Here is a 57,190-nt window from a genome sequence, read left to right on the forward strand (position 1 = left end):
TTCGAGGGCAACAACGGCTCGATCCGCGCCCACTCCTCGTCAGTGAACACCTCGAACCGCGACGCCGACACGCTCATGGCCACAGCCTGACGCCCACCTCACCCCGGATAAGGGAGACACGCCCTAGAAGCCGAACCGGCGCGCGACGGCGCGCAGCGCCTCGGCCGAGCGTCGCAGGTCGGCCTCCTCGTCGGACGACATGGGGACCTCGAGCTGACGGTCGGCACCACCACGGCCGACCACCGTGGGCACCGACAGGCAGACCTCGTGGATACCGTGGTAGCCGTCCAGGAGGCTCGAGACCGGCATGACGCGCCGCTCGTCCTTGAGCACCGCCTCGATGATGCGCGACGCCGCCAGCGCGACCGCGTAGTTGGTGGCGCCCTTGCCCGCGATGATCTGGTACGCCGAGTCGATCACCTGCCGTGCGATCCGGTCGCGCACCGCGGGGGTGAGTGGGCCGGCGCTCCTCGACCCGCGCCACTCGAGCAGCGGGACCCCGCCGATCGCCGCCGAGCTCCAGAGCGGGAACTCGCTGTCCCCGTGCTCACCGACCATGTAGGCGTGGACGTTGTGCACCGCGACGCCCGTGTGCTGCGCGACGAGGTACCGCAGCCGGGACGAGTCGAGCACCGTGCCCGACCCGAACATGCGGGCGGGCGGCAGACCGGAGAGCTGGAGCGCCGCGTACGTCACGATGTCGACCGGGTTGGTCACCATCACGAACACCGCGTCCGGAGCCACCTCGACGAGCCGCGGCAGCAGGTCGCGCGTCAGGCCGATGGTCGCCTCCGCCAGGTCCAGCCTGGTCTGACCCGGCTTCTGCTTCGCTCCCGCGGTGACGACCACGACGTCGGCGTCCGCGCACACCGCGATGTCGTCCGATCCCACCACCTCGGCCATCGGCATGAACTGGATGCCGTGCCCGAGGTCGAGCGCCTCGGCCTCGACCTTCGCGTGGTTCACGTCGTACAGCGCCACGGTCCGCGCGGCACCGCGCATGAGCGCCGCGTACGCGACCGTGGCGCCGACCGCGCCGGCCCCCACGACCGCGAGCTTGGTGGTGCGTCGGTCGGCACCGGCGCCGGTGGCGGTCTGGAGCTCGTCGCTGTCCACGCTCTCGGTCACGGGTCCTCCACGCGGCGCACCACGCCGTCGTCCTGGGGTCGGGGCTGGGGTCAGGGCTGAGGTCGGGGCTGGGGTCGGGATCGGGGGTCGGGAATCAGGCTAGTGCGGCGAGGCGCTCGAGCGCGGCCACGACGACGCCGCGGTCGGTGGTGCGCCAGAAGTCCGGCAGCGTGCGCGCCAGGAACTCGCCGTACCGCGCCGTGGCCAGCCGCGGGTCGAGGACGGCGACCACGCCCCGGTCGGCGGTGCCCCTGATCAGCCGGCCGGCGCCCTGTGCGAGCAGCAGCGCCGCATGCGTGGCCGCGACCTGCATGAAGCCGTTGCCACCGGCCGCCTCGACCGCCTCCGCCCGTGCCGAGCGGACCGGGTCGTCCGGACGGGGGAACGGGATCCGGTCGATGAGCACGAGCTGGCACGACGGCCCCGGCACGTCCACGCCCTGCCACAGCGACAGCGTGCCGAACAGGCAGGCGGCCGGGTCGTCAGCGAACGCGCGCACGAGGGTCGGCAGCTGGTCGTCCCCCTGCACGAGCACCGGGAGGTCGAGCCGGTCGCGCATGGCCTCGGCGACCGCGGTCGCGGCACGGCGGGACGAGAAGAGGCCGAGTGTGCGTCCACCCGCCGCGGTGACGAGCGTGGCGATCTCGTCGAGCTGGGCGTCGGTCGCGGCGTCCCGGCCCGGGGCAGGCAGGCGCTTGGCGATGTACAGGATGCCCTGCCGCGGGTAGTCGAACGGGCTGCCGACGTCGAGCCCGTGCCACCGGACCGCGCCGGCCTCGCCGGACTCCTCGTCACCCTCGGCCGGCGCAGCGAGACCGAGCGAGCGCGCCACCGGGTCGAACGACCCTCCGAGCGCGAGCGTCGCCGACGTGAGCACCCCGGAGCGGCCCGCGAGCAGGTGCGTGCGGATCAGCCCGTCGACGGCGAGGGGCGCCGCGTGCAGCCGGGTCATCCCGGCCCCGCGCCACCCGCCGTCGTCGCCCCGGGCGCACCACAGCACGTCGCGGCGGGCCTCGTCCGGTCCTGCGGCCATCCGGTCCGCGATCTCGAACAGCGTCAGCATGGCCGACGCCGCCATCTTGAGCCCGCCCTCGGCCGCGGCCTGGGCGGGGGCTCCCTCGGGCTTGAGCGCGCTCAGGAGGCCACGAGCGGCGTCACGGACGGCCGCCACCACGCCGAGCGTGCCGGGCGGCAGCCCGTCGCGGAACCGGCCCTCGGGAAGGCCCGCGAGCACCGCGCCCAGGGACGCGGCAGCCGCGTCGAGCTCGGTCGTGGCCAGCCCGCCGTGACGCCGCGCGAGGCGGGCAGCGTGCTCGACGGTCCCGACGGACAGCTCGGCGGTCGCCTGGGCCGTCACCCGGTCGGTCAGCTCGTGGGCCTCGTCGACGATCAGGACCTCGTGCTCGGGGAGCACGTGGGGCGATCCCGAGGCCGCGATCCCGAGCATCGCGTGGTTCGTGACCACGACGTCGGCCTCCTTCGCGAGCGCGCGCGCTCGCATGGGGAAGCACTCGTCGACCATCGGGCACTTCGCCCCGAGGCACTCCATCGAGGTCACCGACACCTGCCGCCAGGCGCGGTCGCTGACGCCGGGGACCAGGTCGTCGCGGTCCCCCGTCCCGGTCTCCCCCGCCCACTCCCGCGCCCGGACCACCTGGGCGCCGAGGTCGGCCCGGCCGCCCGCCCCTGATCGCGCCCGGCGGCCGGCGGGGCCGGCGGCCGTCACCTCGTCGGCGGCGGGCGGCGGGTGCTCCGCCGCGCCCGGCTGGTCGCCAGGCAGCTCGAACAGCGCACCGGGCTCGTCCGCGGGGTACCCGCCCGCGATCTTGTGCACGCAGAGGTAGTTGTGCCACCCCTTGAGCACCGCCAACCGGGGGGCCCGCGGCAGGCGCGGGGTGAGCGCCTCGGCGACCAGGGGAAGATCGCGCGTGATCACCTGGCGCTGGAGCGCGAGCGTCGCGGTCGACACCACGACGCGCTCGTCCTCCTGGACAGCGTGCCGCACCGCGGGGACCAGGTACCCGAGGGACTTCCCGGTGCCGGTGCCGGCCTGGACGAGCAGGTGCTCGCCCGCCTCGATGGCCGCCGCGACGGCCCGCGCCATCTCGTGCTGGCCGGACCGGGTGGCGCCGCCCAGCCGCGCGACGGCGAGGTCGAGGAGCTCGTCCACGGCGGCCACCGGCGCCGGGCCGTCGGCGCGTCGGCCCACGGATGGCACGGAGGCGATCGCTCGACCCTGTGCCGCGCCCCGGCGTGCAGGCGTCGGCGTGGTCTTCGGCACCGAGTCAGCCTAATGGGACTGCACCGCTGGCCCAGGTCTGTGGGCGTCGGTGCGCGCGAAGCCGACCCGGTCGATCGTCAGAAGGACCCCCCGGGCCGTGCTGGGCGACAAGGCCTACTCCTCGCGCGCAACCCCCACCCTGCTGCGTGAGCGGGGGATCCGCGCGGTCATCTTCGAACCAGCCGACCAGAAGGCCAGCCGTGCCTCAGTGCGCGGTGCCGTCGGCGTGGGGCGACGAGGGATCCCGGGAGGTCGAGAAGATCGCCAGTAGCTCATCGATGTCGTGCGCAGCGGTGGTCGGATGCCTGAACGGCTGATGCGGGTGGACGGTGTAGCGGTTGCGTCGCCCCACCCGCTGCCGGTGGAGGTAGCCGCTGCGCTCGAGGTCGTCGAGGATCATCAGCGCGGCGCGGTCGCTGATGCCCACCAGCGCCGCGAGGTCGTGTACGCGGACGTCTGGGTCGCGGGCGACGGCGAGCAGCAGGTGCGCGTGGTTGGTCAGGAAGGTCCAGTGTCCGCTCATCGTGCGCTCCTTCAGGTGCGGGGCGGTCGATGGGCTACCCGCTCGTGCAGAAGGATGGCAGCAGCTCGGCTCGCGCTTCGGCGCGGGCACGGGTCGAAGGTGAAGATCACCACCAGGCCGACCAGGAGCGGGCCCGATGCACGCATGAACGTCCACCGGGATGATCCGCACGACGTTGAGGGCGTGGAAGAGGGCTGCGCCGACCGGTTAGACCGCCGCCGCACCGACCATGGGCTACTTGTAGGTGGCGACACGGCGTCGTCAGCCTCGGCCGAGACCCGTCCGAGCGAGGTGTCCGCGACGTGGACCACCCGGACCATGGCCTTCGGTGCGGCGCCGGTGTCATCCGGTGCGCTGGCGCCCACTGGTGAGGACGGCATCAGCGTGCCGGGTTCTGCGTCGGCGCCGTCGGGGTGGGCGCGCCTGGGTTCCCACCAGCCGCGGGCGGCCTGCGCCGTCCTCGGCGAAGCGGCTCGAGCTCGGCCATCTCCGCGGCGGTCGCGACGCGGAACGGCGGCTCGGCCGGGGCCTGGAGGTCACGACGCTCCTGTCCACGCGTGGCCCGCAGGCTGGCAACGACGGAGACGGTCAGGATCGTGGTGATGACGGCCAGCGACACCGTCGTCGGGACGTAGAAGAGGTCGACCTTGAGGAGCATCTTGATGCCGACCCAGACCAGCAAAGCTCTGGCGGGGCCTCACCTCGCGCGGCGCGGGTCCGATGGACTGCCGTGGCGGCCGGCCCGCCCACACAGGCCCCACGCGACCCGAGACGGCGATGAGCACCATGCATGCACCGAGCCTCTTGGCCCTTGCCCGCAACCCGACCATTGCCGACGTGATCGCCCACCGTGCCGTCACGGCCGTCTACCAACCGGTCGCAGACCTGACCAGCGGCGCCGTCGTTGCCTACGAGGCACTCGCCCGTGGCCCGCGCGGCACGACGCTAGAGCGACCGGACATGCTGTTTGCCGCCGCTGCCGCTGACGGCCGGACCGTCGAGCTCGACCGGTTGTGTCGTGAGGTCGCCCTCCGAGGCGCCGGGCACGCGCTTGCCGCGCCGTGGACCCTGTTCGTCAACGTGGAGCCGGTCGCAGCACCACCGGGGGTCACCGTCACCCGACACTCCGGCGACCTCCTCGGCCCAGGGCTCGGCCCCGGCCCGCGCGTCGTGGCCGAGATCACCGAGCGCAATCTCACATCCCGTCCTGCGGAGCTGCTCCGCATGGTCGAGCGCTTCCGCGCCCGCGGGTGGGGCATCGCGCTGGACGACCTGGGCGCCGACCCCGGCTCCCTCGCCTTGCTGCCGCTGCTGCGCCCCGACGTGATCAAGCTCGACCTGCGGCTCGTTCAAGACCGGCCGAGTCAGGCGATCGCCGAGATCGCCAGCGCGGTCAACGCCGAAGCAGAACGCTCAGGCGCCGTGGTCCTCGCGGAGGGCATCGAGACCGACGAGCAAGCCATGGTCGCGCGGTCCCTCGGCGCAACCCTCGGCCAGGGGTGGCTGCTGGGCCGCCCGGGGCCGCTACCGTCCGTGCTACCACCCTCCCCCTTGGTCGGCGTGCCGATCGGGCACGTGCGCCCCGGCAACCCCATGGCCAGTCCGTTCGAAGGGGTCGCCGCGCGACGTACGGTGCGCAGCGCGACGAAGCGACTGCTCATCGCGATGAGCAAGCACATCGAAGGCCAGGCGCTTGCCTCCCCGGCCGCTGCCGTGGTCTTGGCTGCCTTCCAGGAGCGTCGGTTCTTCACGCCGGCCACCCGTCGCCGGTACTCCCGGCCCGCCGAGCACGCGACCTTCGTCGGAACGCTCGGCGCCGACCTTGACCCCGAACCAGCGGCCGGGGTGCGCGGTGCTCACCTGCACGCCGACGACCCCGTGCGCGGCGAGTGGGACATCGCCGTCGTCGGACCACACTTCGCCGCGGCGCTGGTCGCGCGCGACCTCGGCGACGACGGCCCGCAGGACGACCGGCGGTTCGAGTACATCCTTACCCACGACCGCGACCTCGTCGTGGGCGTGGCCGGTGACCTCATGGCCCGCATGCTGCCCGACCCCCCTCCCGTGCCGGCGTAGACCCGCCCCTGGTCGTCCGCACGGCGCCGATCCCGCCCGTGCGGACGGGCCGGCTCACGGGCGGGGGATCCACAGCGGGAGCAGCGGAGCGCCGCCCGTTGTCAGCCTGTGCGGACCGCCGCCTCGGCGAGCTCGCGCGCGAGCGCCTCGTCCACGCGTGCGCGCAGCGCCGTCCCGGCGCCCGTGTGCTCCTCGGCCTCGATGTCGCCGTCCCGGTGGACCCGGCTGACGAGGTCGCCGCGGTCGTAGGGGATGACGACGTCCACCTGGACGCTCGGCCGCGGCAGCTGGTCCGCGATCAGCGCGAGCAGCTTGTCGATCCCCTCGCCCGTGTGCGCGGAGACGATGATCGAGTGCACCTCGCGCGAGCGCAGGCGGGCGACGACGTCGGGGTCGGCGATGTCCGCCTTGTTCAGGACGACGACCTCGGGCACGTCGAGCACCCCCGGGATGTCGGCGAGCACGTGGCGGACGGCGGAGATCTGCCCCTCAGGATCCGGGTGCGAGGCGTCGACGACGTGCAGCACGAGGTCGGCGTCGGCCACCTCCTCGAGAGTGGACCGGAACGCCTCGACGAGCTGGTGCGGCAGGGCGCGCACGAAACCGACGGTGTCGGTGAGCGTGTACTCGCGCCCGTCGGCAGTCTCGGCGCGTCGCACGGTCGGGTCCAGCGTGGCGAAGAGCGCGTTCTCGACGAGCACGCCGGCGCCCGTGAGCCGGTTGAGGAGCGACGACTTGCCCGCGTTGGTGTACCCCGTGATCGCGACTGAGGGCACCGCGTGGCGCGTGCGCGACGAGCGCTTGGTGGCGCGTGCGGGCTCCATCGCGGCGATCTCGCGCCGCAGCTTCGCCATGCGGGTGCGGATCCGCCGCCGGTCGAGCTCCATCTTGGTCTCACCGGGACCGCGCGAGCCGATCCCGGCGCCGGCGGCGACCCGTCCACCCGCCTGCCGGGACATCGACTCGCCCCAGCCGCGCAGGCGCGGCAGCAGGTACTCGAGCTGGGCCAGCTCCACCTGCGCCTTGCCCTCCCGGGACTTGGCGTGCTGGGCGAAGATGTCGAGGATCAGCGCCGTCCGGTCGATCACCTTGACCTTGACGACGTCCTCGAGCGCGCGCCGCTGCGACGGGGCGAGCTCGGCGTCCACGATCACGGTGTCGGCACCGACCGCGGCCACGACGCCCGCGAGCTCGGCCGCCTTGCCGGACCCGAGGAACGTGCTCGGGTCGGGCGAGCTGCGCCGCTGGAGCATCCCGTCGAGCACCAGCGAGCCCGCGGTCTCCGCGAGGGCGGCGAGCTCCTGGAGCGACACCTCGGCGTCCTCGACCGGGCCGTGACCCCAGAGACCCACGAGCACGACGCGCTCGAGACGCAGCTGCCGGTACTCGACCTCGCTGACGTCCTCGAGCTCGGTCGAGAGGCCGCTCACGCGTCGCAGCGACGTGCGCTCCTCGAGGTCGAGCTGGTCACCGTCGAACGCCGAGTGCACCGTCCCGGCCGTCCCGCCGAGCGCAGTCCCGGCACGCGCGAGGACGCGCGCGACGACGTCACCCGCGACGTCCTGCGCCGTGCGGGGGGCGGCACCGTCGTTCTGCTCGGCGGCGTTCGACTCGGCGGGGTTCGACTCGGCGTCGTTCGACTCGGCGTGGTTCGACTCGGCGTCGTGCGACTCGGCGTGGTTCGACTCATCGTGCGGTGCGGTCACCTGGTCCTCGTACCTCTTCTCCACCGGTCTCCCCGGTGCGTCGGCGGGCCGAGCCGCGGTCTGGGGCCCGGCCGAACGTGCTCGGTGCGTCTGCGTCCAGCGTGACACGCACCTCCGGACGCGTGCGAGCCAATTCGCTGCGAGCGTGACACGCGTAGGGTCTCGTCCCGTGCACGACGACGCCCCCGGGTCCTCACCCGACGACGCCCCCGTGGACGACCACTACTTCACGGCCCGCCCCGCCTCGGCTGACGAGCGGCGGACGATCACCGTGCGGCTCGCCGGTCGAGACCTCGAGCTCGAGACCGCGGGCGGGGTCTTCTCCCCCGCCCGGCTCGACCTGGGCACCGAGGTGCTCCTGCGCTCCGCGCCCGCCCCGCCGCAGGAGGGCGACCTCCTCGACCTCGGGTGCGGCTGGGGGCCGGTCGCCCTGACGCTCGCGCTCGAGTCGCCGCGGGCGCGGGTGTGGGCGGTCGACGTCAACGAGCGCGCGCTCGACCTGGTCCGGCGCAACGCCGCTCGGCTGGGGATCGACACCGTGCGGGCCGTGACCCCTGACGAGGTGCCCGACGACGTCGCGCTGGCCGCCCTGTGGTCGAACCCGCCGATCCGGGTCGGCAAGGCCGCGCTGCACGGGATGCTCGTGCACTGGCTGCCGCGGCTCGCGCCGGGCGCAGAGGCCCACCTGGTGGTCCAGCGCAACCTCGGTGCCGACTCGCTCCACCGCTGGCTCGCCGAGCGGCTCGGCCCCGCGGCGACCGTCACGCGGTCCGCGAGCGCCAAGGGCTTCCGGGTGCTCCGGGTGACGGCAGGGGCTCGCCCGGGCTGACGTCAGCCGGCCATGACCGCGCGGACGGCGGCGCGCGCCTGCGCGAGCGTCGGGGCGCCCTGGGCGCGCGCGCGCTCGACGCCGTCGGCGTCGAGCACCACGACCGTGGGGGTCACCTCGATCCCCAGCCGCGCCCCGAGGTGCGGGACGTCCGCCACGTCGAGCTCGACGTGACGCACGCCGGGCGCGGTCGCGACGACGCGCTCCAGCACGCGCCGCGTCGCCCTGCACGGGGCGCAGAACGTGCTCGAGAACTGCACGAGGGTCGCGCCCGCGCCCAGCGGCACCGGCAGGTCCGCCGGCGTCAGTCGCGAAGGGTGGTGCGTCGTGGTCACGCCGGGTCCAACGGCACCGGCCGCGACCGTGTTCCCGCCCTGGTCACCGCCCGGTCCTCAGCCCGGGTCACCGGCCGAGCAGCGCAACGAGGTCGATCTCACCCTCGGCCACCAGCTCGGCCGGACCGGCCAGCTCGACGTGGCCGGAGTCGAGCACGCTGACGCGCACCGTCCCCCCGGGGACCTCGACGAGCCAGACGTCGGGTGCCCCCGCGCCCGCCCAGGTCCGCACCGCGAGCGCCGCGGCGCACGCCCCCGTGCCGCACGAGCGCGTCTCGCCCACCCCGCGCTCGTGCACCCGCATCCGCAGGCGCCCGACCACGCTCCCGGCCTCGTCGGTCTCCTCGCCGAGCGGCACGACCAGCTCGACGTTGCTGCCCCCGGCCGGCACGGGACGGACGACGGGGGCACGGCTGAGGTCCGCCGCTGCGAGCTCGGTCTCGTCCGCGAGCGCCAGCACGGTGTGCGGGTTGCCGACGTCGACGCTCAGGCCCGGGCGCGGGACGTCGAGCCCCGCGACCGTCACCTCGGCGTCCGCGCCGTCGATCGCCGCGCCGGGGCCGCCCGTGAGGGCCCACGGACCCATGTCCACCGCGTACCAGCCGCTCGGCTCGCGCCGGATGCGCCGCACCCCGGCGCGGGTGCCGACGAGCAGGCCCGTCGTCACGTCACCGTCGTCGGCGTCGTCCCCGCGCGGGACAGGGATGCGCGCGAGGCCGATGCGCTCGAGGAAGGCGCCGAACACCCGCACGCCGTTGCCGCACATCTCGGCGACCGACCCGTCACCGTTCCGGTAGTCCATGAACCACGTCGCCGTCGGCTCGGCGGCGAGGATGGCGGCGCCCTCGGGGATCGCAGCGGTCGGGACGACCCGGATGACGCCGTCCGCCCCGATGCCGGCACGCCGGTCGGTCAGGGCACGCACGAGCTCGGGCGTCAGGTCGAGCTCCGCGGCCCGGTCGTCGATGAGCACGAAGTCGTTCTGCGTGCCGTGCCCCTTCGTGAAGCGCAGCCGCGCACCGGGCGGCAGGTCCGCGCCCGGGAGCTGCATCGCGGTGAAGCCGGCGGTCGTCGCCTCGCGCGGCACCTGGCGGGGCGTCTGGCCCGGCGCCGCGCTCGCGCCTGTGGCAGCCGACGTGGTCATGAGCCCAGGGTACGGCGTCCCCGAGACGCCTCGTCGGCGGCACCCGGCGCGGCCGTCGTCGCCTCGGCCTGAGCGACGGCGTCGAGCGCGCGGTCGACGACGTGCGGGTCGCGCGCGTCGAGCCAGTGCACCCGGGGGTCGCGCCCGAACCAGGTCATCTGCTTGCGCGCGAGCCGCCGGGTGCTGGCCACGATCGCGGCGCGGGTCGCGGCCTCGTCGGTCTCGCCGCGGATCATGGCCAGCACCTCCGCGTACCCGACGGCGCGCGCGGCGGTCCGCCCCATCCCGCGCGCCAGCAGCCCGAGCGTCTCCTCCACGAGCCCCTGCTCCCACATGCGGTCGACACGGCGCTCGACCCGCGCGTCGAGCACGTCGCGATCGCAGTCGAGGCCGATCTGCACGGCCGGCACCTCGTACACCTGCTCGGGCAGGTTGGCGGTGTAGGGCTGCCCCGTGAGCTCGATGACCTCGAGGGCGCGGACGATCCGGCGCGTGTTCGCCGGACCGATCGCGAGGGCGGCCGCGGGGTCGAGCCGGGCGAGCTCGTCGTGCAGGTGCCGGGTGCCGAACCTCTCGGCGCGTTCCTCGAGCCGGCCGCGGACCTCGGGCTCCGTGCCGGGGAAGTGCATCCGGTCGAGCAGTGCGCGCACGTACAGCCCGGACCCGCCGACGACGACGGCGCGCGCGCCCCGGGAGGCGATGTCCGCCAGGTCCTGGCGCCCCTCGCGCTGGTACCGGGCCACCGACGCGTCCTCGCTCACGTCGAGCACGTCCAGCTGGTGGTGCGGCACGCCGCGCCGCTTTGCGAGCGACAGCTTCGCCGTGCCGATGTCCATGCCCCGGTAGAGCTGCATCGCGTCGGCGTTGACGACCTCACCGCCCAGTCGCTCCGCGAGGTCGAGGCCGAGGTCCGACTTGCCCGTCGCCGTCGGGCCCACGACGGCGACCACCGGCGGCTCGACCCCCGCCATCAGGTCGTCACCGCGGCGGCGCCGCCCCCGAGTCGACCCTCGGGCGAGCCGTCGGCGGGCACCCAGCGCGCGACGACGTACGGCACGCCCCAGGGAGCCGCCACCTCCGCGATGCGCGGCTCGACCGGCGTGGTCCCCACCGCCCCGAGCAGCACCTGCAGCGGTGCCCACACGGTCATGGCGAGGTCGCGCGCGAGCTCCGCCGGCACGTCCGCCAGCCGCCGGCGCGCCTCCGGGTCCGCGGCTCGGAGATCGGCGAGGAGGGCGTCGTCGGCGGTCGCGGCCCGCGGGTCGTCAGCGAGAGGTGCATCCGGGCCGTGCCGTGCGCTCAGCGACCCGGCGAGGACGAGCACGACCGGCGCCGACCCGTCGACGAGGGACGCGCCCCGGTCGCGCAGGGCCTGGGCCGACGACGCTGCGGTCTCGACGGACACTGCGGTCTCGACGACCGTCGTCGGGCCGGACCACCCTGCCGCCGCGAGCAGCAGCAGCGCGACCGAGGTCGCGGTCGACGCCATCGGCTCGTCTGCGCCTCGCTCGGGCGCCGATCCGCCGGTCGCGCGCCAGCCGAGCGCGGCGTCGTCCACGCCCGCCGCCGCGAGGCTCGCGACCACCCGCCCTGCCACGACCCGGTCGGCCGCGCCCGGTGCGACGACCACGACCCGGTCCGGCGCGGTCGCCACCATGTCGCGCACCTCCTCCAGCGCGGCGGCCCGGATCTCGTCGAGCACGACGGCGCGCCCCGCCGCGCCGGGAACCAGCAGCGCGGTGTCGGGGACGAGGACAGCGGCACGGAGCACGCCACGACCGTAACCGTTCACGCCCCGTCGCCGACCACCCAGCACCGATCACGAGGGTTAGGGTTCCGGCATGGGCTTCTTCCGGGGCGGTCGCGGGGGCGGCAGGTCCGGGCGGGACCACGGCTCGGCCGGGCGGTCGGACGACGCGCGCGATCCCGACGACGACCTGACCGACGACGAGCTCCGCTCACAGGTCCGGGCGCTGCTCTCGCGTGAGCTCGGCCAGGGCGTCGTTCTCGAGCCCGACGACGTGCCCGCCCCGGTCACGGTCGCGCGGATCCTCGAGTGGCTGCAGACCAACGAGTTCAGCTACTTCGTCGACAGCGACGGTGACCTCGGCGGGCTCTGGCGCGGGCGGCTCTTCTACTTCTTCCTCTTCGGCGACGAGGCCGAGATCCTGCAGGTCCGCGGCCAGTGGAACCGGGAGATCTCCATCGAGCGCCTCCCCGAGGTGCTCGAGGCGTGCAACGAGTGGAACGCGGACCGGATCTGGCCCAAGGCGTACGTCCGCGTGCGCGACAACGGCATGGTCCACGTCATCTCCGAGGTCGCGACCGACCTCGAGCGGGGCGTGACCGACGCCCAGCTCGCGCAGCTGCTGCACTGCGGGCTGAGCACCGGGAGCATGTTCTTCGACGCGATCGACGAGCTCTACCCCGACCCTGCGGCGGCGGCGCCATGAGGCCCGAGGCGCTGCCGGGCTGGCTCGCCCGGATGCTGGGCAACGCGCGGCCCAAGCCGGCCGCCGGCCCCGCACCGCGCGAGCGCACCACGCCGCTGACGCGTGCCCGGGTGGCCGCCCACCTCACGCGCCGCGGCTACCGGTTCCTCCTCGACGAGGACGGCGACCTGACCGGGACCTGGGACGGGAGCCGCTTCTGGTTCCTGCTGCTCGGCGAGCACGGCGAGATCCTCCAGGTGCGCGGGCGCTGGCACCGCTCGCTCCCGATCGCCCAGCGCGCCGCCGTGCTGCTCGCGGTCAACGACTGGAACCGCGAGCGGATCTGGCCGAAGGTCTACCTCCGCGAGGAGGACGGCGAGCTCGCGCTCTACAGCGAGGTCTCGGTCGACCTCGAGCACGGCGTCACCGACAGCCAGCTCGCACAGCTGCTCGCCTGCGGCCTCGGCACCGGGGTGCAGGTGTTCGCGGCGCTCGACGCCTTGCTGCCCGCGCCGCCGAGCTCGTCCTGAGACGCCGGCGCGGCATGGTGCCCAGGCGCGCGGCAGAGTGCTCAGGCGCGCCGCACAGTGCTCAGGCGCGCCGCATCGTCGGGAGCCCGAGCACGACGGACCCGCCGACCGCTCCGCCCGGCCCGTGGCCGTGTCCGTGGTCCTCGCCGCCGAGCCCCGCACGTGCCCGCTCGCGCGCGGCCCACGCGTCGCCCGCCCGGGTCCGCCGTACGGCGAACGTGCCGCCGGTCGCCCCGGAGTCCGCCACGAGGTGGTGCGGCGCGCCGTGCGTGACCTCGGCCGTGACCAGGTCGCCGGGCCGCGGGAGCCTGTCGTCGACGACGTCCGCGAGCCGGGGGTCCTCGTCGTCCTCCGTGGCGGTCGGCGCTCCGCCCGGCAGGGCGACGTGCACGAGCCGGTTGTCGGCCGCCCGACCCGAGAGCCGGTGGGACGCACCGTCCTTGCGGCCCTTCTCCTCGGCCACGAGCACCTCGACCGTGCGGCCGACCTGCGCGAGGTTCTCCTCGAGAGCGATGCGGTCCTGCAGCGCCGCGAGCCGCACGTACCGCTCCTGGACCACGGCCTTGGGCAGCTGGTGGGGGAGGTCGACGGCCGGGGTCCCGGGCCGCGGCGAGTACTGGAACGTGAACGCCGAGGAGAACCGCGCGGCCTCGACCACGCGCATGGTCTCGGCGAAGTCCTCCTCCGTCTCCCCCGGGAAGCCCACGATGACGTCCGTGGTGATCGCGGCGTCGGGCATGGCCGCCCGCACCCGCTCCAGGATGCCGAGGAACTTGTCCGACCGGTACGAGCGGCGCATCGCGCGCAGGATGCGGTCGGAACCCGACTGGAGCGGCATGTGGAGCTGCGGCATGACGTTCGGCGTCTGCGCCATCGCGTCGATGACGTCGTCGGTGAAGGCCGCCGGGTGCGGGCTGGTGAACCGGACCCGCTCGAGGCCGTCGATCGTGCCGCACGCCCGCAGGAGCTTGGCGAACGCCCCCCGGTCCCCGAACTCGACGCCGTAGCTGTTGACGTTCTGCCCGAGCAGCGTCACCTCGATCGCGCCCTGCGCCACGAGCGCCTGGACCTCCGCGAGGATCTCGCCCGGCCGGCGGTCGCGCTCCTTGCCGCGCAGGTGCGGCACGATGCAGAACGTGCACGTGTTGTTGCAGCCGACGCTGATCGACACCCAGCCCGCGTACACCGACTCGCGTCGGGTCGGCAGCGTCGACGGGAAGACCTGGAGCGACTCCGCGATCTCGACCTCGGCGCGCTGGTTGTGCCGCGCTCGTTCGAGCAGCACGGGCAGGGCGTCCAGGTTGTGGGTCCCGAAGACGACGTCGACCCAGGGCGCGCGCTCGACGATGCCTGCGCGGTCCTTCTGCGCGAGGCAGCCGCCGACGGCGATCTGCATGCCGGGGCGCCGGCGCTTGACGCTCGCCAGCTGGCCGAGGTTGCCGTAGAGCTTTCCGGCCGCGTTCTCCCGCACCGCGCACGTGTTGATCACGACGACGTCGGCGTCGTGAGGCTCGGCGCCGTCCGCCGCGCGCGGGGCGGCGACGTAGCCGGCCTGCTCGAGCATGCCGGCCATGTGCTCGGAGTCGTGAACGTTCATCTGGCAGCCGAGCGTGCGCACCAGGTAGGTGCGGGGGCCGGGCCGGGCCGTCCGGTCGGAGGTTCCGACCGTCGACGGCGTGGGTGTGGTCGTCGTGGGCACCCGACAAGGGTACGGCGGTGGGGTCACGCGGACGACGTTGCCGTTTCGTGACCATGTCTGGTAGCCAGTGAAACAACCCACCGCCTAGGTTCGACCAATGGCCCATCAGTCCCCAGCGCCCGCCATGCCCGCCGGACGTGCGGACGTGCCGACGGACCCCCTGGTCGTGCTCGAGGGCGTCAACAAGCACTTCGGCGCCCTGCACGTCCTGAAGGACATCGGCCTGACCGTGCACCGGGGCGAGGTCGTCGTCGTCATCGGCCCGTCCGGTTCGGGAAAGTCGACGCTGTGCCGCGCGATCAACCGGCTCGAGACGATCGACTCCGGGACGATCGCGATCGACGGCCAGCCGCTGCCCGAGGAGGGCAAGGCCCTGGCGCAGCTGCGCGCGGACGTCGGCATGGTGTTCCAGTCCTTCAACCTGTTCGCGCACAAGACGGTCCTGCAGAACGTCACGCTCGGTCCGGTCAAGGCGCGGGGCGTCAAGAAGGCCGAGGCCGAGGCGAACGCGATGAAGCTCCTCGAGCGCGTCGGCGTGGCGAACCAGGCCCACAAGCTCCCCGCCCAGCTGTCGGGAGGTCAGCAGCAGCGCGTCGCCATCGCCCGCGCGCTGGCCATGCAGCCCAAGGTGATGCTGTTCGACGAGCCGACGTCGGCGCTCGACCCCGAGATGATCAACGAGGTGCTCGACGTGATGATCTCCCTCGCGCGCGAAGGGATGACGATGATCGTCGTCACGCACGAGATGGGCTTCGCCCGCAAGGCCGCGCACCGCGTCGTCTTCATGGACGGCGGCCAGGTCGTCGAGGAGGCCGAGCCCGAGACGTTCTTCACGACGCCCCGCTCGGACCGGGCGAAGGACTTCCTCTCCAAGATACTCACCCACTGACCCCGGCACCCACCTCCGAACTCCAGCCCACCCCTGACCAAGGAGACGCACATGCGGACACGATCAGCAGGACTCATCGCCCTCATCTCGGCCTCGGCGCTCGCCCTCGCGGGCTGCGGCGGCGGCGGCGACGAGCCCGGCGGCAACCAGACCGACACAGGGGGCGCGACGGACAGCAGCGAGGAGAGCGCCGTCGAGGAGTTCCCCGCGGGCTCGACAATGGCGGAGCTGGCCCAGGCGGGTTCCATCACCATCGGGACCAAGTTCGACCAGCCTCTGTTCGGCCTCGTCGGGCCCGACGGCGTCCCGCAGGGCTTCGACGTCGAGGTCGCCAAGATCATCGCCGAGAACCTCGGCATCGACGAGGACGGCATCGAGTGGGTCGAGACGATCTCGGCCAACCGCGAGACGTTCATCACGAACGGCGACGTCGACATCGTCGTCGCGACCTACACGATCAACGACAAGCGCAAGGAGGTCATCTCCTTCGCGGGTCCGTACTATCTCGCTGGCCAGTCCATCCTCACTCTCAAGTCGAACACCGAGATCGAGGGTCCGGACGACCTGGCGGGCAAGAAGGTGTGCACGGTGTCGGGCTCGACGCCCGAGGCCAACCTCCTCGCGAACTACCCGGAGGCCCAGGTCGTGCCGTTCGGCACGTACTCCGAGTGCATCGAGCCGCTCCGCAACGGTCAGGTCGACGCGGTCAGCACCGACAACGTCATCCTCGCCGGGTTCGCTGCCGACAACGACGACCTCGAGGTGCGGGGCGACCCGTTCACCGAGGAGCCGTACGGCATCGGTCTCGCCAAGGACGACACCGACTTCCGGAACTGGATCAACGACGTGCTCGAGGCCAGCTACGAGGACGGCACCTGGACCGAGGCGTGGGAGGCGACGGCCGGGACCGTCCTGCCGACGCCCGAGCCGCCCGCGGTCGACAGGTACTGACCGGCAGCCGCCCGGTGCCGGTCCTGGTCGACCAGCGCTGAGCACGACCGCCACCGTCGCGGGTGGGCGCACGACGCGCCCACCCGCGACGCGTACGACGTCCCGTCCCGATACACCCAGGAGGCACCCGGTGGACGCGATCATCGAGAACCTCCCCGCGTACTGGACCGGGTTCCGGACGACGCTGCAGCTCACGCTCGTCTCGGGCGCCATCGCGCTCGCGTGGGGCCTCGTCCTGGCGGCCCTGCGGGTGTCGCCGCTGGCGCCGCTGCGCGCGTTCGCCGCTGCCTACGTCGAGCTGCTGCGCAACACGCCGCTGACGCTCGTCTTCTTCTTCCTCGTCTTCGTCGCGCCACAGTTCGGCGTGCTGCCACCGCTGGGGTTCTGGACGGCGGTGGTCGCCCTCGCCGCGTACACGTCCGCGTTCGTCGCCGAGGCGGTCCGGTCCGGGATCAACAGCGTCGGGATCGGGCAGGCCGAGGCCGCCCGCGCGATCGGCCTGACCTTCGGGCAGACCCTGTCGGTCGTGATCCTCCCGCAGGCCGTCCGGACGGTCATCCCGCCGCTGATCAACGTGTTCATCGCGCTCGCGAAGAACACGTCGGTCGCGGCAGGGTTCGCGACGGTCGAGCTCATGGCCAGCGGGCGACGGCTCGCGACGGCCAACCCGGGCGACGTGATCTGGATCCTCGTGGGCGTCGCGTTCTTCTACCTGCTCATCACCATCCCGTCCGGCATCGTCGCCGGGCTCGTCGAGCGGAAGGTGGCGTTCGTCCGATGACCTCGGTGCTGTACGACTCCCCTGGACCGGTCACACGGCGTCGCGCCCTGCTCGGGTCCGTCCTCGGTGGACTCGTGGTGCTCGCCCTGGTCGGGCTGGCCGTCTGGTACGCCGCCGGGCGCGGCGTCTTCGAGGGCGACCGCTGGGACGTCCTCTACGCCCCGCCCAAGAACCAGACCGCCGCCGACGTGTGGACCTCGATGCTCGTGCGCGGGCTGGGCGCCACGCTGCGGGCTGCGGCGTTCGCGGCGCCGCTCGCGTTGGTGCTCGGGCTGCTGCTCGCGCTCTGGCGGACCGCTCGGCGGCCGTGGATCCGCTGGCCGGCGATCGGCATCATCGAGCTGTTCCGCGGCCTGCCCGTGCTGCTCATGATGTTCTTCGCACTGCTCGGATTCGGGTGGGAGGCCTTCACCGCCGTCGTCTTCGGGTTGACCGTCTACAACATGGCGATCATCGCAGAGATCCTGCGGGCCGGGCTCGCGTCCCTGCCCAAGGGCCAGGCGGAGGCCGCGTACGCCGTCGGGCTGACCCGGGGGCAGACCCTCTTCACGATCCTGCTCCCGCAGGCCGTCCGGACGATGCTCCCGAGCCTCATCAGCCAGCTCGTGGTGCTCCTCAAGGACTCGTCGCTCGGGTTCATCGTCGGCTACGCCGAGCTGCTCAAGTCGATCCAGAACAACGCCCAGTTCTTCGGGAACAAGTACTTCATCGCGCTGTTCGTCGTCGGGGCAGGGATCTACCTGGTCGTCAACATCTCGCTGTCCCGGCTGGCGGTGTGGATCCAGCGGCGGACGACGCGGACGGCCGCTACGCCGATTCTGGTCGACCCCAACGGCGGTGCGGGCGGTACCCCCTAACCCGCGGTCGCGCTCGCGCGGATCTCCCGGATCACCGTCACCTTGATCTCGCCCGGGTAGCTCAGGTCCGCCTCGATGTGCTTGGCGATCGCGGTGGCCAGGCCGGGCAGCTGGGTGTCGTCGACCGACTCGGGCTCGACGATGACGCGGATCTCGCGGCCTGCGGACATGGCCAGCACGCGCCGCACGCCGTCGTGCTCGGCGACGAGGTGCTCGATCTTGTCCATCCGCTCGACGTACTGGTCGAGGTCCTCGCGTCGCGCACCGGGACGGGCCGCCGAGGCCGCGTCGGCCGCCTGGACCAGCACTGCCTCGACGGACTCGGCCTTGACCTCATCGTGGTGGGCGGCGATGGCGTTGACCACGAGCGGAGTCTCCCCGCAGCGGCGCGCGAGGTCGGCTCCCACGAGCGCGTGCGTGCCGGTGACCTCGGCCGTGAGCGCCTTGCCTACGTCGTGGAGGAACGCCGCACGCCGGGCGAGCTCGACGTCGGCCCCGAGCTCCGCGGCCATCAGGGCGGCGATCTGCGCGCTCTCGACCAGGTGGGCGAGGACGTTCTGGCCGTAGGACGTGCGCAGCCGGAGGCGGCCCATGGTCCGGACGAGGTCGGGATGGAGCGTGCCGACACCTGCCTGCTCGGCGGCATCGTGCCCGGCGACGACCGCGCGCTCCTCCGCGCCTGCCAGCGCCTCGGCGTAGGCGGCCTCGATCCGCTGCGGATGGATGCGCCCGTCGGCGATGAGCGCCTCGAGCGCCACCTGGGCGACCTCCCGTCGCTCGGGGTCGAAGCAGGAGAGCATCACCGAGTCCGGGGTGTCGTCGATGAGCACGTTGACGCCCGTGAGCGCCTCGAACGTGCGGATGTTCCGCCCCTCCTTGCCGATGATGCGGCCCTTCATCTCCTCGGTCGGGAGCGGCACGACGGCCACCACGCTCTGCGCGCTGGTCGGGGCGGCGAGTCGCTGGACGGCCGTCGCGACGATGCGCCGTGCCCGCTCGTCGGCGGTGCGGCGGGCCTTGGACTCGGCACGCCGCACGACGGCCTCGGCATCGCGCGTCGCCTGGTCGACGACGCGACGCTCGAGCTCGGCGCGCGCCTCCTCGGCGGTCAGCCCGGCGACGCCCTCGAGCTCTTTGACGACCGAGGCGCGCACCGACGCGAGCTCCTCGGCGACATGACGCTCGGACTCAGCGAGGGAGAGCGCACGGTCACGCAGGGTGTGCGCCAGGTCCGCGGCGGCGGCACGGTCCTCGGCGAACGCGCGCTCGCGCTCGGCCAGCCGTTGCTCGCGCCGCTCGACCTCCGCGGCGGCGGCACGCGCGTCGTCACGGATCCCGGCGACGTCGCGGACCGCCTGCTCGCGCAGGGCGGACGCCTCCCGACGCGCCAGCAGGACAAGCGTGAGCGCGACGAGGCACGCCAGCAGCAGCCCCACGACGATCGCGAGCTCGGTGACTGTCATGCGCTCCTTCTCCCCGGACGATCTGGCCCACCCGACCGTACGGCCTCGGTCGTCGTCAGGGCGTCAGTCGTCGCCGAGGAGCCAAGGATCGGGTGCGGAGACGTCCTCCGACGCCTCTCCACTGCCCTCATCGTCCAGCATCTCGCGCACGATCCGTACCGCGAGCCCGGGCGCGTAGCCCTTGCGGCCCAGCATCCCCACCACCCGACGCATGCGGACCTCGCGCGCGAGGCCGACCGTGCGGGCGAGGCGACGGCGCGCGAGATCGCGTGCCGTCGCCTCCTCCTGCTCGTCGTCGAGGGTCTGGAGCGCCTCCGCCGCCAGCTCGTCCTCGATCCCCTTGCGACGCAGCTCGACGCTCAACGCCCGCCGCGAGAGCCCGCGGTCGGCATGCCGTGACCGGACCAGGATGCGCGCGTACTCGGCGTCGTCGATGAGCCCGACCTCGGTGAAGCGGTCGAGAACGGCGTCGGCGACGCCGTCGGGCACATCCTTGCGCGCCATCGCCTCGGCGAGCTGCGCGCGGCTGCGCGGTGCGCCGGTCAGGAGACGCAGCGCGATCGCGCGCGCGACCGACTCGGCGTCGGGCTCACGATCGACCGCTGCCGCTCCCTCGGCCGGCGGCTCGAGGCCGGCGCGCCGCGATCCGCCGCCACGCCGGTGGTCACCGGTCACGATGCACCGCCGGCGACTGCGGGGTGCGGATCAGAAGTCGACCGCCGGGCCGGAGTCCGCCGGAGCATCGAGCTTCGCCCCCACACCGAGCTTCTCCTTGATCTTCTTCTCGATCTCTTCGGCGAGGTCCGGGTTGTCACGCAGGAAGCTCCGGGCGTTCTCCTTGCCCTGCCCGAGCTGGTCGCCCTCGTAGGTGAACCAGGACCCGGACTTCCGCACGAAGCCGTGCTCGACCCCCATGTCGATCAGTCCGCCCTCACGGGAGATGCCGACGCCGTACAGGATGTCGAACTCGGCCTGCTTGAACGGCGGGGCCATCTTGTTCTTGACGACCTTGACCCTGGTGCGGTTCCCGACCGCGTCGGTGCCCTCCTTGAGTGTCTCGATCCGGCGGATGTCCATGCGGACCGACGCGTAGAACTTCAGCGCCTTGCCACCCGTGGTCGTCTCGGGCGAGCCGAAGAAGACCCCGATCTTCTCGCGGAGCTGGTTGATGAAGATCGCCGTGGTTCCCGAGGCGCTGAGCGCACCCGTGAGCTTGCGCAGCGCCTGGCTCATCAGCCGGGCCTGGAGGCCGACGTGGCTGTCCCCCATCTCGCCCTCGATCTCCGCCTTCGGCACGAGCGCGGCGACCGAGTCGATGACGATGATGTCGATCGCGCCGGAGCGGATCAGCATGTCGGTGATCTCGAGGGCCTGCTCGCCCGTGTCCGGCTGCGACACGAGCAGCGCGTCGGTGTCGACCCCGAGCTTCTTGGCGTACTCGGGGTCGAGCGCGTGCTCGGCGTCCACGAAGGCCGCGATCCCGCCGGCCTTCTGGGCGTTGGCGACGGCATGCAGGGCGACGGTCGTCTTCCCGCTCGACTCGGGGCCGTAGATCTCCACGACGCGTCCGCGAGGGAGCCCTCCGATGCCGAGCGCGATGTCGAGCGCGATCGAGCCGGTGGGGATCACCTCGACGGGGGCACGACCCTCGTCGCCGAGGCGCATGATCGAGCCCTTGCCGAACTGACGGTCGATCTGGCCGAGCGCGGCCTCGAGGGCCTTCTCACGGTCCTGGGGAGCGGGCATCTCACACCTCGTGGTGATGGGGTCGGCAGCTGGGGCTGCGCTGGACTGGGGCTGGTCTGTGCTGGAAGCGACGCTATGCCCGACCACCGACATCCGACGGTGACGCCCTCCACCATGTGGGGATCCCGCCGTCGTCCTCGCTTGTGGACCACGCTAGCCGAACATCTGTTCGATCGAGCGGCGCGACGCGCCGACACGCCGCGTCCCGCTCAGGCAGGCCTCATCCCCGTCCGGCGCCGCCCTCGGGCAGGGTCCAGCTCTCCCCCGGCTGCAGGACGACCGCCCGGCAGGCAGGCGCGAGGCGCGTGAGCGCCGCCGCGAACGCCTCACCCGCCCGGTCCATCCAGCCGGGCGGCAGGCGCCGTGACGCCGGCGCGTGCAGCGTGCCCCAGTGCACGGGAACGGCGAACCGTGCGCCCGCCGCGGCGCACGCGCGCGCCGCGTCCACCGGGCCCAGGTGCCCGCCCGACAGCCGCGGCCCCCAGCCGTGCACCGGCACGAGCGCCACGTCGACCGACGCTCCGGCAAGCACCGGCAACCTGCTCATCTCCGGGTAGAGCGACGTGTCCCCCGCCACCCACACGCACACGCCGGAGCCGCGCACGAGGTGCCCCACGGCGGCGTTGGGTCGGTGCGGCATCGGACGGTGACCGTGCACCGCCGGGCAGAGACGGACCCTGACGCTCGCTCGTCCGACCTCGTGGTCCCGCCCCGGCTCACCGGCACCGCCGTGGTCGCCCGGCCCGTCGTCGTCGTGCCGGCGCGGCGCACCCTCGTCGTCCGCCGCCCCGGCGCCCTCGGCGCCCGCCTCCGCGGTGCCCCCGGCGCCCGTCGCCCCGGTGCCCTCGTCGTCGGCGCCGACCCGAGGACCGAGGCCGACCCAGGTGCTCCGGTGCAGCCCCACGCCGCGCAGGCCGCGGTTCCGCAGCCAGTGCGCGCTCGACGGCGCGGTCACCACCGGCACGGGGCCGAGCAGGCGCAGCGAGGAGAGCTCGGCGTGGTCGTGGTGCAGGTGCGAGAGGAGCACCGCGTCAGCCCCCTGCCATGTCGCGGGGTCCGGACGCCCGCCACGCCGCCGCAGCAGGCCCGCGTGACGCTTGAGCAGCGGGTCGGTGACGATGCGGACGCCGTCGACGTCGAGCACCGCGGTCGAGTGCCCGAGCCAGGTCACGGTGAGCGACCGCGGCGGCGGGACGGGTCCGGGCGCACCCTGCCCGTCGCTCCCGATCGGGTCGCTCACGGGCGCACCCCCAGGGCACGCTGCCAGCGTACGAGCTGCTGGTGGACGGACTCGGCCCCGACGAGCCGAGACGTCCCGTCGACGTCGGTGCACAGGTCCGCCTCGACCGTCCAGTCCGCCGGGTGCAGCAGCAGCGCGTCGTTCTGCGCACCACCGAGCCCGCCGTGGGACCCGACGAGCTCCTCGAACGCATGGACCTGGCCGTACCGGTCGACGCTCGAGACCACCACGAGGTCGCCGGCGTCGGCAAGGCCGGCCAGCCGGAGGAGGTCCGGCCGGGCTCGAGGCCCGTACGGTGCGAGCGGGTCCTGGCCGTGGACGGCGCTCGCCAGGTCCACGCCGTCCGCCAGGAGTCGCGTCCCGCGAGCACCGATCGCGACGGGACCGCGGTGGGCCGTCGCGGCGACGACGACGCCGATCGCGGCGCGCGCGAGGAGGCCGTCGACCAGCAGGGGCCAGCGTCGCGCGATCTCCTCGAGCGGCACGCGCCCGGGCAGCCGCGGGAACCAGAGCATCGCCAGGTTGCCGGACGCGGTCACCGCGACCTCGGGCCGCGGCTCCGCCTCCGCGTCCGCGCCCGCGCTCGCGTCCACCGCGGCGTCGCGCCGAGCCCCACCTCGCCCCGACGCCGCCGGCGCGGAGCGGTCCGTCACCCGGGCCCCGCCGGACGCGCCCAGCAGGGCGTTCAGCGGGCTCCACTCCTCGCGCGCGTCGGAGCGCACCGCAGCGGCACGGCCGCCGCCCGTCTCGGGCGTCATCAGGTCGCGGACCACCTCGAGCAGCGACGCGCCCTCCACCTGCTCGAACGTGGCCCCCAGGCTCTGCCCGTGGTCGGACAGGACGACGACGGCGTAGTCGCGCGGAGCCCGCGCCGCGACCTGCACCAGGACGTGGAGCACCCGGTCCAGGCCCTCGAGGGCACGCAGCGCCTCGGGGCGCAGCGGCCCGGCGTGGTGCGCGATCTCGTCGTAGTCGACGAGGTCCACGAACACCGTCGGTGCGCCGTCGAGCAGCTGCTCGGCGACGACCGCGGTGTTGAGGTCCCGCAGCAGCACGTTGCTCAGTGCGCGCAGCGCGACGTAGGCACCGCGTCGCGGCACGCGCGGCTCGACCCGGCGCACGCGCTGCCGGTGCCCCTGGTACAGCTCCTTGACCATCTCCCCCAGGGTCAGCCCGATCGTGCGCGTGAGCACGTAGGGGCTCGCGAAGAACCGGATGAACGCCGTCCCGGGGCCGGGGCCGCGGCGCCCGCGGGCACGGCTCATCACGAGGAGCGCGGTCGGGGCGTCGCCGGTGAACATGGTGCTGACCGCGGCCCCTCCGTGCGCGAGCAGGCCGTGACCGTCGCTCAGCCGGGCCTCGACCAGCGCGGCGTCCACGGGGTGGTTGGTCACCACCACCCTGCCGAGCTCCTTGTCCCACCAGCGGAACGCCGGCACGGCGGCCGTGCTGCCGTGGAGCAGGCCGGCCTGGCTCGCGGGCGTGGTGGCGGGGACGGACGCCCACCATCCCGCGAGCCGGTGGGAGCCGCTCCGCAGCCACCGGGTGATCGTCGGCGCCAGACCGGCCTGGACGGCGTGCACCAGCACCTCACGCGAGACCCCGTCGAGCTGGACCACGAGGAGCCCCCGCGGACGTGCGCCGGACGTCTCCCCACGCCGGGCGCCGGCCGGGGCGACACGGAGCACGTCACCGACCACGTACGAGCTGTCGTTGGCGCCGACGAGCCACCGACCGGACGCCAGCACCACCGAGGCGACCACGAGCAGCACGAGCACCTCGAGCCAGCTCCGCACGACGATCCCGGCGACGAGCGTGAGCGCGGCCCACGCGACGACGACCTGCGCGGCGAGGCCCGCCACCATCGCACCGACGATGCCGAGCACCGAGGCGACGACGCGCAGGACGGGTCGCGCCAGCCGGTGACCGACGGCGATCAGCACGGCGGCGAGGAGCACGTCGAGCCAGGACCGCGCGCCCGCGGCATCGAGCACCACGAACGCGAGACCGAGTGCGATCGCGGACGTGACGGCCGCGCCCAGCGACTCCGCCGCCTCGCGCAGCGCGGGTCGCCACCACAGCGGGGGGCGGTCCTCGGGGCGCTCCACCGGGCGCGGCGTCGAGGGCGGGGTGCCTGGCGCGGTCACGCGTCGCGGATCCTGACGGCTCAGGCCGGCGGTGGCGCCGGCCGCTCCCGGTCGAGGCCCCAGCGTCGCGGCTCCGGCACGTCCATCGCGTCGCACAGCGCGTGCCAGACGGTCCGCGGCTCGACGCCGTCCTCGAGCGCACGCGCCGCGGTCCGGTTCTCCAGCGCGCCGAGCACCTGGTCGGCGGCGAGGGTGCGCCCGTACGTCTCGCCGAACACCTCGTCGACGAGTCGCCAGAACTCCCGGTAGCGCATGCACGAAGCCTGCCACGCCGGAGCGCGTGCGGGTGGCGGCCCCCAGAATGGTCCCGTGACCGCGACCCCGGACCCGCTCGCGCAGTTCTCGCCTGCCACGCGGGACTGGTTCGCGGGCGCCTTCGCGGGCCCGACGACGGCGCAGGCCGGTGCGTGGGAGGCCGTCGCCGCCGGGCAGCACGCCCTGGTCGTCGCGCCCACCGGGTCGGGCAAGACGCTGGCGGCGTTCCTCTGGGCGCTCGACGGCCTGATCGCACGGCGGCCCGGCACCGAGCCGCCAGCGAGCCCGGTCGAGCGTTGTCGCGTGCTGTACGTGTCGCCGCTCAAGGCGCTCGCCTCCGACGTGGAGCGCAACCTCCGGTCGCCGCTCGTGGGGATCCGGCAGGCGTCGACGCGGCTCGGGCTCAGCGTCCCGGACGTGACCGTCGGCGTCCGCACGGGCGACACGCCGCCGGCCGAGCGACGCGCGTTCGCGACCAAGCCACCGGACATCCTCATCACGACGCCCGAGTCGCTCTACCTCGTCCTGACCTCGGCCGCACGCGCGGGGCTCGCCGGCGTGCAGACGGTGATCCTCGACGAGATCCACGCCGTGGCCGGGACCAAGCGCGGTGCCCATCTCGCGGTCTCGCTCGAGCGGCTCGACGCGCTGCTGCCCGCCCCCGCGCAGCGGATCGGGCTGTCGGCGACCGTCCGGCCGGTCGAGGCGGTCGCCGGGTTCCTCGGCGGCGGGCGGTCGCCCGGGGACGGTGGTCGTCGCGTCGTCGTCGTCCAGCCGCCCTCGACCAAGAAGATCGAGGTCGACGTCGTCGTCCCGGTACCGGACCTGTCCGACCTCGCGTCCGCGCCGAGCCCGACGGCGTCCGACGACGGGCTGCCGCCGCTGCCGCCGGGCGAGGTCGACCTCTCGGGTCCCGCGGCGGGTTCGCCGCCGCGACCCTCGATCTGGCCGCACGTCGAGGAGCGGGTGGTCGACCTGGTGAGCGACCACCGCTCGACCCTCGTCTTCACCAACTCCCGGCGCGGCGCCGAGCGGCTGACCGCGCGCATGAACGAGGTGTGGGCGACGCGACAGGGTGCGGACGTCCCCGACCCGGGCGAGCTCCACCCGGCCGCCGTGCAGGCGCAGTCGGGCATCGCCGTCGGCATCGACACGAGCGACGCGTCGCAGGTCCTGGCGCGCGCGCACCACGGCTCGATGAGCCGGGCCGAGCGGACCCGCACGGAGACGGAGCTCAAGGCCGGCCGCCTGCCCGCGGTGGTCGCGACGTCGTCCCTCGAGCTCGGCATCGACATGGGGGCGATCGACCTCGTCGTCCAGGTGGGCGCCCCGCCGTCCGTCGCGAGCGGGCTCCAGCGGATCGGGCGCGCGGGCCACCAGGTCGGCGCCGTCTCGCGCGGGGTCGTGTTCCCGACGTTCCGCGGGGACCTCGTGCCGTCGGCCGTCGTCGCGGGGCGGATGCGACGCGGCGAGATCGAGACGCTCTCCGTCCTGGCGAACCCGCTCGACGTCCTGGCCCAGCAGATCGTCGCCATGGTGGCGGTCGAGGACTGGACCGTCACCGAGCTCGCCACGGTGGTACGCCGCTCGGCGCCGTTCGTGGGGCTCGGCGACGCGACCTTGCGTGCCGTGCTCGACATGCTCGCGGGGCGCTACCCGAGCGAGGAGTTCGGCGAGCTCCGCGCCAGGGTCGTCTGGGACCGGACCACGGATGTGCTCACCGCCCGCCCCGGGGCGCTGCGGCTCGCCGTGACGAGCGGTGGCACCATCCCCGACCGCGGGCTCTACGGCGTGTTCCTCGCGACCGGCGCCCTGCCGTCCGCGTCGCCGGGTGGCGGCGACGTCCCCGCCGACGACGAGCGCGGCGGCGGACGGCTCCGGGGCGGCAAGCGGGTCGGCGAGCTCGACGAGGAGATGGTGTACGAGTCGCGCGTCGGCGACACCTTCACGCTCGGCTCGAGCACGTGGCGGATCGAGGACATCACGCCGGACCGCGTGCTCGTGACGCCCGCCCCCGGCATCCCGGGCCGCCTGCCCTTCTGGAAGGGCGACTCGCCCGGGCGGCCCGCCGAGCTCGGCCGCGCCATGGGCGCGTGGGTCCGGGAGCTCGGCGGGCTCGGCACGGACGCGGCGCGGGCAGACGTCGAGCGAGCCGGGCTCGACGCCTGGGCCGCGGACAACCTCCTGACCTACCTGCGCGAGCAGCGCGAGGCGACCGGTCAGGTCCCCGACGACCGGACGATCGTCGTCGAGCGCTTCCGCGACGAGATCGGCGACTGGCGCGTGGTCATCCACTCGCCGTACGGCGCTCGCGTCCACGCGCCCTGGGCGCTGGTCATCGCTGCCCGCATGCGGGAGCGCTACGGCATCGACGCGGCCGCCATGCACGCCGACGACGGGATCGTGCTCCGCCTGCCCGACATGCTCTCGAGCGACGACCCGAGCGCGTGGGTTGACGACTCCGGTCCGGCGGTCGAGGCGGCGGACCTGCTGCTCGAGCCGGACGAGGTGGCCGAGGCCGTGCGCGCCGAGCTCGGCGGCTCGGCCATGTTCGGCGCGCGCTTCCGCGAGGCCGCGGCACGGGCACTCCTCCTTCCTCGCCGCCGCCCCGACCGCCGCCAACCCCTCTGGCAGCAACGTCAGCGATCGGCCCAGCTCCTGAGCGTCGCGGCGCAGTACCCGGACTTCCCGATCCTGCTCGAGGCCGTCCGCGAGTGTCTCCAGGACGACTTCGACGTGGCCGCGCTGACAGAGCTCATGCGCGACGTGGAGGGGCGCCGGGTCCGGCTCGTCGAGGTGACCACACCGACGCCGTCGCCCTTCGCGCAGTCGCTGCTGTTCGGGTACACGGCGCAGTTCCTGTACGACGGTGACGCCCCGCTCGCCGAGCGCCGCGCAGCCGCCCTCACGCTCGACCCGACCCTGCTCGCGGAGCTGCTCGGCCAGGGCGGCGCGTCGCAGCTCGCCGACCTCCTGGACCCGGCCGCGGTCGAGCGCACCGAGGCCGAGCTCGCCGGGTTCGCCCCCGAGCGCCAGTCGCGCCACGTCGAGGACCTCGCCGACGTGCTGCGCCGGCACGGACCGCTGACGGCCGCCGACGCCGCGGCGCGCACCCGCGAGGACGTGCGCGACCAGGTGCCGACGTGGCTGACGGAGCTCGAGGCGGCGCGGAGGGTCATCCGGGTCCGCATCGCGGGCCTCGGCGAGGCCCGCGGCGAGCAGTGGGCCGCGGTGGAGGACGCCGGACGCCTGCGCGACGCGCTCGGGGTCGCGCTCCCTGTCGGTGTGCCCGAGGTCTTCACCGAGGTCCTCCCCGACCCGCTGGGCGACCTCGTGCGGCGTCATGCGCGGACGCACGGCCCGTTCCCCGCGAGCCAGGTCGCCGAGCGGTTCGGCATCGGGATCGCCGTCGCGACCGACGTGCTGCGCCGGCTCGAGAGCACCGGTGCCCTGGCGTCGGGGCGCCTGCGACCCGAGGCGCTCGGGGGTACGGGCGAGGAGTTCTGCGACACCGAGGTGCTGCGGACGCTTCGCCGCCGGTCGCTCGCTGCTCTCCGGGCCGAGGTCGAGCCCGTGGACCAGCAGGCGCTCGGGGTGTTCCTGCCGCGGTGGCAGGGGGTGGGCAGGCTGCGCGGCGTCGACGGCGTGGCCCGTGCGGTCGAGCAGCTCGCCGGCGCCGTGGTCCCGGCCTCGGCGCTCGAGACCCACGTCCTACCGAGCCGCGTGGTCGACTACGCACCGGCGATGCTCGACGAGCTCACCGCGGCCGGTGAGGTCCTGTGGGCCGGCCACGCGCCGCTCGCGCGACAGGACGGCATGGTGAGCCTGCACCCGGCCGCGACAGCGGATCTGACGCTCGCGCCTGCGCTCCCGCTCGAGGGTGACGCGACGCTCGACACACCGTTGCACCGCGCGGTCCTCGCGGCGCTCGAAGGAGGCGGCGCCTACTTCCTCGGCGGGCTCGCACTCCGCGTCGCCGAGCTGCTCGCGACGCTCGCCCACGACGACGGGCTGCCCGACGACGCCGCTCACCCCTCGCAGGGGGCCGTCGCAGAGGCCGTGTGGGACCTGGTGTGGGCGGGCCACGTCACCAACGACGGGCTGACCCCGCTGCGGGCACGGCTTGGCGGCAGCGCCGGACGGGGCACCGGCGGCACGGCGCACCGCACCCGCCCGCAGCCGGCCCGTGCACGACCCATGCTGCGCGGGGCGCGTCTCGGCCTGCGCGGGACCGCCGTGCGTCCGTCGTCGGCGCTCGCCGTCGGGGTCGGTCAGGAAGCGGGGGGCCGCTGGTCCCTCCTTCCGGCCCGTGAGGCCGATCCCACCGTGCGCGCGCACGCTCTCGCCGCTCAGCTGCTCGACCGGCACGGCGTCGTGACGCGGGCGGTGGCGCCCGCCGAGGGCATCGCCGGCCAGTTCGGCGCGGTGTACCGGGTGCTCGCGGCCCTCGAGCAGGCGGGGCAGGTCCGACGCGGGTACTTCGTCGAGCACCTCGGCGGATCGCAGTTCGCGCTGCCCGGCGCGGTGGACCAGGTCCGGGCGGACGCGAAGGAGGTCGTGCGACCCGGCGACCCCGGCGACGAGCCGGGACGACCTCCCGCCGCCGGCCCCCGCGCGGTGCTGCTGGCGGCGACCGACCCGGCAAACCCCTACGGCGCGGCCCTCGCCTGGCCGTCGCCGGCCGATCCGCGGTCCGACGGGCGTGTCGCCCCGGACGCGACCACGACGGTCGGGGCCGGGCGGCCGCCGACGCCCGGCAGCGACGGCGCCCGGCACCGGCCCGGGCGCAAGGCGGGGGCGATGGTCGTGCTCGTCGGGGGCGCGCTCGTCCTCTACGTCGAACGTGGCGCCCGCACGGTCCTGTCGTTCACCGACGACGCACCCGCGCTCGGTGCCGCGACCGCGGTGCTCGCCGAGACCGTGCGCTCCGGGCGCCTCGGCCGGTTGATCGTCCAGCGCGGCGACGGCGCGGCGCTCCTCGGCGGTGACAGCCTGGCGAGCCCGCTCGGACACGCGCTCACCGACGCGGGCTTCGCCCCGACGCCGCGCGGCCTCCGGCTTCGCGGCCAGGCATGACGGCGGGAGCGGCCGACCGTGCCCGAGGGTGACATCCTGCGGCGGACGGCCGCCCGGCTCGACCAGGCGCTCGGTGGACGGGTGCTGACGCGGGCCGAGCTGCGCTGGCCGTCGGCCGCCGAGGTGGACCTCGTCGGTCGCACCGTCCTCGCGACCGTGTCGTACGGCAAGCACCTGCTCACCCGGTTCGACGACGGGCGGACGCTCCACACGCACCTGCGGATGGAGGGGTCGTGGGCGATCGCCCGCACGGGCTCACCCGCCGCGGCGGGTCGCGGGCCGTCCGTGCGCGCGGTGCTGGGCGAGCCGACCTGGACCGCGGTCGGGGACCGGATCGGCATGCTCGACGTCGTGGCCACCCGGGACGAGCACCTGCTCCTCGGGCATCTGGGCCCCGACGTCCTCGCACCGGACTTTCCCGAGGTCGGTCTCGCCGAGGCGCTCACCCGCTTCGAGTCGCGCGGCGCCACGCCGATCGCGGAGGTGCTGCTGGATCAGCGGGTCGCGGCAGGGATCGGCACCATCTACGCGGCCGAGTCCTTGTTCCTCGGCCGGCTCTGGCCGTGGACGCCTGCGGACGAGGTACCGGATCCGGCGGCGGTCCTGCTGACCGCGCGGACGCTCATGGCGCGCTCGGTCGCCTCCCGGACCCCGACCGCGACCGGTGAGGGAGGTCGGGGCATGACCAGCCTGGTGCACGGTCGGACGAACCGGCCGTGCCGACGGTGCGGCACCCCGATCGCCGTCGGGCGCGCCTTCGAGCCGCCCAAGGACAGGCCGATCTTCTACTGTCCCCGGTGCCAGGCGCGCGACTCCATCGCCTGAGTCGGCGACAGTTCGACTCGGCGACCGGCGGCCGCCCTCGTCTCGGCTCAGCCGATCGGGGCGAGCTCCCCGCGGGCGCGGGCCCAGCCGAGCCCCTCGTCAGGCCCTCGCAACGACGCGGTGAGCTCGACGGGCACGGTGTCCGGGATGAGCAGGCCCTCGGCCACGGCGACGCGGTCGCTGACCTCGCGAAGCACGAGCGACAGCGGGACGTCGAGCGCCTCGCAGATGCTGCCGAGCAGCTCCGAGGACGCTTCCTTGTGCCCCCGCTCGACCTCGCTCAGGTACCCCAACGAGACCCGGGCGGCTGAGGACACCTCACGCAGGGTGCGACCCTGCCGCTGGCGGGCGTCCCGGAGCACATCTCCGATCTCCCGGCGCAGTACGACCATAGGACGTCCCCCTCTCGTGTCCCGTTCGACCGCCGTCACCGGCGCCGGTCCGACGGACCGACGACCCGTCACGGCCGCGTTCATCGCTCCCCTGGCGGGGATGTTCCTACCGTACCTCTGGCCGGGGACAGTGCCTCGCTCAGCCACGTCCTTCGACCTCTTCTGCATCACAGTTCATCCAACGCGCCCGACGCCCCGGGTGTTCCCGCGCGCCCCGATCACGTCGAGCGCGAGCCGCAGCACGAGGTCCCGCGCCGCAGCGCGCACGGCCGCCCGGTCCCCGGGCAGCCACGCCGAGGCGCCATGGGCACCCGAGGGGGTCGCCACCGCCACGTGCACGGTCCCGGCCTGCGCGCCGTCCTGCGGGTCGGGTCCGGCGACACCGGTGGTCGCCAGCCCCACGTCAGCCCCGAGCAGGTCGCGGGCACCGTGCGCCATCGCCTCGGCCACGGCCGGGTCCACCGCGCCCCGTGCCGCGAGGAGCTCCGCGTCGACGCCCAGCATGCTCGCCTTGAGGTCGGTCGCGTAGGCCACCACGCCGCCACGGAACACCCTGGACGCCCCTGGCACCTCGACGAGCGCCGAGGCGACGAGCCCGCCGGTGAGCGACTCGGCAGTGCCGACGGTCCAGCCGAGGCGTCCCAGCGCGTCGAGGAGCTCGGGCGCGAGCCGGTCGGGCGTCATCGAGCGCCGGCCGCCGCGCGGATCCTGACCGCCTGCCGCACGTAGTCCGCGCCCGTCACCAGCGTGGCTGCGACCGCGAGCCCCATCACGACGGCCGCGACCACGCGGATCCAGCCGGGCAGGTGGTCGAGCGGGAGCAGGTAGACGGTGAGGGCGACCGACTGCAGGACCGTCTTGAGCTTGCCGCCGCGGGAGGCCGGCAGCACCGTCTGGCGCAGCAGGAAGAACCGCATCACCGTGATGCCCAGCTCGCGCGCGAGGATGACGACGGTGACCCACCAGGGCAGCTCGCCGAGCACGGACAGGAGCACCAGGGCCGTGCCGATGAGCAGCTTGTCCGCGATCGGGTCCAGCAGCTTGCCGAGGTCGGTCACGAGGTTGTCCCGCCGCGCGAGGTAGCCGTCGACCCGGTCGCTGAGGGCCGCGACGAGGAAGATCGCGGTCGCGACGAGGCGCCAGGCGACGGACTCGCCGTCGTCCGTGAGCAGCGCGACCGCGAAGAACGGCACGAGCGCGATGCGCCCGATCGTCACCGCGTTCGCGATGTTCCACCGAGAAGGGGCGTCCGCGACCACCCTGCAAGCGTAGGCGGTCGGTCGACCCCTGCCCGACGGACCGCGGGTGCAGGGGCGGCGGGAGCCGTGTCACGCGAGGCGTCAGGGGAACGCCCCTCAGGCGAGCGTCTCCTCCGGCTGGGCGCCGCCGAAGAGCCAGCCCTGGCCGTAGCGCCAGCCGTTGCGCTGGAGGAAGTAGGCCTGCTCCTCGGTCTCGATGCCCTCCGCGATCGTGATCATCGACAGCTCGCGGGCCAGGGCCCCGAGCGCGCGGCTCACGCGGGCGGCCGCCGGGTCGTCGGGGATCCCCGACGTGAAGGACATGTCCAGCTTGACGCCGTTCACCGGGAGGTCACGCAGGTAGCTGAGCGAGGACACGCCGGTCCCGAAGTCGTCGAGCAGGATCGGGACGCCGTTCGACCGGAGCTGCGTGAGCTCGTGCCGGATCCGGGTGCCGGAGTCGACGAGGGAGGACTCCGTCAGCTCGACCACGAGCCGGCCCGGAGCGACCCGGTGCCGCGAGACGGCCGCGAGGAGATGCGACACGAGCTCGCCGTCACCCAGCTGGTCGGCCGAGACGTTGATGGAGAGCCAACGCTGCTGGTCGGCGCAGCGGGCGAGGTATGCGACCGCGTCCTCCACCACCCGGATCCCCAGCGCCACGCCGAGCCCCGACTCCTGCGCGAGCGGCAGGAACGTCGCCGGCAGGAGCAGGCCGCGGTGCGGGTGCAGCCAGCGCAGGAGCGCCTCGTGCCCCATGAGCCGCCCGTTGGTCAGGTCGACCAGCGGCTGGTAGTAGAGCATCAGCTCACCGGCCTCGATGCCGTGCAGCAGCTCGGCGCGCATCCCCTCGCGCCCGCCCGCCGTCTCCATCGACGGGTCGTAGACCTCGGTCCGGCTCTTGCCCGTGGCCTTCGCGCGGTAGAGCGCGGCGTCGGCGGCCGCGAGCAGCGCGGGAGCGCCGCCTGCGAGCGTCTCGGGCTCGGCGAGCGCGATGCCGATGCTCACGCGCACCGGCACGCGGCGGCGCTGGATGCGCACCGGCTCACGCAGGCCGGCGTGGATGCTGGACGCGACCTCGAAGACCGCCCGCGCGCTGTCCTCGTCCTGCACCACGACGACGAACTCGTCGCCACCGAGGCGCGCCACGGTGCCGCGGCCGGCCGTGGCGGCGCGCAGCACGCCGGCGACGTGCACGAGCACCTCGTCACCCGCCGCGTGCCCGAACCGGTCGTTGATCGGCTTGAAGCCGTCGAGGTCGCAGGCGAGCACCGCGACGTGCTGGGCCCCGCCCGGCTGCTCGAGCACGGACTGCAGGACCTCCTGCAGGAGCGTGCGGTTGGCGAGCCCGGTCAGCGGGTCGTGCATCGCCCGGTGCGCGAGGAGCTCCGAGTGCAGCCGGGACTCGGTCGTGTCACGCGCCTGGACGACGAAGTGGTCGGGGTCGCCGCTCGCGCTGCGGATCAGCGCGACGTCGAGCACGACCCACACGAGGTGCCCGTCTGCCCGCTGGTAGCGCTTCTCCTGCGAGAACCGGTGCTGGGTGCCCGCGAGCAGGCTCTCGACGTGCCGGCGTTCGACCTGGCGGTCGTCGGGCTGGGACAGCGCGCCGAGGTCGTAGCCGCGCAGCGCCTCGACCGACGTGCCGAGCAGCTCGGCGAACGCGGTGTTGACCTCGACGAGGTGCCAGTCGAGCCCGACGAGCGCCATGCCGATGGGCGCGTTCTCCATGGCGACGCGGAACTGCATCTCGCTGCGCTCGAGCGCCTTCTCGACCTCGCGCCGACCCGTGACGTCCACGAGCGTCGTGAGGACGGCGGGCTCGTTCCCGTGGCCCGCGGGGACGAGCCGGCTCGCGACCTGCACCATGCGCGCGCGCGCACCGTGCTGGCCGGGCAGCGCGACGCCGACGAGAGCGGACTCCCCGGCGTGCGGGAGGTGGCCGTTGCTCGACCGGGTCCCGAGCACCGCGGCCGGGTTCATCGCGAGGCCCTGCTCGTTGAGGAGCACCATCGGCAGGTCGCCGATCGCCTGGCCGACCGCGTGGTCGCGCTCGACGCCGAGGATCGACGCGGCGCGCTCGCTCATGTCGAGCACGCGCCCGCCGAGCGACTGGACCAGCACGCCTTCCTTCGTCACCATCTGCAACGCGTCGTACCGGTGCCGCAGCTCCCGGGCCAGCAGCAGCAGCTCGCCCGCCCGGCGGACCTGGCGTCGTTCCCGGGCGAGGAGCACGAGCACCGACACGAGGGCCAGGAGCGCGACGACGGAGATGGTGGCTGTCACTGCGCCGAGCGGGTCCGTCAGGGCATCGATCACCTGCGGGTCCAGGGTCCTGCGGCGTCCTCCTCGACGTCCTCGTCGTGGTAGTCCCGCGCGACCGGCGGGGCGTCCCGCGTGAGCGCGTCGTCCTCCGGCTCCGCGGCACCCGGCTCACCGCGCAGGAGCGCGAGCGTCGCGGCGAGGTCGTCGGGCTGGACGAGCACCTCGCGTGCCTTGGAGCCCTCGGAGGGCCCGACGATCTCGCGGGACTCGAGCAGGTCCATCAGCCGGCCGGCCTTGGCGAACCCGACCCGGAGCTTGCGCTGGAGCATCGACGTCGACCCGAACTGCGTCGTGACGACGAGCTCGGCCGCCTGCAGCAGCAGGTCGAGGTCGTCGCCGATGTCCTCGTCGACCTGCTTCTTCGCCGCGGTCACCGTGACGTCCTCGCGGTACACCGGCTTGAGCTGCGTCTTCACGTGCTCGACGACGGCGTGGATCTCGGTCTCGGTCACCCACGCGCCCTGGGTGCGCATGGGCTTGGCCGCGCCCATCGGCAGGAAGAGGGCGTCACCCTGCCCGATGAGCTTCTCCGCGCCCGGCTGGTCCAGGACGACGCGCGAGTCGGTGAGGGACGAGGTCGCGAACGCGAGCCGGGACGGCACGTTCGCCTTGATCAGACCCGTGACCACGTCGACGCTCGGGCGCTGGGTGGCGAGCACGAGGTGGATCCCGGCCGCGCGGGCGAGCTGGGTGATGCGCTGGATCGAGGCCTCGACGTCGCGGGGCGCGACCATCATCAGGTCGGCGAGCTCGTCCACGATCACCAGCAGGTACGGGTAGGGCGCGATCTTGCGCTCGCTCCCGGGCAGCGGCTTGACCTTGCCCGCACGCACCGCGGCGTTGAAGTCGTCGAGGTGCTTGAAGCCGAAGTGCGCGAGGTCGTCGTACCGCGCCTCCATCTCCCGCACCACCCACTCGAGCGCCTCGGCGGCCTTCTTCGGGTTCGTGATGATCGGCGTGATGAGGTGCGGGATGCCCTCGTAGATCGTCAGCTCGACCCGCTTGGGGTCGACGAGGACCATGCGGACCTCGTCCGGCGTGGCGCGCATGAGGATCGAGACGATCATCGAGTTCACGAAGCTCGACTTGCCCGCTCCGGTCGCGCCGGCCACGAGCAGGTGCGGCATCTTGGCGAGGTTGGCGACCACGTAGCCGCCCTCGACGTCCTTGCCGACGCCGATGACCATCGGGTGCTCGGTCCGGCGCGCGGCCGAGGAGCGCAGCACGTCGCCGAGCGAGACGGTCTCGCGGTCGGTGTTCGGGATCTCGATGCCGATCGCGGACTTGCCCGGGATCGGCGAGAGGATCCGGACGTCGGCGCTCGCGACCGCGTACGCGATGTTCTTGCTCAGCGCGGTGACGCGCTCGACCTTGACCGCGGGGCCGAGCTCGACCTCGTACCGGGTGACCGTCGGGCCCCGCATGAACCCGGTGACCTGCGCGTCGATCTCGAACTGGTCGAGCACGGTCGTCAGGGCCTCGACCACGCGGTCGTTGGCGGCGGACCGCACCTTGTGCGGCGCGCCCTTGGCCAGAGCCTCCTCGGGCGGGAGGGAGTAGACGACGTCCCCCTCGAGCATCGGCTGCTCGCCGCGCGGCACACCGCTCGTGGGCGGCGCGACGAGGTCGCGGGCGGCGGGCTTGCCGGCGAGCACGGTGGTCGGCACGGTGTCGGGCGCCGGCTCGTTCTCGTCCGCGCCCCGCGCGGCCTCGACGATCGCCGCACGCTCGAACGCCTCGTCGGCCTCGTAGGCATCGAGCAGCTCCGCGTCGGTGGCCAGCGTCTTGCTGCGCTTCTTGCCCGTGAGCGTCGTGCGGAGCCCGCGCCTGGGCTTCTGCTCGGGCTCGGGCAGCGCCGAGTGGCCGGCGTGGATGACCAGCGGTGCGTCGTCGTCCGCCTGGCTCCCGGACGCCGCCCGAGGGCCGCCCGTGAGGCGGTGGTATCCCGAGCGGAGCCGGGGGCCGACGGCGTGCACCGGCGTCGCCGTCACGACCAGGAGGCCGAACAACGCGAGCAGCACGAGGAGCGGCACCGCGACCCAGGCCGTCAGAGCGCTGGCGAGCGGGGTCCCGACGAGGTACCCGACGACGCCGCCCGCCGCGCGGACCGGGACGAAGCCGTCCGCGGGGTCGGGCAGGCCGGCCGCCAGGTGGACGAGTCCGGAGGCGGCGAGCGCGATCGCGGACATCCCGATCGACACGCGCGAGGTCGCCTGGGTGCGGTCCGGGTGGCGCATCAGCCGGATCGCGAGCGCGAGCAGGACGAGGGGCAGAGCGAGCCCGACCCGGCCGAACGTGCCGGCGACCACCGCGTGCACGACCTGGCCGGCGGTCCCCTCGAGCCCCCACCACTCACGGGCGGCGACGACCACGGCGAGGCCCAGCAGGGTGAAGGCGATGCCGTCGCGTCGGTGCGCGGGGTCGAGGTCCCGCGCGCCGCGGCCGATCCTGCGGGCCGTCCCGCCCACGAGGTGCGCGCCGCCCATCCAGACCCCGCGTGCGATCCGGACCGGCAGGGCCACGGGAGCGGGTCGTGCGGGTGGCCGCGTCGCGCGACCACCCGGGCGCGCGGCAGCGCCGCCCGAGGACGAGCCGCGCGATGCCGCAGGGGTGCGGACGCGGGCTGCCGGGGCGGACCGCCCAGAGGTACGGGTCGCCATGGTGCCAACCTACCGGCGGTGTCCCGCGGTGCCGCGAAAGACACCCCGGACGGCCCAAAGCGGCGCCCGGCCTCACCGGCCGTCGCCGTCCGCCTGTGGGGACTCGCCGCGTCACCGGTGCCGGGCTCCTCGCGGCGCCGGTCGACCCCGACCGCGCGACTACGCCTCGACGACCACCGGGATGATCATCGGGCGGCGCCTGAGCCGGGACGAGACCCACCGACCGACCACACGCCGTACCACCTGCTGGAGCTGGTACGTGTCGACCGCTCCCCCGAGCGTCGCCTCCTCCAGGGCGGCGGTGACCTGCGGGAGGATCTCCTCGAAGACCGCGTCGCCCTCGGCGAAGCCGCGCGCCTGGATGTGCGGGCCCGCGAGCACCTTGCCCGACCCGGAGTCCACCACGGCGAAGATCGAGACGAAGCCCTCCTCCCCCAGGATCCGGCGGTCCTTGAGCTCCGCCTCGGTGAGCTCGCCGACGCTCGCACCGTCCACGTAGACGTAGCCGCACGGCACCGCCCCGACGACCCGGGCCCGCCCGTCCACGAGGTCGACGACCATGCCGTCCTCCGCCAGCACGACGTTCTCGTGCGGGACCCCGGTCTGGACCGCGAGCGCGGCGTTCGCGACCATGTGCCGCACCTCGCCGTGCACCGGCATGACGTTGCGCGGTCGCAGCACGTTGTAGCAGTAGAGGAGCTCGCCCGCAGACGCGTGCCCGGACACGTGGACCTTGGCGTTGCCGCTGTGCACGACCCGGGCGCCGAGGCGCGTGAGGCCGTTGATCACCCGGTACACCGCGTTCTCGTTCCCCGGGATGAGGGACGACGCGAGGATCACGGTGTCCCCGGGACCGACCGAGACCTGGTGGTCGGAGTTGGCGATCCGGGAGAGCGCGGCCATCGGCTCACCCTGCGAGCCCGTGCACATGAGCACGACCTCGTCGTCGGGCAGGTCGCCCGCCGACCTGAGGTCGACGAGGACCCCGTCGGGCACGTCGAGGTAGCCCAGGTCGGCCGCGATGGTCATGTTCCGCACCATCGAGCGCCCCACCAGGGCGACGCGGCGCCCGTGCGACGCCGCGGCCTCGAGCACCTGCTGGACCCGGTGCACGTGCGACGCGAACGATGCGACGACGATCCGCTTCTCCGACGTCGCGAAGACGCCGTCGAGCACCGGGCCGATCTCGCGCTCGGGGGTGACGAACCCCGGTACCTCAGCGTTGGTCGAGTCGACCATGAAGAGGTCGACCCCCGCCTCTCCCAGCCGGGCGAACGCGCGCAGGTCGGTCACCCGCCCGTCGAGCGGGAGCTGGTCCATCTTGAAGTCGCCGGTGTGCAGCACGGTCCCGGCCTCGGTCCGTACCGCGACCGCGAGCGCGTCGGGGATCGAGTGGTTGACGGCCACGAACTCGCACTCGAAGGGCCCGATGGTCTCGGTCTGGCCCTCGCGGACCGCCAGGGTCAACGGGGCGATCCGGTGCTCGCGCAGCTTCGCCTCGACGAACGCCAGGGTCAGCTGCGACCCGATCAGCGGGATGTCGCGGCGCAGTCGCAGGAGGTACGGGACGGCACCGATGTGGTCCTCGTGCCCGTGCGTGAGGACGATCGCCTCGATGTCGTCGAGCCGTCCGGCGATGTGCTCGAAGTCCGGGAGGATCAGGTCGACGCCGGGCTGGTGGTCCTCGGGGAACAGCACCCCGCAGTCGATGACGAGCAGCCGCCCGCGCAGCTCGAGCACCGCCATGTTGCGCCCGATCTCCCCGAGCCCGCCCAGCGCGACGATGCGCAGCGTGCCGTCCGCCAGAGCCGGCGGCAGGCCGAGCTCGGGGTGGGGGTGCGACATGGCGTCTCCTCGCGAGGGCCGGCTCAGCGCCGCGCGAGCAGCCCGGCTGCTTCGAGGGCCGCGCGGACGACGTCGAGCTCCTGGTCGTCGGCCTGGACCTGCGGCAGGCGCAGCGTGCGGTGCGGGAGGAGGCCGAGCAGCTCGAGCGCGGCCTTCGAGCGGACGGCCCCGTTGCCCGAGCCGCAGATGAGGTCGATCGCGGGCAGCATCCCGGCGAACAGCTCCCGGGCGCGGGCCAGGTCGCCCGCGTCCACCGCCCGGACCATCGCCGCGAGCTCGTCCCCGACGAGGTGACCGGCCATGCTGACGACGCCGGCCCCGCCGTGGGTCAGGAACGCGAGGTTCATCGGGTCGTCGCCCGAGTAGTACGCGAGCCCGGTGCGGGTCATCGTGCGGAACGCACCGAAGACGTCGCCCGTCGCGTCCTTGACCGCGACGACGCGCTCGTGGGCGGCGAGCCGGTCGAGCGTCTCGGGCGCGTAGCGCACGACCGTACGACCGGGGACGTCGTACAGCATGACGGGCAGGCCCGTGCTGTCCGCGACCGCCACGGTGTGCCGGTAGATCCCCTCCTGCGAGGGGCGCGAGTAGTAGGGCGTCACGACGAGCAGCCCGTGCGCGCCGGCCTCGGCTGCCTGCTGGGCCATGCGCACCGCGTGGCTCGTGTCGTTGGAGCCGGCGCCGGCGACGACGACCGCCCTGTCCCCCACCGCGTCGACGACGGCGGCGATGAGGTCCGCCTTCTCGGGCGCGTGGGTGGTGGGCGCCTCGCCCGTGGTCCCGTTGAGCACGAGCCCGTCGTGCCCGTGGTCCACGAGGTGCGTCGCGAGCCGGGCGGCGGCGGCGAGGTCGACCTCGCCGGACGGGGTCATGGGCGTGATCATCGCCGTGAGGACGGCACCGAACGGACGTGCGGGCGTGGTCGGGTGCGCGGCGGCCATGAGGCACAAGTTACCGCGTACCGCGCGGGCGGCGTCGGCCGTCCCTCACCGCGGGACGGTCGACGTGCGCGTGCGCTCGTAGGCGCGGAACCGGTAGCGCAGCCCGTTCGCGCCCACCCGCCAGCCCGACGGGTCGCCGTCGTGGTCAGGGTCGGCCCCGACCGGCACCCACCCCGCGCCGATCCGCGGTGCCCGGGCGTCGCCGTCCGCCACGACCAGGTCGATCTCCGTCACCTCGAGCCGGTCCGCGAGCGCGATCGTCGCGGCGTAGACCTGCTCGCCCCCGATGACCCACGCCGGGCCGTCGCCCACCGTCGCGAGCGCCGACGCGACGTCGGGCACGACCTCGCCCCCCTCGACCACGAGCCCGGGCCGCCGGCTCAGGACGATGTTCCGCCGGCCGGGCAACGGCCGGAACCGGGCCGGGAGCGAGTCCCAGGTCGCGCGCCCCATGACGACCGGGCAGCCGTCCGTGACCTCGCGGAAGTGGGCGAGGTCCTCCGGCAGGTGCCACGGCAGGCCACCCGCACGACCGATGACCCCCGGACCGCCGTCGGGCGCACGTCCCTCGGCCCAGACCAGGCCGAGCGTCATACCGCGACCGGCGCCTTGATCGCGGGATGGTGCTGGTAGCCGTGCACCTGGACGTGCTCGAGCGTGTAGTCGTCGATCGAGGGCGCCGGACGCAGCTCGAGCGTCGGGAACGCGTACGGCTCACGCGTGAGCTGCTCGCGCACCTGGTCGACGTGGTTGTCGTAGATGTGGCAGTCGCCGCCGGTCCAGACGAAGTCGCCCACCTGGAGGCCGGCCTGCTGGGCGACCATGTGGGTGAGCAGCGCGTAGCTGGCGATGTTGAACGGGACCCCGAGGAACAGGTCGGCGCTGCGCTGGTAGAGCTGGCAGCTCAGCCGGCCGTCGGCCACGTAGAACTGGAAGAACGCGTGGCACGGCGCGAGCGCCATGCGCGGGACGTCCGCGACGTTCCACGCCGAGACGATGATCCGGCGCGAGTCGGGGTCCGTCCGCAGCGTGTCGAGCACCTGGGCGAGCTGGTCCACGTGACCGCCGTCCGGCGTCGGCCACGAGCGCCACTGGACGCCGTAGACCGGGCCGAGCTCGCCGTCGGGCCCCGCCCACTCGTCCCAGATGCTCACGCCGTGCTCCTGGAGCCACCCGACGTCGGAGTCGCCGCGCAGGAACCACAGCAGCTCGTAGACGATCGACCTCAGGTGCACGCGCTTGGTCGTGACGAGGGGGAAGCCCTCCGCGAGGTCGAACCGCATCTGGTGCCCGAAGACGCTCCGCGTGCCGGTCCCGGTGCGGTCGCTCTTCGCGGTTCCCGTCTCGAGGACAAGCCTCAGGAGGTCCTCGTACTGGGTCCGTACGGGTGGCGTCATGCGGGCCATCCTAGGTCGGGGCGATACTGACCCGTATGTCGACGTGGACCCTGCCGCCCACCGTGGCCGCGCACCTTCCGACCGGCCTGCTCATCGGTGGCGCGTGGCGCCCCGCGACCGGGGGCGGCACCTTCCCGGTCGCCGACCCGGCGACCGGCGAGACGCTGTTCGACGTCGCCGACGCCACTGCGCAGGACGGGCTGGACGCCCTGGCCGCGGCCGACGCGGCGCTGCCGGCGTGGCGGGCGGTCGCGCCGCGCGAGCGTGCCGAGCTGCTGCGGGCCGTCTTCGAGACACTGACCGCGCACAGCGACGACTTCGCGGCGCTCATCACCGCCGAGGGGGGCAAGCCGCTCACCGAGTCGCGCGCCGAGGTGGCCTACGCGGCCGACTACGTGCGCTGGTACTCCGAGCAGGCGGTGCGGATCAACGGCCTGACCCGCACGGCGCCGTCGGGGGCGAACCGGCAGCTGGTCCTGCGGCGCCCGGTGGGGCCCGCGCTGCTCATCACGCCGTGGAACTTCCCGATCGCGATGATCACGCGCAAGGTCGCGCCCGCGCTCGCGGCCGGGTGCACGGTCGTGATCAAGCCGGCGGGCCTGACGCCGCTGACGACGGCGCTGTTCGCCGAGGCGGTGCGGCGCCGGCTCGAGGACCGCGGCCTGCCGACCGGGATCATCAACGTGGTGCCGACGTCGTCCTCGAGCGCGGTGACCGAGCCGCTGCTCGCGGACCCGCGCCTGCGCAAGCTGTCCTTCACGGGGTCGACCGAGGTGGGCCGCGTGCTGCTCCGGGGCGCGGCGCAGGGCGTGCTGCGCACCTCGATGGAGCTCGGCGGCAACGCGCCGTTCCTGGTCTTCGACGACGCCGACGTCGACGCGGCCGTGCAGGGGGCCATGGCGGCCAAGATGCGCAACGCGGGGCAGACGTGCGTGGCGGCGAACCGGTTCCTGGTGCACGAGTCGGTCGCCGACGAGTTCGCCGAGGGCCTCACCGCCGCCTTCGACCGGCTGGTCGTCGGGCACGGGGCGCGCGAGGGCACGACGGTCGGCCCGCTGATCGAGAAGAAGGCGGTCGACCGCGTCGAGGAGGTCGTGGCCGAGGCCGTCGACGGCGGGGCTCGCGTGACCATCGGCGGCGACCGGCCTCGTGGCGCGGGGTACTTCTACTCCCCCACCGTCCTGACCGACGTCGACCCGGACGCCCGGGCGGTGCGCGAGGAGATCTTCGGCCCGGTCGCGCCCGTCGTGACCTTCACCGACGACGACGAGGCCCTCGCGCTCGCGAACGGGACCGAGTTCGGGCTCGTGGCGTACGCCTACACGCGCGACATCGACCGGGCCTTCCGCGTGGCCGAGGAGGTCGAGGCCGGGATGGTCGGGATCAACCGCGGCATGGTGTCGGACGCGAGCGCGCCGTTCGGCGGCGTCAAGTCGTCGGGGCTCGGCCGCGAGGGCGGCGAGGCCGGGATCGAGGAGTACCTCGACAGCGTGTACGTCGCGCTGTGAGCCGCCCCCGGCCCGCGGGTCGGGTGCGGGCCGGTCGGGCGGCTAGCCTGACCCGCGTGAGATCGAGCGACCACGACGACGACGGCGTCCGCACCGCCGTCCGGCAGTCGCTCAGCGTCGCGGTCGCGACCGGCCTCTACGGGATCTCGTTCGGCGCGCTCGCGGTCGCGGCCGGGCTCGACGTGGCGCAGACGATGGCGCTGAGCCTGCTGATGTTCTCGGGCGGCTCCCAGTTCGCGTTCATCGGCGTGCTCGGCGCGGGCGGCTCGGGTGGCGCCGCCGTCGCGACCGCGGGCCTGCTCGGTGCGCGCAACGCGCTGTACGGGATCCAGATGGCACCGCTGCTCGGCGCGCACGGCTGGCGCCGTCCTCTCGCGGCGCACGTGACGATCGACGAGTCGACCGCCGTCGGCACTGCGGGGCGGACGCCCGGCGCCGTGCGTGCCGGGTTCTGGTGGACCGGGGTCGGGGTCTTCGTGCTGTGGAACGCCTTCACGCTCGCGGGGGCGCTCCTGGGCGAGGCGCTCGGCGACCCGCGCACCTACGGCCTCGACGCCGCCGCGCCCGCCGCGTTCCTGGCGCTGGTGTGGCCGCGCCTGGTGGGCGCGACCGCCCGGGCGACCGCGCTCGCGGCGGTCGTCGTCGCCCTCGCCCTCACGCCGGTCGTCCCTGCCGGCATCCCGGTGCTCGCGGCCGCGGTCGTCGCGATCGTCATCGGGTGGACCCGACCGGACGCCGCGCTCGCCACCCCGGTGGGCGCGCCGGAGCGGACGGAGCCATGAGCCCCGACGCCGTGACGTGGCTCGCGCTCCTCGCCGCCTCGGCGGTCGTGCTCGCGATCAAGCTCGTCGGGCACCTGGTGCCCGAGCACTGGCTCGCCGAGCCTCGTGTCGCCCGCACCGCCTCGCTCGTCACCGTCGCGCTGCTCGCGGCGCTGGTCGGGGTGCAGACGCTGACCACCGGCTCGCACCTGGTGCTCGACGCCCGCTTCCCGGCGCTCGTGGTCGCGGCGGCGGCACTCGCGCTGCGGGCGCCGTTCATCGTCGTGGTGGCGGCCGCTGCGGCCACCGCGGCGGTCCTCCGGGCGGTCGCCGGATGACCCCGGGGCGGCCCTTGGTAGCCTGCCCGCACGCCCCGGCGTTCCCCGCTCGACGTGAAGAGAGATCTCGCATGCCTGTTGTCCCGATCCTGCGCGCGAGCGCCTGATGGCCCTGTTCCGCGAGCAGGCGGACGTCTCGGTCCGGCCGGCCGTGCCGGGCGACGAGACGACGATCGCCGCGATCCAGCTCGAGGCGTGGCGGTCCGTGCACGCCGACGTGCTCGGCCCGGACGTGCTCGACCGGCTCGACCCCACGGTCTTCCGGGACCGCTGGGGGGCGGCGATCACCGCGCCGCCTGGGCCCGGTTTCCGCGTGCTCGTCGCGTGCGAGGGGGCGACCGTGGTCGGCTTCGCCGCGGTCGCGCCGCTCCCGGCCGGCGAGAGCGCCCCGCTGAGCGCGCCGGGCGGCGAGCTGGTGGCGCTCGAGGTCGCGCCGGCCGCGCAGCGCACCGGGCACGGGTCGCGTCTGCTCGCGGCGGCGGTGGACCTGCTCCGCGAGGACGGCGCCGACCACCTCGTGACGTGGGTGCTCGACGGCGACGCCGCGCGCGCGCAGTTCCTGCGGTCAGCGGGCCTGGGTCCGGAGGACGCGACGCGTGAGCTCGCCACGGCGCCGGCCCTCGAGCGCCGCGTCACCGAGCACCGCTGGTCGGCGCAGGTCTGACCCCCATCGAGTGCGGACGTCCTGGGTGATGGCTCGCAACGTCCGCACTCGTGCGGGTCAGGTCATGGGCCCATCGAGTGCGGACGTCGCGGCAGGCGACGTCGGCGGGTCAGGCGTCTGCGGGGGTCAGTCGTCTGCGGGGGTCAGGCGTCTGCGGGGGTCAGGTGTCGGCCCGGTGGAGCGCCGCGGCCCGGCGTAGTGCCGCGCGGGCCCGACGTCGGTCCCCAGCCGCGTCGTACGCGAACGCGAGCCGGTACCACGCGGCCCAGCTGTCGGGGTTCGCCTCGGCGTCGGCCCGTGGCCCGGCGAAGGCCGCCCTGGCGGCTCCCCTGTCGATCCGCCCGCTCGGCGACCGCGGCAGGTCGTCGACCGGGAGAGCGCCGGCCACCGCGAGCTCGTCCGCCATGCGCTGGACCTCGACCGCGAGCCGCCACTCGCGCGCGATCAGCCACACCACGACGAACGGCAGCACGAGCACCGCGGCCCCGAGCACGATGCCCACCGGTTCGCCGGTGCCGAGCAGCGCGACGCCGCGCACCGCGACGACGACGACGTAGATCGCGAGCAGGGCGGTCAGCGCGACGGCGCCGAGGAGCGAGGACCTCTTCATGGTCGCGTCACCCCAGGTCGAGCAGGTGCTCGAGGCCGACGGTGAGCCCAGGACGTGACTCGATCGCGCGGACGGCCAGGAGCACCCCCGGCATGAACGAGACCCGGTCGAACGAGTCGTGGCGGATCGTCAGCTGCTCGCCCCGGTTCCCGAGCAGGATCTCCTCGTGGGCGACCAGCCCGCGCAGCCGCACGCTGTGCACGCGGATGCCGTCCACGTCGGCGCCGCGCGCACCCGCCAGGGCGGTCGCGGTCGCGTCCGGGACCGCGTCCAGTCCTGCGTCGGCCCGGGCCGCGGCGATCGCCTGCGCCGTGTGGCGGGCGGTCCCCGACGGGGCGTCGACCTTGTCCGGGTGGTGCAGCTCCACGACCTCGGCCGACTCGAAGTACCTCGCGGCCTGCGCGGCGAACCGCATCGCCAGCACGGCACCCAGCGCGAAGTTCGGCGCGACGAGCACGCCGACGCCGGGTACGTCGGTCAGGTGGTCCCGGACCCGTCCGAGCGACTCCGCGGTCCACCCAGTCGTCCCGACGACGGCGTGCACACCCGCGTCGATGAGGGAGTGGACGTTCGCCTCGGTCGCGTCCGGCACCGTGAAGTCGACCGCGACGCGCGCGCCCGACGCGGCGACCCCGGCCGCGACGTCGTCCCCGGCGTCGAGGGCACCGGCGAGCCGCAGGTCGACGGCCGACTCGACCGCGGCGCACACCGTGCGACCCATCCGACCGGCGGCACCGAGGACCGCGACCGGCGTCCGACGCGACGTGGGCTCTGCTGGCGCGGTCCGGTCGTTCACGGGTGGAACCCTAGCCGGTCAAGGTGCCGGGCCCCGATGTCGATCCACCGGTGGTGATCATCGCGCCGACCGACCCCGTGGGAGCTGCGCCGACCGGCACCCGGAGGCTCCTGGGCGACGACCCGGTCACGCCCCAGCTCCAGCTCCCGGTCACCGTGCTGGTGTGCCTCGCCGCCTCGGCCTGGCGACCGCTCGCGCGCACGCTCGACGGGCTGGCGCGTTGAACGTGCGTCCGTCCTGAGGGCTCAGCCTGTGAAGGGACCGACCCGCACCATCGACCGCGGCTGCGCCGCGAGCTCGCCCGCCAGCACCCGGACCTCCTCGGCCGTGACCGCGCGGATGCGCTCGAGCGACTCGTCGAGGCCGAGCAGCTCGCCGTGGACCAGCTCGGCCTTGCCCAGCCGGCTCATCCGCGAGCCCGTGTCCTCGAGCCCGAGCACGAGACCGCCCGACAGCTGCCCGATGCTCCGTTCACGCTCGGCGGCGGTGATGCCGTCGTTCGCGAGCCGCTCCCACTCCTGCTCGAGCAGCCGCGTGACCTCGTCGACCTTGGCCGGCGTGCAGCCGGCGTAGAGCCCGAAGATGCCCGTGTCGGCGTGCCCCGACGCGAACGAGTACGTCGAGTAGGCGAGCCCACGCTTCTCGCGGATCTCCTGGAAGAGCCGCGACGACATCCCGCCACCGAGCGTGGCGTTGAGCACCGACAGGGCGAACCTGCGCGGGTCCGTCGCGGTCAGGCCGCGACCGCCGATGACGACGTTGGCCTGCTCGGTCGCGCGATGCACCGTGACCGACGCGGCGGCGCTCGCGGGCGCGCCGCCCGCGTGGGCGCCGTCGCCGCGGCGACCGACCGGCGCCTGCGGCGTCGTGACGTCCCAGCCGCCCGTGCCGAGCGCGGCGAGCACCTGGGCGCACAGCGCGTCGTGGTCGACGCCGCCCGCGGCCGTCACGACGAGCGTGCGGGGGCCGTAGTGCTCGGTGTAGTGGTCCCAGACCGCGTCGCGCGGGACGGCGCGGATCGTCTCGGGGGTCCCCCCGATCGGGCGGCCGAGGGGGTGCGCCCCGAGCACGGCCTGCGCGAACCGCTCGTGCACGACGTCCGACGGGTCGTCGTCGTTCATCGCGAGCTCTTCGAGGATCACGCCGCGCTCGGTCTCGAGCTCGGCGGCGTCGAGCCGCGCGGAGGTCACCATGTCGGTGATCACGTCGACCGCCATCGGCAGGTCGTCGTCGAGCACGCGTGCGTAGTAGCAGGTGTGCTCCTTGCCGGTGGCGGCGTTCGCCTCGCCACCGACCGTGTCGAAGGCCTCCGCGATGTCCATCGCGGTGCGGCGCTCGGTGCCCTTGAAGAGCAGGTGCTCGAGGAAGTGGGTCGAGCCGTGGTGGCCGTCGCGCTCGTCACGCGAGCCGACGCCGACCCAGGCGCCCACCGTGGCGGACCGGAGACCCGGCATCCGCTCGGTGAGGACACGCACACCGCCGGGCAGGACGGAACGACGCACGAGGGCGTCGCCGTCCTGCCCGGCGGTCAGCTCGCTGCCCGGGTCACCGGGCGTGGCGAGGGGAAGTGCGAGCGGCACCTCAGGCGTCGGCGTCCGCGTTGGCGGCCGCCTCCGCGGGGGCGGCGTCCGCCGAGGCCTCGCCGTCGCCCTCGACGACCGCGTGCAGCGAGAGCTTGCCGCGCGGGTCGATCTCGCCGATCTCCACCTGGACCTTCTGGCCCACCCCGAGCACGTCCTCGACGTTCTCGACGCGCTTGCCGCCCACGAGCTTGCGGATCTGCGAGATGTGCAGCAGACCGTCCTTGCCCGGCGAGAGCGAGACGAACGCGCCGAACGTCGTGGTCTTGACCACGGTGCCGACGAAGCGCTCGCCGATCTCCGGCATGTGCGGGTTCGCGATCGCGTTGATCGCCGCCCGTGCGGCCTCCGCCGACGGACCGTCGGTGGCGCCGATGTAGACCGTGCCGTCGTCCTCGATCGAGATGTCGGCGCCGGTCTCCTCCTGGATCTGGTTGATCATCTTCCCCTTCGGGCCGATGACCTCGCCGATCTTGTCGACGGGCACCTTGACCGCGATGACGCGCGGGGCGTTCGGCGACATCTCGTCCGGGACGTCGATGGCCTCGGCCATGACGTCGAGGATCGCGAGCCGCGCGTCGCGCGCCTGGGTCAGCGCGCCCGCGAGCACCGAGGCGGGGATGCCGTCGAGCTTGGTGTCGAGCTGGATCGCGGTGATGAACTCCTTGGTACCGGCGACCTTGAAGTCCATGTCACCGAACGCGTCCTCCGCACCGAGGATGTCGGTCAGCGCGGCGTACCGCGGCTGGCCGTCGACCTCGTCGGAGATGAGGCCCATCGCGATGCCCGCGACCGGGGCGCGCAGCGGCACGCCGGCGTTGAGCAGCGAGAGCGTCGAGGCGCAGACCGAGCCCATCGACGTCGACCCGTTCGAGCCGAGCGCCTCCGAGACCTGGCGGATCGCGTAGGGGAACTCCTCGCGGCTCGGCAGCACGGGCATGAGCGCCCGCTCGGCGAGCGCGCCGTGGCCGATCTCCCGACGCTTGGGCGAGCCCACGCGACCGGTCTCGCCGGTCGAGTAGGGCGGGAAGTTGTAGTTGTGCATGTAGCGCTTGCGCGTCTCGGGCGCGAGCGTGTCGAGCTGCTGCTCCATGCGGAGCATGTTCAGCGTCGTGACCCCGAGGATCTGGGTCTCGCCGCGCTCGAACAGCGCCGAGCCGTGCACGCGCGGGAGCACCTCGACCTCGGCCGAGAGGGTGCGGATGTCCGCGAGCCCGCGGCCGTCGATGCGCACGCCGTCGGTGAGGACGCGCTGGCGGATGAGCTTCTTCTGCACCGACCGGAACGCGGCCGACAGCTCCTTCTCGCGGCCCTCGAACTGCTCGGCGAGCTGCGCGACGACGGCCGACTTGATCTCGTCGAGCCGGTTCTCGCGGTCCTGCTTGTCGGCGATCGTGAGCGCCTGCGTGAGGTCCTGCTCGACGACGCCCTCGACGGCCGCGTACGCGTCGTCGGAGTAGTCGAGGAAGCGTGGGAAGTCACGGACCGGCTTGGCGGCACGCGCGGCCAGGTCGGCCTGGGCGTCGCACAGCGCACGGAGGAACGGCTTGGCGGCCTCGAGGCCCTCGGCCACGACGGCCTCGGTCGGGGCGCCGGCACCCTCCTGGATCAGGTGCCACGAGCCCTCGGTGGCCTCGGCCTCGACCATCATGATCGCGATGTCGGTCGAGCCGTCGGCGGCCGTGACCTGCCGGCCGGCCACGACCATGTCGAAGACCGCGCGCTCCTTGTCGGAGTGCTTGGGGAACGCGACCCACTGGCCGTCGACGAGCGCGATGCGCACGCCCGCGATCGGGCCGGTGAACGGCAGGCCCGAGAGCTGCGTCGAGAGCGACGCGGCGTTGATCGCCAGCGTGTCGTAGGCGTCGTCGGGGTGGAGGGCCATGACGGTGATGACGACCTGGACCTCGTTGCGCAGGCCCTTGGCGAAGGTGGGGCGCAGCGGGCGGTCGATCAGGCGGCAGGCCAGGATCGCCTCGGTCGAGGGGCGGCCCTCGCGACGGAAGAACGATCCGGGGATGCGCCCGGCGGCGTACATCCGCTCCTCGACGTCGACCGTGAGCGGGAAGAAGTCGAACTGCTCCTTGGGGTGCTTGCCGGCCGTCGTGGCCGACAGCAGCATCGTCTCGCCGTCGAGGTACGCGGCGGCGGAGCCGGCGGCCTGCCGCGCGAGGCGGCCTGTCTCGAACCGGACGGTGCGCGTGCCGAACCTGCCGTTGTCGATGACGGCTTCGCTGAACTCGATCTCGGGACCCTCCATGGGTGCCCTCCTCTTTCGTGAAGGCGCCTGCCGCGTACCGCGGCGGTCTTCGATCGAGGTCCGCGGAGACTCTCCGAGAACCACTACCGAGGACCGGGCGAGGCCGGGACGGCGCGTGGGTACTTCTCTGTGGTGCGGGCCGAGGCCCAGTACCGGACCAGCCCGGACCTCGACGAGGCCCGGGCTGGTGGGTGATGACTAGCGGCGGAGGCCGAGGCGCCCGATCAGGGTGCGGTAGCGGTTGACGTCGACCTTCTGCAGGTAGCCGAGGAGGCGACGGCGCTGGCCGACCAGGAGGAGCAGGCCACGACGGCTGTGGTGGTCGTGCTTGTGCTCCTTGAGATGCTCGGTCAGGTCCAGGATGCGCTGCGTCAGCATCGCGATCTGGACCTCCGGGGAGCCGGTGTCGCCCTCGTGCGTGGCGTACTCGGTCATGATGGACTTCTTCGTGGCTGCGTCGAGGGGCACGGCTCTCCTTCAGGTGTACTCGTTGCGCGGTGCTCCGGGGCATGTCCACCCGGGCGCTCTGGATCCGCGGCCGATATGACGGCTCGGCGATCCTACCAGTCGGCGGGAGGCCCACCCGCCGCGTCGAGCGTCTCCCGGGCGCGCGCGACGTCGTCGTGCATCCGCGCCACGAGGTCGTCGACCGAGTCGAAGCGCAGCGTCTCCCGCAGCCGCGCGACGAGCTCGTACGCGACCTCCTCGCCGTAGAGGTCGAGGTCGGTACGGTCGAGCACGTACCCCTCGACCCGTCGCTCGACACCATCGAACGTGGGGTTGGTCCCGATCGAGATGGCGGCGGGCAGCACGGCGTCGTCCGCCCCGGGAGCGCGGCCGAGGCGACGCAGCCACCCGGCGTAGACGCCGTCCGCCGGGATCATCCCGTCCGTCTCGGGCCCGAGGTTGGCCGTCGGGAACCCCAGCTCGCGCCCCCGGGCGTCCCCGTGCACGACGACGCCGCGCACCCGGTGCGCTCGCCCGAGCACGGTCGCGGCCTCGGCCACGCGGCCCTCGGCCAGCAGCTCCCGCACCCACGTGGACGACCAGCGTCGGTGCAGCGGGTCGGCGACGTGCCGGAGGCTCTCCTCGTAGGCGGTGCGCTCGGTGGTCTGCTCGGGCTCGGGCTCGGAGGCGAGGTCCTCGATGACCTCGACCCTGAACCCGTGCCGCTCGCCCAGCTCGACCATGGTCGTGAGGTCGCCGGAGTTGTTCCAGCCGAACCGCACGTCGCGACCCACGACGACCGTCCGCGCGCGAAGCCCGCCGACCAGGTACCGCCGCACGAACTCCTCGGGCGTCTGCCGCGCGAACCCGAGCGTGTACTCGAGCAGGAGGACGGCGTCGAGGCCCGTCTGCGCGAGGAGCCGCAGGCGGTCCTCGATCCCCGTGATCAGCGGCGGCGCGGACTCGGGGTGGTGGACCCGCGCCGGGTGCGGCGAGAACGTGACCGCGACCGCGTCGGCGCCGATCGCGCGGGCGTCGCTCACCATCCGGGTCAGCACGCTGCGGTGCCCCCGGTGCACGCCGTCGAAGTTGCCGATCGTGACGACCGACGGACCGAACGCTGGCGGCACCTGAGCGAGGTCGGTCCAGCGATGCACCGGGGCTCCTGTTCTGGTTGCGGGTGACGGGTGCCGGATGCCCGCGCGGGCGACAGCGAGGACAAGAGTGCCACGACAGTCGCGTAAGCCACGATCTGACCGGGCCGTCGCTCAGCGCGGACGGACACCTCGGTCAGAGAGCGAACGGGGCGTACGGCCGCTCCCCCGCGCCGATCTCCCGGTTGAGGGCTACCCCGCGATGAACCAGCTTCATCTCGACGACGAGGACCTCGGTGGGCGAGCGTCAGATGAGTCGCAGCGAGTCGCCCGCGTAGTACGTGTCCTGCATCAGTCGCTTTGCGTGCACGGTCGAGCTCCTTGACGAGGTCTCCGAGCGCCAGCTCCACGTTCCGCGCGTCCTCGTCCTTCGCGACGAGCCCGCGCGCCTTCTTGGCCCGGGCGATCGTGTGATCCAGGTTCAGCAGGACGTCCGAGACCTCACCCAGGGCTCGCTCGGTGGCAACCTGGTCGGCTGCACGACGGGCTTGGTTCGGTGTGCTCATCGGACTGCTCCTCATCGTCGCTGTCGGTCAGTGCAGGGCCGAGCCCGGACAGGATCGGGGCCCGGAGCGACGAGCTGCGCAGGTCCGTCACGCGGGGGCGAACACCAGCACCGGCCGGGCGTGCGCACCGGCCGGCTCGAGGAGCGCGACAAGCGTGCCGTCGGGCGCGACCCCCGCGACGAGCCCGGGCACGTCGGGCCCGGTGGCGTCGATCCGCTTGCCGTACGACAACGCGGCCGCCTCGCCGGGCGTCAGCTCGCGCACGGGGAAGATGGCGCGCGCGGCGTCGCCGAGGGGCAGCACGTCGAGCGGGCGGTCGGGCGGCGTGGCACCGAGCTCGTCCAGCGTCCGGGCCTCCGCCAGCCCGTACCCGCCCACCCGGGTGCGTCGCAGCGCGGTCAGGTGCCCACCGACCCCCAGGCCGGCACCGAGATCGCGAGCGAGCGCCCGGACGTACGTGCCCGACGAGCACGTGACGGCCACGTCCACGTCGAGGGTGGCGGGTGCGTCGTCGGGCACCTGGACGTCGAGGACCTCGAACCGCGCGATCGTCACCGGACGCGCCGCCAGCTCGACCGACTCCCCCGCGCGCACCCGCGCGTAGGCCCGCTGACCGTCGACCTTGATGGCGCTCACCGCGCTCGGCACCTGCGCGATCTCACCCGTCAGCGCCGCGGCCCCGGCGTCGACCTCCGCACGAGGCACCGCGCGCGCGTCCGCGTGCGCGACCGGCTCCCCCTCGGCGTCGTCCGTCGTGGTGGTGACCCCGAGCCGGATCGTCGCCGTGTAGTCCTTGTCGGCACCCACCACGTAGGTCAGGAGCCGGGTCGCGCGGCCGATCCCCACCACCAGGACGCCCGTCGCCATCGGGTCGAGCGTCCCGGCGTGGCCCACCTTGCGTGTGCCGGCGAGCCGGCGCATCCGCGCGACCACGTCGTGGCTCGTCCAGCCGGCGGGCTTGTCCACGACGACGATGCCGTCGGGCGCCGTGGGTCGGCGTTCGCGGGGCGTCTCGCTGCCGGTCCGCGGCACGCTCAGGGGCCGGGCCGCTCGTCGTCGTCGGGCTCCGGCTTGCGGTACGGGTCCGCGTCGCCCGCGTACCGGGCGCCTGCCGCGAGGGCGGCGACCTCGGCGTCGCGGCGCGCCGCCTCGTTCAGCGCCGCCTCGAGCTGCGCCGCGGTCTCCGGCACGGCGTCGAGGACGAACTCGAGCGACGGGGTGAGCCGGATGCCGGTCTGCTTGCCGACCTCGGACCGGATGAGGCCTTTGGCGCTCTCGAGCGCGGCGGCCGAGCCAGCCCGTGCCTCCTCGTCCCCCAGCACGGTGTAGAAGACCGACGCGTGCTGGAGGTCACCGGTCACGCGGACGTCCGTGACCGTGACGAAGCCGAGGCGAGGGTCCTTGACGCGCGTGTCGATCATCTGCGCCACGATCACCTGGATCCGGTCGGCGAGCTTGCGTGCGCGTGCGTGGTCAGCCATCTGTTCTGCTCCTCCTCGTGCCCGGCGGCCGGACGCCGAGGCCCGGGCGACGACTCGCGTCGACGCCCGGGCCACGGACCGGACTGCTTACTTGCGCGGCTTCTCCCGCATCTCGAAGGTCTCGATGACGTCACCGGTCTGGACGTCGTTGAACGACCCCAGACCGATACCGCACTCGTAGCCCTCGCGGACCTCCGTGGCGTCGTCCTTGAAGCGCTTGAGCGACTCGACCGTGAGGTTGTCCCCCACGACGGCGCCTCCCCGCAGGACGCGCGCCTTGCTGTTGCGGACGATCGTGCCCGACCGCACCAGCGAACCGGCGATGTTGCCGAACTTGGAGGACCGGAACACCTCGCGCACCTCGGCGGTCCCGAGCTGGGCCTCCTCGTACTCCGGCTTGAGCATGCCGGTGAGCGCGGCCTCGACGTCGTCGATCGCCTGGTAGATGACCGAGTAGAACCGGACGTCCACGCCCTCGCGCTCGGCGAGGTCCTCGACCCGCTCGGCGTACTTGACGTTGAACCCGATGATGATCGCGTTGTCGACCGTCGCCAGGTTGACGTCGTTCTGCGTGATCGCGCCGACGCCGCGGTGGATGACCCGCAGGTCCACGCCCTCGCCCACGTCGATCTTGAGCAGCGCGTCCTCGAGCGCCTCGACGGCACCGGAGACGTCGCCCTTGAGGACCAGGTTGAGGGTCTCGACCTTGCCCAGCTGGAGCGCCTGCGTGAAGTCCTCGAGGCTGATGCGCTTGCGGCGCTTCGCCAGGAGGGCCGCACGCTCCGCGGCCTCGCGCTTCTCGCCGATCTGGCGCGCCGTCCGCTCGTCCGACGCCACCAGGAAGGTGTCACCGGCGCTGGGCACCGACGCCAGCCCGAGCACCATGACCGGACGTGCCGGCCCCGCCTCGGAGACGTTCGCGCCGTGCTCGTCGAACATCGCCCGGACCCGGCCGTGCGCCGTGCCGGCGACGATCGCGTCCCCGACCCGCAGGGTGCCGGACTGGACCAGCACCGTCGCGACCGCACCGCGGCCCTTGTCGAGGTTCGCCTCGATGGCGACGCCGCGCGCGTCCTTGTCGGGGTTGGCCCGCAGGTCGAGCGACGCGTCCGCCGTGAGGAGGACGGCCTCGAGCAGCTCGTCGATGCCGAGGTTCTGCTTCGCGGAGACGTCGACGAACATCGTCTCGCCGCCGTACTCCTCGGCCACGAGGTTGTACTCGGTGAGCTGCTGGCGGATCTTGGCGGGGTTGGCCGCCTCCTTGTCCACCTTGTTCACCGCGACCACGATCGGCACGTTCGCCGCCTGGGCGTGGTTGAGCGCCTCGATGGTCTGGGGCATCACGCCGTCGTCCGCCGCGACCACGAGGATCGCGATGTCGGTCACCTGCGCACCACGGGCGCGCATGGCGGTGAACGCCTCGTGGCCCGGGGTGTCGATGAAGGTGATGGCCCGCTCGTTGCCCTCGTGCTCGGCGCGCACCTGGTACGCACCGATGTGCTGCGTGATCCCGCCGGCCTCGCCGGCGACCACGTCGGTGCGCCGGATGGCGTCGAGGAGCTTCGTCTTCCCGTGGTCGACGTGCCCCATGACGGTCACCACCGGCGGACGCGCCTGCAGCTGCGAGTCGTCCTCGTCCGCCAGCTCGGCGTCGAGGTCGATGTCGAAGGCCCCGAGCAGCTCGCGGTCCTCCTCCTCGGCCGAGACCATCTCGATGACGTAGCCGAGCTCGGCCGCGAGCGTGCCGAACGTGTCCTCGTCGAGGGACTGCGTCGCGGTCGCCATCTCACCGAGGTGGAAGAGGACCGTGACGAGGCTCGCCGGGTTGGCGTCGATCTTGTCGGCGAAGTCGTTGAGCGAGGAGCCGTGACGCAGGCGGACGACGGTCGAGCCGTTGCCGCGCGGGACCTGCACGCCACCCAGCGAGGGGGCCTGCATCTGCTCGAACTCCTGGCGCTTCGCGCGCTTCGACTTCCGCCCGCGGACCGGCCGACCACCGGCACGACCGAACGCACCCTGCGTGCTGCCGCGACCGGCACCACCGGGACGGCCGCCACCGCCGGGACGACCGGCGAAGCCGCCACCGCCACCGCCGGCGGGGCCACCGCCACCGCCGGGACGGCCGGCGAAGCCGCCACCGCCACCGGGACGACCGCCACCACCGGGGCGACCGCCGCCGCCGGGGCCGGGCCGGTCGCCCGGACGGCCCACGGTACTGCGCTGCGGCATCATGCCCGGGCTCGGGCGGGGACCGCCGGGACGCGGCCCGCCCGGACGGTCACCCGCACCGGTCGGGGCGCCGGCCGCCGGAGCGGCGTCGGAGCGACGGTCGCCGGGCCGGGGCATGCCCTGGCTCGGCGCGAACGGGTTGTTGCCCGGGCGCGGACCGCCGGGGCGGGGACCGCCCGGACGCGGGCCGGCCGCCGGCGCGGCGGAACCGCCGCGGTCGGAGCCGCCCGAGCGGGGCATGCCCTGGCTGGGCGCGAACGGGTTGTTGCCGGGTCGCGGAGCGCCCGGACGACCCTGCGTCGCCGGTGCGGGACGGGTGCCGGGGGCCGGTGCGGCCGCCTGGGTCGGCGCGGGCGCAGCCGAGGCCGCCGGGGCCTGCTGCGCAGGAGCGGCGGGAGCGGCGGGAGCCGCGGGTGCCGCGGGCCGGGCCGGGGCGGGGGTCGAGGCCGCAGGGACCGACGCCGGAGCCGACGCCGGGGCTGTCGCCGCCGGGGCCTGCGGGGCGGCTGCGGCCTTCTCCACGGGCGCCTTGGCGGCGGGCTTGGGCGCAGCCGGTGCGGCCGCGCCGTCGGGGGCGCCCGCCGGGTACAGGTCGCGCAGCTTGCGGACGATCGGCGGTTCGATGGTCGAGGACGGCGACCGGACGAACTCGCCGATCTCCCCGAGCTTCCCCATCAGGGTCTTGCTTTCCACACCGAGCTCTTTCGCGAGCTCGTAGACGCGGACCTTTGCCACAACTCTCCTGTCTCGGCCCGCCCCGGACAGGGTCAGACCGTCGTTAGTGCTGGGTACTCATCGCTGGGTACTCATCGCTGGGTGCTCATCGGGCAGCCATCGGCTTCCAACCCGCTTCCATGTCGATCGGTCAACGTGCGGCGTCGGTCGCGGGACCGGCTCCGTCGTGCTCCTGCGCGGCTTCGAGGTGGGCGCGCACCGCGCGGGTGTCCACCGTCCCTGCTCGACGCAGGGCCCGGGGGAACGCCCGCCGGCGTTCGGCCAGCTCGAGGCACCGAAGGTCGGGGTGCAGCCACGCACCCCTGCCCGGCAGGCGGCGCCTGAGGTCCACCACCAGGACCGGATCGTCCTCGGCGGCGGCCACCACGCGCAGCAGACCGGATCTCGGGCCCGTCGACCGGCACCCCACG

Annotated in this window: 50 protein-coding genes (1 of these 50 cut by a window edge); 15 read left to right on the forward strand and 35 right to left on the reverse strand. The window is 74.0% G+C overall.

Annotation, left to right across the window (positions count from 1 at the left end; genetic code table 11):
* Window positions 1–123 precede the first annotated feature (123 nt).
* The 4 genes from HIR71_RS04595 to HIR71_RS04610 form a co-directional block, all read right to left on the reverse strand.
* Entirely contained in the window at window positions 124–1,128 is a 1,005-nt protein-coding gene (locus HIR71_RS04595) for an L-lactate dehydrogenase (protein WP_311836090.1), read from the reverse strand.
* Window positions 1,129–1,222: 94 nt separating this feature from the next.
* Entirely contained in the window at window positions 1,223–3,355 is a 2,133-nt protein-coding gene (locus HIR71_RS04600; protein ID WP_396031041.1) for an ATP-dependent DNA helicase, read from the reverse strand.
* A gap of 259 nt (window positions 3,356–3,614) precedes the next feature.
* Window positions 3,615–4,022 carry a helix-turn-helix transcriptional regulator gene (locus tag HIR71_RS04605; protein ID WP_311836091.1) on the reverse strand — a complete coding sequence of 136 codons (408 nt, stop codon included), beginning with the start codon at window positions 4,020–4,022 and terminating at the stop codon, window positions 3,615–3,617.
* Window positions 4,023–4,311: 289 nt separating this feature from the next.
* Window positions 4,312–4,614 (reverse strand): hypothetical protein, encoded by a 303-nt coding sequence (locus HIR71_RS04610; protein WP_396030994.1) that lies wholly within the window; start codon window positions 4,612–4,614, stop codon window positions 4,312–4,314.
* Between the two features lie 155 nt (window positions 4,615–4,769).
* Here HIR71_RS04610 and HIR71_RS04615 point away from each other — a divergent pair, with 155 nt between their 5' ends.
* Window positions 4,770–6,008 carry a sensor domain-containing phosphodiesterase gene (locus HIR71_RS04615; RefSeq protein ID WP_211373785.1) on the forward strand — a complete coding sequence of 413 codons (1,239 nt, stop codon included), beginning with the start codon at window positions 4,770–4,772 and terminating at the stop codon, window positions 6,006–6,008.
* A gap of 101 nt (window positions 6,009–6,109) precedes the next feature.
* Here HIR71_RS04615 and hflX read toward each other — a convergent pair whose 3' ends face one another.
* Window positions 6,110–7,714: a GTPase HflX gene (gene hflX, locus HIR71_RS04620; RefSeq protein ID WP_169323890.1), complete on the reverse strand. Its 1,605-nt coding sequence runs from the start codon at window positions 7,712–7,714 to the stop codon at window positions 6,110–6,112.
* Between the two features lie 169 nt (window positions 7,715–7,883).
* Here hflX and HIR71_RS04625 point away from each other — a divergent pair, with 169 nt between their 5' ends.
* Window positions 7,884–8,543 carry a class I SAM-dependent methyltransferase gene (locus tag HIR71_RS04625; RefSeq protein ID WP_311836092.1) on the forward strand — a complete coding sequence of 220 codons (660 nt, stop codon included), beginning with the start codon at window positions 7,884–7,886 and terminating at the stop codon, window positions 8,541–8,543.
* Between the two features lie 2 nt (window positions 8,544–8,545).
* Here the strand turns inward: HIR71_RS04625 and HIR71_RS04630 are convergent, their stop codons facing one another.
* The 4 genes from HIR71_RS04630 to HIR71_RS04645 form a co-directional block, all read right to left on the reverse strand.
* Window positions 8,546–8,878 (reverse strand): thioredoxin family protein, encoded by a 333-nt coding sequence (locus HIR71_RS04630; protein ID WP_169323891.1) that lies wholly within the window; start codon window positions 8,876–8,878, stop codon window positions 8,546–8,548.
* Window positions 8,879–8,945: 67 nt separating this feature from the next.
* Entirely contained in the window at window positions 8,946–9,929 is a 984-nt protein-coding gene (gene dapF, locus HIR71_RS04635) for a diaminopimelate epimerase (protein ID WP_169324034.1), read from the reverse strand.
* A gap of 89 nt (window positions 9,930–10,018) precedes the next feature.
* Window positions 10,019–10,993, reverse strand: coding sequence for a tRNA (adenosine(37)-N6)-dimethylallyltransferase MiaA (miaA, locus tag HIR71_RS04640; RefSeq protein ID WP_169323892.1), 975 nt, complete (start codon window positions 10,991–10,993; stop codon window positions 10,019–10,021).
* Complete coding sequence (locus tag HIR71_RS04645) at window positions 10,993–11,793, reverse strand: class III extradiol ring-cleavage dioxygenase family protein (protein WP_169323893.1); 801 nt, start codon at window positions 11,791–11,793, stop codon at window positions 10,993–10,995. The genes miaA and HIR71_RS04645 overlap by 1 nt, the downstream gene beginning before the upstream one ends.
* Before the next feature lie 70 nt (window positions 11,794–11,863).
* Between HIR71_RS04645 and HIR71_RS04650 the strand changes: the two genes are divergently transcribed.
* A complete protein-coding gene (locus tag HIR71_RS04650) occupies window positions 11,864–12,475 on the forward strand; it encodes a type III secretion system chaperone family protein (protein ID WP_169323894.1) in 612 nt (203 codons plus the stop codon).
* Window positions 12,472–12,984 (forward strand): type III secretion system chaperone family protein, encoded by a 513-nt coding sequence (locus tag HIR71_RS04655; protein ID WP_169323895.1) that lies wholly within the window; start codon window positions 12,472–12,474, stop codon window positions 12,982–12,984. Before HIR71_RS04650 ends, HIR71_RS04655 begins: the two co-directional genes overlap by 4 nt.
* Before the next feature lie 61 nt (window positions 12,985–13,045).
* Here the strand turns inward: HIR71_RS04655 and miaB are convergent, their stop codons facing one another.
* Window positions 13,046–14,683, reverse strand: a complete 1,638-nt coding sequence (miaB, locus tag HIR71_RS04660) for a tRNA (N6-isopentenyl adenosine(37)-C2)-methylthiotransferase MiaB (RefSeq protein WP_169323896.1) — start codon at window positions 14,681–14,683, stop codon at window positions 13,046–13,048.
* A gap of 124 nt (window positions 14,684–14,807) precedes the next feature.
* Between miaB and HIR71_RS04665 the strand changes: the two genes are divergently transcribed.
* The 4 genes from HIR71_RS04665 (at window position 14,808) to HIR71_RS04680 (ending at window position 18,161) form a co-directional block, all read left to right on the forward strand.
* Complete coding sequence (locus HIR71_RS04665) at window positions 14,808–15,572, forward strand: amino acid ABC transporter ATP-binding protein (protein WP_169324035.1); 765 nt, start codon at window positions 14,808–14,810, stop codon at window positions 15,570–15,572.
* A 51-nt stretch (window positions 15,573–15,623) separates the two neighbouring features.
* Window positions 15,624–16,523, forward strand: a complete 900-nt coding sequence (locus HIR71_RS04670) for a glutamate ABC transporter substrate-binding protein (protein WP_169323897.1) — start codon at window positions 15,624–15,626, stop codon at window positions 16,521–16,523.
* A gap of 130 nt (window positions 16,524–16,653) precedes the next feature.
* Window positions 16,654–17,304, forward strand: coding sequence for an amino acid ABC transporter permease (locus HIR71_RS04675; protein ID WP_169323898.1), 651 nt, complete (start codon window positions 16,654–16,656; stop codon window positions 17,302–17,304).
* A complete protein-coding gene (locus HIR71_RS04680) occupies window positions 17,301–18,161 on the forward strand; it encodes an amino acid ABC transporter permease (RefSeq protein WP_169323899.1) in 861 nt (286 codons plus the stop codon). The genes HIR71_RS04675 and HIR71_RS04680 overlap by 4 nt, the downstream gene beginning before the upstream one ends.
* On the opposite strand, the gene rny is transcribed toward HIR71_RS04680, so the two are convergent.
* The 6 genes from rny to HIR71_RS04710 all read right to left on the reverse strand — a co-directional run bounded on the left by rny (window position 18,158) and on the right by HIR71_RS04710 (window position 25,011).
* On the reverse strand, window positions 18,158–19,624 hold the full coding sequence (gene rny / locus HIR71_RS04685; RefSeq protein ID WP_169323900.1) for a ribonuclease Y: 1,467 nt from the start codon (window positions 19,622–19,624) through the stop codon (window positions 18,158–18,160). The genes HIR71_RS04680 and rny overlap by 4 nt on opposite strands.
* 63 nt (window positions 19,625–19,687) lie before the next feature.
* The gene (locus tag HIR71_RS04690) at window positions 19,688–20,299 is read right to left on the reverse strand and encodes a regulatory protein RecX (RefSeq protein WP_169323901.1); all 612 of its coding nucleotides are present in this window, start codon (window positions 20,297–20,299) and stop codon (window positions 19,688–19,690) included.
* Between the two features lie 30 nt (window positions 20,300–20,329).
* Window positions 20,330–21,370 carry a recombinase RecA gene (gene recA / locus HIR71_RS04695; protein WP_169323902.1) on the reverse strand — a complete coding sequence of 347 codons (1,041 nt, stop codon included), beginning with the start codon at window positions 21,368–21,370 and terminating at the stop codon, window positions 20,330–20,332.
* A gap of 220 nt (window positions 21,371–21,590) precedes the next feature.
* The gene (locus HIR71_RS04700; protein WP_169323903.1) at window positions 21,591–22,610 is read right to left on the reverse strand and encodes an MBL fold metallo-hydrolase; all 1,020 of its coding nucleotides are present in this window, start codon (window positions 22,608–22,610) and stop codon (window positions 21,591–21,593) included.
* Window positions 22,607–24,757: an alkaline phosphatase family protein gene (locus tag HIR71_RS04705; protein ID WP_311836093.1), complete on the reverse strand. Its 2,151-nt coding sequence runs from the start codon at window positions 24,755–24,757 to the stop codon at window positions 22,607–22,609. Before HIR71_RS04705 ends, HIR71_RS04700 begins: the two co-directional genes overlap by 4 nt.
* A 20-nt stretch (window positions 24,758–24,777) precedes the next feature.
* Window positions 24,778–25,011, reverse strand: coding sequence for a DUF3046 domain-containing protein (locus HIR71_RS04710; protein WP_169323904.1), 234 nt, complete (start codon window positions 25,009–25,011; stop codon window positions 24,778–24,780).
* Here HIR71_RS04710 and HIR71_RS04715 point away from each other — a divergent pair.
* On the forward strand, window positions 25,010–30,088 hold the full coding sequence (locus HIR71_RS04715) for an ATP-dependent helicase (protein WP_169323905.1): 5,079 nt from the start codon (window positions 25,010–25,012) through the stop codon (window positions 30,086–30,088). The genes HIR71_RS04710 and HIR71_RS04715 overlap by 2 nt on opposite strands.
* A gap of 18 nt (window positions 30,089–30,106) precedes the next feature.
* Window positions 30,107–30,913 carry an Fpg/Nei family DNA glycosylase gene (locus HIR71_RS04720; protein WP_169323906.1) on the forward strand — a complete coding sequence of 269 codons (807 nt, stop codon included), beginning with the start codon at window positions 30,107–30,109 and terminating at the stop codon, window positions 30,911–30,913.
* A 47-nt stretch (window positions 30,914–30,960) separates the two neighbouring features.
* On the opposite strand, the gene HIR71_RS04725 is transcribed toward HIR71_RS04720, so the two are convergent.
* The 9 genes from HIR71_RS04725 to HIR71_RS04765 all read right to left on the reverse strand — a co-directional run bounded on the left by HIR71_RS04725 (window position 30,961) and on the right by HIR71_RS04765 (window position 41,711).
* A complete protein-coding gene (locus tag HIR71_RS04725; RefSeq protein ID WP_211373786.1) occupies window positions 30,961–31,305 on the reverse strand; it encodes a helix-turn-helix domain-containing protein in 345 nt (114 codons plus the stop codon).
* A gap of 174 nt (window positions 31,306–31,479) precedes the next feature.
* Window positions 31,480–31,989, reverse strand: coding sequence for a CinA family protein (locus HIR71_RS04730; RefSeq protein ID WP_169323908.1), 510 nt, complete (start codon window positions 31,987–31,989; stop codon window positions 31,480–31,482).
* Entirely contained in the window at window positions 31,986–32,564 is a 579-nt protein-coding gene (pgsA, locus tag HIR71_RS04735; RefSeq protein ID WP_169323909.1) for a CDP-diacylglycerol--glycerol-3-phosphate 3-phosphatidyltransferase, read from the reverse strand. Before pgsA ends, HIR71_RS04730 begins: the two co-directional genes overlap by 4 nt.
* A 96-nt stretch (window positions 32,565–32,660) precedes the next feature.
* Window positions 32,661–34,862 (reverse strand): putative bifunctional diguanylate cyclase/phosphodiesterase, encoded by a 2,202-nt coding sequence (locus HIR71_RS04740; RefSeq protein ID WP_169323910.1) that lies wholly within the window; start codon window positions 34,860–34,862, stop codon window positions 32,661–32,663.
* Window positions 34,859–37,528: a DNA translocase FtsK gene (locus HIR71_RS04745; protein ID WP_169323911.1), complete on the reverse strand. Its 2,670-nt coding sequence runs from the start codon at window positions 37,526–37,528 to the stop codon at window positions 34,859–34,861. Before HIR71_RS04745 ends, HIR71_RS04740 begins: the two co-directional genes overlap by 4 nt.
* Before the next feature lie 159 nt (window positions 37,529–37,687).
* Window positions 37,688–39,373 (reverse strand): ribonuclease J, encoded by a 1,686-nt coding sequence (locus HIR71_RS04750; RefSeq protein ID WP_169323912.1) that lies wholly within the window; start codon window positions 39,371–39,373, stop codon window positions 37,688–37,690.
* A 23-nt stretch (window positions 39,374–39,396) separates the two neighbouring features.
* The gene (gene dapA / locus HIR71_RS04755; protein ID WP_169323913.1) at window positions 39,397–40,314 is read right to left on the reverse strand and encodes a 4-hydroxy-tetrahydrodipicolinate synthase; all 918 of its coding nucleotides are present in this window, start codon (window positions 40,312–40,314) and stop codon (window positions 39,397–39,399) included.
* A gap of 45 nt (window positions 40,315–40,359) precedes the next feature.
* On the reverse strand, window positions 40,360–40,908 hold the full coding sequence (locus HIR71_RS04760) for a dihydrofolate reductase (protein WP_169323914.1): 549 nt from the start codon (window positions 40,906–40,908) through the stop codon (window positions 40,360–40,362).
* Window positions 40,905–41,711, reverse strand: coding sequence for a thymidylate synthase (locus tag HIR71_RS04765; RefSeq protein WP_169323915.1), 807 nt, complete (start codon window positions 41,709–41,711; stop codon window positions 40,905–40,907). The genes HIR71_RS04760 and HIR71_RS04765 overlap by 4 nt, the downstream gene beginning before the upstream one ends.
* Before the next feature lie 35 nt (window positions 41,712–41,746).
* Here HIR71_RS04765 and HIR71_RS04770 point away from each other — a divergent pair, with 35 nt between their 5' ends.
* The 4 genes from HIR71_RS04770 (at window position 41,747) to HIR71_RS04785 (ending at window position 44,982) form a co-directional block, all read left to right on the forward strand.
* Window positions 41,747–43,219 carry an NAD-dependent succinate-semialdehyde dehydrogenase gene (locus HIR71_RS04770; protein WP_169323916.1) on the forward strand — a complete coding sequence of 491 codons (1,473 nt, stop codon included), beginning with the start codon at window positions 41,747–41,749 and terminating at the stop codon, window positions 43,217–43,219.
* Between the two features lie 56 nt (window positions 43,220–43,275).
* Window positions 43,276–44,001 carry an AzlC family ABC transporter permease gene (locus HIR71_RS04775; RefSeq protein WP_169323917.1) on the forward strand — a complete coding sequence of 242 codons (726 nt, stop codon included), beginning with the start codon at window positions 43,276–43,278 and terminating at the stop codon, window positions 43,999–44,001.
* Window positions 43,998–44,318, forward strand: coding sequence for an AzlD domain-containing protein (locus HIR71_RS04780; RefSeq protein WP_169323918.1), 321 nt, complete (start codon window positions 43,998–44,000; stop codon window positions 44,316–44,318). The genes HIR71_RS04775 and HIR71_RS04780 overlap by 4 nt, the downstream gene beginning before the upstream one ends.
* A gap of 106 nt (window positions 44,319–44,424) precedes the next feature.
* Window positions 44,425–44,982 (forward strand): GNAT family N-acetyltransferase, encoded by a 558-nt coding sequence (locus HIR71_RS04785; protein WP_169323919.1) that lies wholly within the window; start codon window positions 44,425–44,427, stop codon window positions 44,980–44,982.
* Window positions 44,983–45,142: 160 nt separating this feature from the next.
* Here the strand turns inward: HIR71_RS04785 and HIR71_RS04790 are convergent, their stop codons facing one another.
* Together HIR71_RS04790 and dapB are read right to left on the reverse strand one after the other, a co-directional pair.
* Window positions 45,143–45,592, reverse strand: a complete 450-nt coding sequence (locus tag HIR71_RS04790; RefSeq protein WP_169323920.1) for a hypothetical protein — start codon at window positions 45,590–45,592, stop codon at window positions 45,143–45,145.
* A gap of 7 nt (window positions 45,593–45,599) precedes the next feature.
* On the reverse strand, window positions 45,600–46,388 hold the full coding sequence (dapB, locus tag HIR71_RS04795; RefSeq protein ID WP_311836095.1) for a 4-hydroxy-tetrahydrodipicolinate reductase: 789 nt from the start codon (window positions 46,386–46,388) through the stop codon (window positions 45,600–45,602).
* A 23-nt stretch (window positions 46,389–46,411) separates the two neighbouring features.
* On the opposite strand from dapB, the gene HIR71_RS04800 reads away from it, so the two are divergent.
* The gene (locus HIR71_RS04800; protein WP_169323921.1) at window positions 46,412–46,612 is read left to right on the forward strand and encodes a hypothetical protein; all 201 of its coding nucleotides are present in this window, start codon (window positions 46,412–46,414) and stop codon (window positions 46,610–46,612) included.
* A gap of 21 nt (window positions 46,613–46,633) precedes the next feature.
* Here the strand turns inward: HIR71_RS04800 and HIR71_RS04805 are convergent, their stop codons facing one another.
* From HIR71_RS04805 to HIR71_RS04840, 8 genes are all read right to left on the reverse strand, one after another.
* Window positions 46,634–47,968 (reverse strand): M16 family metallopeptidase, encoded by a 1,335-nt coding sequence (locus HIR71_RS04805; protein WP_169323922.1) that lies wholly within the window; start codon window positions 47,966–47,968, stop codon window positions 46,634–46,636.
* 1 nt (window position 47,969) lies between these two features.
* Entirely contained in the window at window positions 47,970–50,228 is a 2,259-nt protein-coding gene (locus HIR71_RS04810; protein WP_169323923.1) for a polyribonucleotide nucleotidyltransferase, read from the reverse strand.
* Window positions 50,229–50,426: 198 nt separating this feature from the next.
* On the reverse strand, window positions 50,427–50,696 hold the full coding sequence (gene rpsO / locus HIR71_RS04815; protein ID WP_169323924.1) for a 30S ribosomal protein S15: 270 nt from the start codon (window positions 50,694–50,696) through the stop codon (window positions 50,427–50,429).
* A gap of 92 nt (window positions 50,697–50,788) precedes the next feature.
* Window positions 50,789–51,832, reverse strand: a complete 1,044-nt coding sequence (locus HIR71_RS04820; RefSeq protein ID WP_169323925.1) for a bifunctional riboflavin kinase/FAD synthetase — start codon at window positions 51,830–51,832, stop codon at window positions 50,789–50,791.
* A 590-nt stretch (window positions 51,833–52,422) separates the two neighbouring features.
* Window positions 52,423–53,373: a tRNA pseudouridine(55) synthase TruB gene (truB, locus tag HIR71_RS04825; protein WP_211373805.1), complete on the reverse strand. Its 951-nt coding sequence runs from the start codon at window positions 53,371–53,373 to the stop codon at window positions 52,423–52,425.
* Window positions 53,370–53,816, reverse strand: a complete 447-nt coding sequence (gene rbfA, locus HIR71_RS04830; protein WP_169323927.1) for a 30S ribosome-binding factor RbfA — start codon at window positions 53,814–53,816, stop codon at window positions 53,370–53,372. Before rbfA ends, truB begins: the two co-directional genes overlap by 4 nt.
* A gap of 87 nt (window positions 53,817–53,903) precedes the next feature.
* Window positions 53,904–56,780, reverse strand: coding sequence for a translation initiation factor IF-2 (gene infB / locus HIR71_RS04835; protein WP_169323928.1), 2,877 nt, complete (start codon window positions 56,778–56,780; stop codon window positions 53,904–53,906).
* 130 nt (window positions 56,781–56,910) lie between these two features.
* Window positions 56,911–57,190, reverse strand: partial view of a YlxR family protein gene (locus HIR71_RS04840; protein WP_169323929.1) — the 3' portion only. Its footprint extends 41 nt past the window's final position; the window shows 280 of its 321 coding nt (coding positions 42–321); the start codon falls outside the window, past its right edge — the gene reads right to left on this strand; its stop codon occupies window positions 56,911–56,913.

It is taken from the genome of Cellulomonas fimi, assembly GCF_012952065.1.
In the GTDB taxonomy this organism is placed as follows: Bacteria; Actinomycetota; Actinomycetes; order Actinomycetales; family Cellulomonadaceae; genus Pengzhenrongella; species Pengzhenrongella fimi_A.

What these genes read in the sequence shown, in the direction of transcription:
- dapF (WP_169324034.1), bottom strand. Translation starts at nt 9,929, where the DNA reads ATGCAGCTCCCGGGCGCGGACCTGCCGCCCGGTGCGCGGCTGCGCTTC.
- miaA (WP_169323892.1), bottom strand. Translation starts at nt 10,993, where the DNA reads ATGGCGGGGGTCGAGCCGCCGGTGGTCGCCGTCGTGGGCCCGACGGCG.
- HIR71_RS04650 (WP_169323894.1), top strand. Translation starts at nt 11,864, where the DNA reads ATGGGCTTCTTCCGGGGCGGTCGCGGGGGCGGCAGGTCCGGGCGGGAC.
- HIR71_RS04655 (WP_169323895.1), top strand. Translation starts at nt 12,472, where the DNA reads ATGAGGCCCGAGGCGCTGCCGGGCTGGCTCGCCCGGATGCTGGGCAAC.
- HIR71_RS04665 (WP_169324035.1), top strand. Translation starts at nt 14,808, where the DNA reads ATGCCCGCCGGACGTGCGGACGTGCCGACGGACCCCCTGGTCGTGCTC.
- HIR71_RS04670 (WP_169323897.1), top strand. Translation starts at nt 15,624, where the DNA reads ATGCGGACACGATCAGCAGGACTCATCGCCCTCATCTCGGCCTCGGCG.
- HIR71_RS04680 (WP_169323899.1), top strand. Translation starts at nt 17,301, where the DNA reads ATGACCTCGGTGCTGTACGACTCCCCTGGACCGGTCACACGGCGTCGC.
- rny (WP_169323900.1), bottom strand. Translation starts at nt 19,624, where the DNA reads ATGACAGTCACCGAGCTCGCGATCGTCGTGGGGCTGCTGCTGGCGTGC.
- recA (WP_169323902.1), bottom strand. Translation starts at nt 21,370, where the DNA reads ATGCCCGCTCCCCAGGACCGTGAGAAGGCCCTCGAGGCCGCGCTCGGC.
- HIR71_RS04715 (WP_169323905.1), top strand. Translation starts at nt 25,010, where the DNA reads ATGCACGAAGCCTGCCACGCCGGAGCGCGTGCGGGTGGCGGCCCCCAG.
- HIR71_RS04710 (WP_169323904.1), bottom strand. Translation starts at nt 25,011, where the DNA reads ATGCGCTACCGGGAGTTCTGGCGACTCGTCGACGAGGTGTTCGGCGAG.
- HIR71_RS04725 (WP_211373786.1), bottom strand. Translation starts at nt 31,305, where the DNA reads ATGGTCGTACTGCGCCGGGAGATCGGAGATGTGCTCCGGGACGCCCGC.
- HIR71_RS04730 (WP_169323908.1), bottom strand. Translation starts at nt 31,989, where the DNA reads ATGACGCCCGACCGGCTCGCGCCCGAGCTCCTCGACGCGCTGGGACGC.
- HIR71_RS04745 (WP_169323911.1), bottom strand. Translation starts at nt 37,528, where the DNA reads ATGGCGACCCGTACCTCTGGGCGGTCCGCCCCGGCAGCCCGCGTCCGC.
- HIR71_RS04750 (WP_169323912.1), bottom strand. Translation starts at nt 39,373, where the DNA reads ATGTCGCACCCCCACCCCGAGCTCGGCCTGCCGCCGGCTCTGGCGGAC.
- dapA (WP_169323913.1), bottom strand. Translation starts at nt 40,314, where the DNA reads ATGGCCGCCGCGCACCCGACCACGCCCGCACGTCCGTTCGGTGCCGTC.
- HIR71_RS04760 (WP_169323914.1), bottom strand. Translation starts at nt 40,908, where the DNA reads ATGACGCTCGGCCTGGTCTGGGCCGAGGGACGTGCGCCCGACGGCGGT.
- HIR71_RS04765 (WP_169323915.1), bottom strand. Translation starts at nt 41,711, where the DNA reads ATGACGCCACCCGTACGGACCCAGTACGAGGACCTCCTGAGGCTTGTC.
- HIR71_RS04770 (WP_169323916.1), top strand. Translation starts at nt 41,747, where the DNA reads ATGTCGACGTGGACCCTGCCGCCCACCGTGGCCGCGCACCTTCCGACC.
- HIR71_RS04780 (WP_169323918.1), top strand. Translation starts at nt 43,998, where the DNA reads ATGAGCCCCGACGCCGTGACGTGGCTCGCGCTCCTCGCCGCCTCGGCG.
- HIR71_RS04785 (WP_169323919.1), top strand. Translation starts at nt 44,425, where the DNA reads ATGGCCCTGTTCCGCGAGCAGGCGGACGTCTCGGTCCGGCCGGCCGTG.
- HIR71_RS04790 (WP_169323920.1), bottom strand. Translation starts at nt 45,592, where the DNA reads ATGAAGAGGTCCTCGCTCCTCGGCGCCGTCGCGCTGACCGCCCTGCTC.
- HIR71_RS04810 (WP_169323923.1), bottom strand. Translation starts at nt 50,228, where the DNA reads ATGGAGGGTCCCGAGATCGAGTTCAGCGAAGCCGTCATCGACAACGGC.
- rbfA (WP_169323927.1), bottom strand. Translation starts at nt 53,816, where the DNA reads ATGGCTGACCACGCACGCGCACGCAAGCTCGCCGACCGGATCCAGGTG.